Origin of the sequence: Pseudomonas sp. (assembly GCF_030683065.1) — a bacterium.
GTDB lineage: Bacteria > Pseudomonadota > Gammaproteobacteria > Pseudomonadales > Pseudomonadaceae > Aquipseudomonas.
Window position 1 is genome coordinate 1 of record NZ_JAUXMX010000045.1, and the last position, 55,007, is coordinate 55,007.

56 protein-coding genes (1 of these 56 running past the window's edge) are annotated in these 55,007 nt (G+C 64.5%); 29 read left to right on the forward strand and 27 right to left on the reverse strand.

Annotated features, from left to right (window positions below):
• The 5 genes from Q8K09_RS14380 to Q8K09_RS14400 form a co-directional block, all read left to right on the forward strand.
• On the forward strand, window positions 1–270 hold a 270-nt coding region (locus tag Q8K09_RS14380), incomplete at its 5' end, for a hypothetical protein (protein WP_305255662.1).
• Window positions 271–386: 116 nt separating this feature from the next.
• The gene (locus Q8K09_RS14385) at window positions 387–758 is read left to right on the forward strand and encodes a hypothetical protein (protein ID WP_305255663.1); all 372 of its coding nucleotides are present in this window, start codon (window positions 387–389) and stop codon (window positions 756–758) included.
• A gap of 625 nt (window positions 759–1,383) precedes the next feature.
• Window positions 1,384–3,747 carry a DNA translocase FtsK 4TM domain-containing protein gene (locus Q8K09_RS14390; RefSeq protein ID WP_305255664.1) on the forward strand — a complete coding sequence of 788 codons (2,364 nt, stop codon included), beginning with the start codon at window positions 1,384–1,386 and terminating at the stop codon, window positions 3,745–3,747.
• Window positions 3,748–3,794: 47 nt separating this feature from the next.
• Window positions 3,795–4,415 (forward strand): outer-membrane lipoprotein carrier protein LolA, encoded by a 621-nt coding sequence (locus Q8K09_RS14395; protein WP_305255665.1) that lies wholly within the window; start codon window positions 3,795–3,797, stop codon window positions 4,413–4,415.
• Window positions 4,416–4,656: 241 nt separating this feature from the next.
• Window positions 4,657–5,463, forward strand: a complete 807-nt coding sequence (locus Q8K09_RS14400) for an exodeoxyribonuclease III (protein WP_305255666.1) — start codon at window positions 4,657–4,659, stop codon at window positions 5,461–5,463.
• A 151-nt stretch (window positions 5,464–5,614) separates the two neighbouring features.
• Here Q8K09_RS14400 and Q8K09_RS14405 read toward each other — a convergent pair whose 3' ends face one another.
• Together Q8K09_RS14405 and Q8K09_RS14410 are read right to left on the reverse strand one after the other, a co-directional pair.
• Window positions 5,615–6,301 carry a response regulator transcription factor gene (locus Q8K09_RS14405; RefSeq protein WP_305255667.1) on the reverse strand — a complete coding sequence of 229 codons (687 nt, stop codon included), beginning with the start codon at window positions 6,299–6,301 and terminating at the stop codon, window positions 5,615–5,617.
• Between the two features lie 105 nt (window positions 6,302–6,406).
• On the reverse strand, window positions 6,407–7,030 hold the full coding sequence (locus Q8K09_RS14410; protein WP_305255668.1) for a YggS family pyridoxal phosphate-dependent enzyme: 624 nt from the start codon (window positions 7,028–7,030) through the stop codon (window positions 6,407–6,409).
• A gap of 26 nt (window positions 7,031–7,056) precedes the next feature.
• Here Q8K09_RS14410 and Q8K09_RS14415 point away from each other — a divergent pair, with 26 nt between their 5' ends.
• Window positions 7,057–7,680 carry a thiamine phosphate synthase gene (locus Q8K09_RS14415; protein ID WP_305255669.1) on the forward strand — a complete coding sequence of 208 codons (624 nt, stop codon included), beginning with the start codon at window positions 7,057–7,059 and terminating at the stop codon, window positions 7,678–7,680.
• On the opposite strand, the gene Q8K09_RS14420 is transcribed toward Q8K09_RS14415, so the two are convergent.
• Entirely contained in the window at window positions 7,670–8,074 is a 405-nt protein-coding gene (locus Q8K09_RS14420) for an NtrZ family periplasmic regulatory protein (protein ID WP_305255670.1), read from the reverse strand. The genes Q8K09_RS14415 and Q8K09_RS14420 overlap by 11 nt on opposite strands.
• 288 nt (window positions 8,075–8,362) lie before the next feature.
• Here Q8K09_RS14420 and Q8K09_RS14425 point away from each other — a divergent pair, with 288 nt between their 5' ends.
• The 6 genes from Q8K09_RS14425 (at window position 8,363) to Q8K09_RS14450 (ending at window position 14,863) form a co-directional block, all read left to right on the forward strand.
• Complete coding sequence (locus tag Q8K09_RS14425; RefSeq protein ID WP_305255671.1) at window positions 8,363–8,857, forward strand: DUF3576 domain-containing protein; 495 nt, start codon at window positions 8,363–8,365, stop codon at window positions 8,855–8,857.
• A 26-nt stretch (window positions 8,858–8,883) separates the two neighbouring features.
• Complete coding sequence (gene leuS, locus Q8K09_RS14430; protein ID WP_305255672.1) at window positions 8,884–11,454, forward strand: leucine--tRNA ligase; 2,571 nt, start codon at window positions 8,884–8,886, stop codon at window positions 11,452–11,454.
• Window positions 11,455–11,456: 2 nt separating this feature from the next.
• Complete coding sequence (lptE, locus tag Q8K09_RS14435; protein WP_305255673.1) at window positions 11,457–11,954, forward strand: LPS assembly lipoprotein LptE; 498 nt, start codon at window positions 11,457–11,459, stop codon at window positions 11,952–11,954.
• A gap of 5 nt (window positions 11,955–11,959) precedes the next feature.
• On the forward strand, window positions 11,960–13,006 hold the full coding sequence (holA, locus tag Q8K09_RS14440; protein WP_305255674.1) for a DNA polymerase III subunit delta: 1,047 nt from the start codon (window positions 11,960–11,962) through the stop codon (window positions 13,004–13,006).
• A gap of 146 nt (window positions 13,007–13,152) precedes the next feature.
• Window positions 13,153–13,854 carry a TetR/AcrR family transcriptional regulator gene (locus tag Q8K09_RS14445; protein ID WP_305255675.1) on the forward strand — a complete coding sequence of 234 codons (702 nt, stop codon included), beginning with the start codon at window positions 13,153–13,155 and terminating at the stop codon, window positions 13,852–13,854.
• 52 nt (window positions 13,855–13,906) lie between these two features.
• The gene (locus Q8K09_RS14450; protein WP_305255676.1) at window positions 13,907–14,863 is read left to right on the forward strand and encodes an MBL fold metallo-hydrolase; all 957 of its coding nucleotides are present in this window, start codon (window positions 13,907–13,909) and stop codon (window positions 14,861–14,863) included.
• A gap of 108 nt (window positions 14,864–14,971) precedes the next feature.
• On the opposite strand, the gene Q8K09_RS14455 is transcribed toward Q8K09_RS14450, so the two are convergent.
• The 6 genes from Q8K09_RS14455 to Q8K09_RS14480 form a co-directional block, all read right to left on the reverse strand.
• A complete protein-coding gene (locus Q8K09_RS14455; RefSeq protein ID WP_305255677.1) occupies window positions 14,972–15,859 on the reverse strand; it encodes a ParB/RepB/Spo0J family partition protein in 888 nt (295 codons plus the stop codon).
• Window positions 15,860–15,887: 28 nt separating this feature from the next.
• Entirely contained in the window at window positions 15,888–16,676 is a 789-nt protein-coding gene (locus Q8K09_RS14460) for a ParA family protein (RefSeq protein WP_305255678.1), read from the reverse strand.
• Window positions 16,677–16,707: 31 nt separating this feature from the next.
• Window positions 16,708–17,361, reverse strand: a complete 654-nt coding sequence (rsmG, locus tag Q8K09_RS14465) for a 16S rRNA (guanine(527)-N(7))-methyltransferase RsmG (protein ID WP_305255679.1) — start codon at window positions 17,359–17,361, stop codon at window positions 16,708–16,710.
• Window positions 17,336–19,192 (reverse strand): tRNA uridine-5-carboxymethylaminomethyl(34) synthesis enzyme MnmG, encoded by a 1,857-nt coding sequence (mnmG, locus tag Q8K09_RS14470; protein ID WP_305255680.1) that lies wholly within the window; start codon window positions 19,190–19,192, stop codon window positions 17,336–17,338. Before mnmG ends, rsmG begins: the two co-directional genes overlap by 26 nt.
• Window positions 19,193–19,416: 224 nt before the next feature.
• Window positions 19,417–20,754 (reverse strand): tRNA uridine-5-carboxymethylaminomethyl(34) synthesis GTPase MnmE, encoded by a 1,338-nt coding sequence (gene mnmE, locus Q8K09_RS14475; RefSeq protein ID WP_305255681.1) that lies wholly within the window; start codon window positions 20,752–20,754, stop codon window positions 19,417–19,419.
• Entirely contained in the window at window positions 20,751–21,008 is a 258-nt protein-coding gene (locus Q8K09_RS14480) for a DUF6489 family protein (protein WP_305255682.1), read from the reverse strand. The genes mnmE and Q8K09_RS14480 overlap by 4 nt, the downstream gene beginning before the upstream one ends.
• Before the next feature lie 97 nt (window positions 21,009–21,105).
• Here Q8K09_RS14480 and Q8K09_RS14485 point away from each other — a divergent pair, with 97 nt between their 5' ends.
• Entirely contained in the window at window positions 21,106–21,804 is a 699-nt protein-coding gene (locus Q8K09_RS14485; protein WP_305255683.1) for a dienelactone hydrolase family protein, read from the forward strand.
• A gap of 5 nt (window positions 21,805–21,809) precedes the next feature.
• The gene (locus tag Q8K09_RS14490) at window positions 21,810–22,781 is read left to right on the forward strand and encodes a quinone oxidoreductase (protein WP_305255684.1); all 972 of its coding nucleotides are present in this window, start codon (window positions 21,810–21,812) and stop codon (window positions 22,779–22,781) included.
• 405 nt (window positions 22,782–23,186) lie between these two features.
• On the opposite strand, the gene rho is transcribed toward Q8K09_RS14490, so the two are convergent.
• The 3 genes from rho to Q8K09_RS14505 all read right to left on the reverse strand — a co-directional run bounded on the left by rho (window position 23,187) and on the right by Q8K09_RS14505 (window position 25,876).
• The gene (gene rho, locus Q8K09_RS14495) at window positions 23,187–24,443 is read right to left on the reverse strand and encodes a transcription termination factor Rho (RefSeq protein ID WP_305255685.1); all 1,257 of its coding nucleotides are present in this window, start codon (window positions 24,441–24,443) and stop codon (window positions 23,187–23,189) included.
• A gap of 282 nt (window positions 24,444–24,725) precedes the next feature.
• On the reverse strand, window positions 24,726–25,052 hold the full coding sequence (trxA, locus tag Q8K09_RS14500) for a thioredoxin TrxA (protein WP_298110505.1): 327 nt from the start codon (window positions 25,050–25,052) through the stop codon (window positions 24,726–24,728).
• Window positions 25,053–25,168: 116 nt separating this feature from the next.
• Window positions 25,169–25,876, reverse strand: a complete 708-nt coding sequence (locus Q8K09_RS14505; RefSeq protein WP_305255686.1) for a FadR/GntR family transcriptional regulator — start codon at window positions 25,874–25,876, stop codon at window positions 25,169–25,171.
• A gap of 283 nt (window positions 25,877–26,159) precedes the next feature.
• Here Q8K09_RS14505 and Q8K09_RS14510 point away from each other — a divergent pair, with 283 nt between their 5' ends.
• From Q8K09_RS14510 to ppx, 5 genes are all read left to right on the forward strand, one after another.
• Window positions 26,160–26,945 (forward strand): transporter substrate-binding domain-containing protein, encoded by a 786-nt coding sequence (locus Q8K09_RS14510; protein WP_305255687.1) that lies wholly within the window; start codon window positions 26,160–26,162, stop codon window positions 26,943–26,945.
• A 24-nt stretch (window positions 26,946–26,969) separates the two neighbouring features.
• The gene (locus tag Q8K09_RS14515) at window positions 26,970–27,635 is read left to right on the forward strand and encodes an amino acid ABC transporter permease (RefSeq protein ID WP_305255688.1); all 666 of its coding nucleotides are present in this window, start codon (window positions 26,970–26,972) and stop codon (window positions 27,633–27,635) included.
• Window positions 27,632–28,282, forward strand: a complete 651-nt coding sequence (locus Q8K09_RS14520; RefSeq protein ID WP_305255770.1) for an amino acid ABC transporter permease — start codon at window positions 27,632–27,634, stop codon at window positions 28,280–28,282. The genes Q8K09_RS14515 and Q8K09_RS14520 overlap by 4 nt, the downstream gene beginning before the upstream one ends.
• Entirely contained in the window at window positions 28,269–29,000 is a 732-nt protein-coding gene (locus tag Q8K09_RS14525; protein ID WP_305255689.1) for an amino acid ABC transporter ATP-binding protein, read from the forward strand. Before Q8K09_RS14520 ends, Q8K09_RS14525 begins: the two co-directional genes overlap by 14 nt.
• Before the next feature lie 223 nt (window positions 29,001–29,223).
• Window positions 29,224–30,726, forward strand: coding sequence for an exopolyphosphatase (gene ppx / locus Q8K09_RS14530; protein WP_305255690.1), 1,503 nt, complete (start codon window positions 29,224–29,226; stop codon window positions 30,724–30,726).
• Here ppx and ppk1 read toward each other — a convergent pair.
• Window positions 30,713–32,917 (reverse strand): polyphosphate kinase 1, encoded by a 2,205-nt coding sequence (ppk1, locus tag Q8K09_RS14535; RefSeq protein ID WP_305255691.1) that lies wholly within the window; start codon window positions 32,915–32,917, stop codon window positions 30,713–30,715. The genes ppx and ppk1 overlap by 14 nt on opposite strands.
• 18 nt (window positions 32,918–32,935) lie before the next feature.
• Complete coding sequence (hemB, locus tag Q8K09_RS14540; RefSeq protein ID WP_305255692.1) at window positions 32,936–33,949, reverse strand: porphobilinogen synthase; 1,014 nt, start codon at window positions 33,947–33,949, stop codon at window positions 32,936–32,938.
• Between the two features lie 211 nt (window positions 33,950–34,160).
• On the opposite strand from hemB, the gene Q8K09_RS14545 reads away from it, so the two are divergent.
• The 4 genes from Q8K09_RS14545 (at window position 34,161) to Q8K09_RS14560 (ending at window position 36,200) form a co-directional block, all read left to right on the forward strand.
• A complete protein-coding gene (locus Q8K09_RS14545; RefSeq protein WP_305255693.1) occupies window positions 34,161–34,715 on the forward strand; it encodes a DedA family protein in 555 nt (184 codons plus the stop codon).
• A gap of 122 nt (window positions 34,716–34,837) precedes the next feature.
• Entirely contained in the window at window positions 34,838–34,960 is a 123-nt protein-coding gene (locus Q8K09_RS14550) for a hypothetical protein (RefSeq protein ID WP_305255694.1), read from the forward strand.
• Window positions 34,961–34,973: 13 nt separating this feature from the next.
• On the forward strand, window positions 34,974–35,633 hold the full coding sequence (gene elbB, locus Q8K09_RS14555) for an isoprenoid biosynthesis glyoxalase ElbB (protein ID WP_305255695.1): 660 nt from the start codon (window positions 34,974–34,976) through the stop codon (window positions 35,631–35,633).
• Window positions 35,634–35,729: 96 nt separating this feature from the next.
• On the forward strand, window positions 35,730–36,200 hold the full coding sequence (locus Q8K09_RS14560) for a thioesterase family protein (protein WP_305255696.1): 471 nt from the start codon (window positions 35,730–35,732) through the stop codon (window positions 36,198–36,200).
• Between the two features lie 77 nt (window positions 36,201–36,277).
• On the opposite strand, the gene Q8K09_RS14565 is transcribed toward Q8K09_RS14560, so the two are convergent.
• Window positions 36,278–36,730: a YaiI/YqxD family protein gene (locus tag Q8K09_RS14565; protein ID WP_305255697.1), complete on the reverse strand. Its 453-nt coding sequence runs from the start codon at window positions 36,728–36,730 to the stop codon at window positions 36,278–36,280.
• Between the two features lie 112 nt (window positions 36,731–36,842).
• Here Q8K09_RS14565 and Q8K09_RS14570 point away from each other — a divergent pair, with 112 nt between their 5' ends.
• Window positions 36,843–37,616 (forward strand): SDR family NAD(P)-dependent oxidoreductase, encoded by a 774-nt coding sequence (locus tag Q8K09_RS14570; protein ID WP_305255698.1) that lies wholly within the window; start codon window positions 36,843–36,845, stop codon window positions 37,614–37,616.
• 17 nt (window positions 37,617–37,633) lie between these two features.
• Here Q8K09_RS14570 and rhtB read toward each other — a convergent pair whose 3' ends face one another.
• The 3 genes from rhtB to Q8K09_RS14585 form a co-directional block, all read right to left on the reverse strand.
• Complete coding sequence (rhtB, locus tag Q8K09_RS14575) at window positions 37,634–38,263, reverse strand: homoserine/homoserine lactone efflux protein (protein ID WP_305255699.1); 630 nt, start codon at window positions 38,261–38,263, stop codon at window positions 37,634–37,636.
• Window positions 38,264–38,575: 312 nt separating this feature from the next.
• The gene (locus tag Q8K09_RS14580; RefSeq protein ID WP_370869541.1) at window positions 38,576–39,163 is read right to left on the reverse strand and encodes a mechanosensitive ion channel domain-containing protein; all 588 of its coding nucleotides are present in this window, start codon (window positions 39,161–39,163) and stop codon (window positions 38,576–38,578) included.
• Window positions 39,160–41,070, reverse strand: a complete 1,911-nt coding sequence (locus Q8K09_RS14585) for an ATP-binding cassette domain-containing protein (RefSeq protein ID WP_305255700.1) — start codon at window positions 41,068–41,070, stop codon at window positions 39,160–39,162. Before Q8K09_RS14585 ends, Q8K09_RS14580 begins: the two co-directional genes overlap by 4 nt.
• Window positions 41,071–41,120: 50 nt before the next feature.
• On the opposite strand from Q8K09_RS14585, the gene Q8K09_RS14590 reads away from it, so the two are divergent.
• A complete protein-coding gene (locus Q8K09_RS14590; protein WP_305255701.1) occupies window positions 41,121–41,585 on the forward strand; it encodes a TIGR02444 family protein in 465 nt (154 codons plus the stop codon).
• Here the strand turns inward: Q8K09_RS14590 and Q8K09_RS14595 are convergent.
• From Q8K09_RS14595 to Q8K09_RS14630, 8 genes are all read right to left on the reverse strand, one after another.
• A complete protein-coding gene (locus Q8K09_RS14595) occupies window positions 41,582–42,436 on the reverse strand; it encodes an AlgP family protein (protein ID WP_305255702.1) in 855 nt (284 codons plus the stop codon). The two genes, Q8K09_RS14590 and Q8K09_RS14595, sit on opposite strands and share 4 nt — an antisense overlap.
• Window positions 42,437–42,913: 477 nt before the next feature.
• On the reverse strand, window positions 42,914–43,396 hold the full coding sequence (gene rsd, locus Q8K09_RS14600) for a sigma D regulator (protein ID WP_305255703.1): 483 nt from the start codon (window positions 43,394–43,396) through the stop codon (window positions 42,914–42,916).
• 437 nt (window positions 43,397–43,833) lie between these two features.
• On the reverse strand, window positions 43,834–45,084 hold the full coding sequence (locus tag Q8K09_RS14605; protein ID WP_305255704.1) for a heme biosynthesis HemY N-terminal domain-containing protein: 1,251 nt from the start codon (window positions 45,082–45,084) through the stop codon (window positions 43,834–43,836).
• Window positions 45,081–46,229, reverse strand: a complete 1,149-nt coding sequence (locus tag Q8K09_RS14610) for a uroporphyrinogen-III C-methyltransferase (protein WP_305255705.1) — start codon at window positions 46,227–46,229, stop codon at window positions 45,081–45,083. Before Q8K09_RS14610 ends, Q8K09_RS14605 begins: the two co-directional genes overlap by 4 nt.
• Before the next feature lie 16 nt (window positions 46,230–46,245).
• The gene (locus tag Q8K09_RS14615) at window positions 46,246–47,019 is read right to left on the reverse strand and encodes a uroporphyrinogen-III synthase (protein ID WP_305255706.1); all 774 of its coding nucleotides are present in this window, start codon (window positions 47,017–47,019) and stop codon (window positions 46,246–46,248) included.
• Window positions 47,016–47,954, reverse strand: a complete 939-nt coding sequence (gene hemC / locus Q8K09_RS14620) for a hydroxymethylbilane synthase (protein ID WP_305255708.1) — start codon at window positions 47,952–47,954, stop codon at window positions 47,016–47,018. The genes Q8K09_RS14615 and hemC overlap by 4 nt, the downstream gene beginning before the upstream one ends.
• 155 nt (window positions 47,955–48,109) lie before the next feature.
• Complete coding sequence (locus Q8K09_RS14625; protein ID WP_305255710.1) at window positions 48,110–48,856, reverse strand: LytTR family DNA-binding domain-containing protein; 747 nt, start codon at window positions 48,854–48,856, stop codon at window positions 48,110–48,112.
• Window positions 48,853–49,935: a sensor histidine kinase gene (locus Q8K09_RS14630; protein ID WP_370869542.1), complete on the reverse strand. Its 1,083-nt coding sequence runs from the start codon at window positions 49,933–49,935 to the stop codon at window positions 48,853–48,855. Before Q8K09_RS14630 ends, Q8K09_RS14625 begins: the two co-directional genes overlap by 4 nt.
• A 254-nt stretch (window positions 49,936–50,189) precedes the next feature.
• Here Q8K09_RS14630 and argH point away from each other — a divergent pair, with 254 nt between their 5' ends.
• The gene (argH, locus tag Q8K09_RS14635; protein ID WP_305255712.1) at window positions 50,190–51,584 is read left to right on the forward strand and encodes an argininosuccinate lyase; all 1,395 of its coding nucleotides are present in this window, start codon (window positions 50,190–50,192) and stop codon (window positions 51,582–51,584) included.
• Window positions 51,585–51,627: 43 nt separating this feature from the next.
• Here argH and Q8K09_RS14640 read toward each other — a convergent pair whose 3' ends face one another.
• Window positions 51,628–52,293: a glutathione S-transferase family protein gene (locus Q8K09_RS14640; protein ID WP_305255713.1), complete on the reverse strand. Its 666-nt coding sequence runs from the start codon at window positions 52,291–52,293 to the stop codon at window positions 51,628–51,630.
• A gap of 142 nt (window positions 52,294–52,435) precedes the next feature.
• Here Q8K09_RS14640 and Q8K09_RS14645 point away from each other — a divergent pair, with 142 nt between their 5' ends.
• The 3 genes from Q8K09_RS14645 to Q8K09_RS14655 form a co-directional block, all read left to right on the forward strand.
• Window positions 52,436–52,714 carry a hypothetical protein gene (locus tag Q8K09_RS14645; protein ID WP_305255714.1) on the forward strand — a complete coding sequence of 93 codons (279 nt, stop codon included), beginning with the start codon at window positions 52,436–52,438 and terminating at the stop codon, window positions 52,712–52,714.
• Window positions 52,715–52,861: 147 nt separating this feature from the next.
• Window positions 52,862–53,107 carry a TIGR02647 family protein gene (locus Q8K09_RS14650; protein WP_305255715.1) on the forward strand — a complete coding sequence of 82 codons (246 nt, stop codon included), beginning with the start codon at window positions 52,862–52,864 and terminating at the stop codon, window positions 53,105–53,107.
• A 119-nt stretch (window positions 53,108–53,226) separates the two neighbouring features.
• Window positions 53,227–55,007, forward strand: the 5' portion of a protein-coding gene (locus Q8K09_RS14655; protein ID WP_305255716.1) for a class I adenylate cyclase. The gene runs 1,075 nt beyond the window's last position; 1,781 of the gene's 2,856 nt are visible here — the first part of the coding sequence; its start codon is at window positions 53,227–53,229; the stop codon falls past the right edge of the window.

Genomic DNA, 55,007 nt, shown 5'->3' on the forward strand with positions numbered 1-55,007 from the left:
GGCAAGAACCGCTTCGCAGACACCGCTCAGCGCGACACCTTCATCCTCACCTTCGTGAAGGACTACAATCGAACCCGACTGCGATGCCTGGGCCACAAAGCCCCCGCCGAAGTGCTCGACAACCTCCCGGGACACAACACGGAAGCGAGGACCCAGGCTTTTCTTGATGCAGCTGCTCATCGTGGGGACTGGCGAAGGTCGGGACAGACACCCTCGGTGTCTGTCCCTATGGCCAGCGCCAATCGCCCGCCATGCGTGCACCGGCCGTAAACCTGGGTCCTCGCTTCCGCGAGGATGAGCGGGTGGGAGGGGGAGGATCATCCCCCCTTTCAGGCGGCGAGAGCACCCGGCGCCGGCCCTAACCTCCTCCCATCGGAGGACTTCCCATGCGTTTGCCGCTTCTCGCCGCCGCCCTGTCGATTGCGGCGACCCTGCCCATGGCGACCCCCGCCGCCGCCCAGACCCCCACCCCCGACTACTTCGCCATCGAGCGGTGCGCGGCGGCCTATCGGCGGCTGTCGCAGATCGATGGCGAGGCGCTGGACGGCTATCCCGGCAGGCCGCCGGTCTGGGAGCAGAAGACCCGGGCCGCCTTCGCCGGGCTCAAGGCGCGTGACGAACAGCCCAACGACACCGAGATCTGGCTCGGCATCGGCCACGCCAACCTCAACTTCGAGGACGCCATTATCGCCGGGACGATGAAGCGGGCGGACATCGTGAAGGTCGCCAACGCCTGCACCGCGAAGTGGAAGTTTTGAAGGGGGCGGCGGTGACGCCTTGCGTGCTTCGCGACGCCGGCCCGAGAGCCGGCTCCTCAGCATGACGAAGGTGGTTTGCGTTCCACAGAGTTCGTCATCCTGAGGAGCGAGCTTCAAGCGAGCGTCGCGAAGGACGCATGGCCCGACAAAACCCGGCCTTCGCCGGGAACACGGACCTGAGGCCTGAAAAGCGAGACTCCCGAGACATATAGTCTGGAGACAAGGCGAGACATTCCGCCCCTTTTCGCCCCATCGCGAGACGCTGTCCGGCGGAATCCATCCACCCCCTGCGGAACGGACGGATAATGCCTGGATGCAGGCTGCTCCGACCATCGCCGAGACCGCCCCCACCCTTGCCCCACAAGGCATTGAGCCGGCCCCGCGCCCCGCCTCCGCCGCCCACGGCGAGCGGCGCGACGGGCCGGCGCCCCGCTTCGACGCTCCGTTGCGCACAGGCCCGCACCCGGCGACCCGCCCGCTTCAGCATCACGCGCGACACTGGAGACAGGCCGCGCCCATCGCCGACCAGAGTAAACGCCCCTTAACCCTCTACGGGCCAGATAGGCGGCTCAGAACGATGTTGGGGGCGCGGATGGCGCGGGCGGCGAGGCGGACCGGGCTGGACATGGCGATGGAGCTGGCGGCCTGGGCCTGGACCCAGCCGTTCAGCGCGCGCCTGCGCGGCGGCGTGGTCGCGGCGGCGGGCCTGGCGCTGATCGCCGCCTTCGCGACCTGGAATTCCGCCGATCCGAGCCTGAACGTCGCGTCCGCCCTGCCGGCGACCAACATCCTGCGCGGACCCGGCGCCGTGGTCGCCGACATCTTCGTGCAGTCGCTGGGCCTGGCCGCCTGGGGACTGGCGCTGCTGATGGTCGTCTTCGGCCTGACCCGCGCCGTCGATCCCGATCCCGACGCCCATCGCGGCATGACCCGCATCCGCGCCCTGGTGGGCGCGGGGGCCGTGCTGGCCCTGGCCGGCGCCATCGCCGCGCCGAGCCCGCCCAAAACCTGGGCCCTGGCCCGGGGGCTGGGCGGCTTCTGGGGCGACGGCCTGCTGGGCGCCCTGTCGGGCATCATCGCCTTCGCCCGCATTCCCGGCGCGGAGCTGATCGCCGCGCTGGTGCTGCTGGCCGTCGGCGGGTTCGCCGCCACCTGGGCGCTGGGCGTCAGCCGCGCCGGCATGGCCCGCGCCGCCGAGGGGGCGCTGGAGACCCTGTTGGCCCGCCGCCCCGCGCCGCGCGCGTCAGAACCGGCCGCGCCCGTCCGCGCCGCCGCGCCCCGCCGCGCCGCAAAGGCGGCCACAACGCCCAAGCCCCTGCGCTTCGCCGACGATGCGCCCGCCGAGATCGCCGAGGACGAGGCCGACATTCCCGCCCCCGGCCGCGCCGGCGCCCCGGCCATCAAGCCGCCCAAGCCGGCGCCGAAGAACAGCAGCCGCGAGGTGCGCGAGCAGCAGAAGACCTTCGACTTCGTCGCGCCCGGCGGCTTCATGCTCCCGGAACTGGCCATGCTGGCCAAGCCCAAGCCCCGCGTCGGCGGCTTCGACGAGGAGGCCCTGCGCCAGAACGCCCGGCTGCTGGAAAGCGTGCTCAGCGAGTTCGGCATCCGCGGGGCCATCGACCAGATCCGGCCGGGTCCCGTCGTCACCCTCTATGAACTGGTCCCGGCGCCAGGCGTGAAGCACGCGCGGGTCGTGGCCCTGGCCGACGACATCTCCCGCTCGATGGGCGTCGCCGCCTGCCGGGTGTCGGTGGTCTCGGGCCGCAACGCCATCGCCCTGGAGTTGCCCAACGCCAGGCGCGAGACGGTCTATCTGCGCGACCTGCTGGCCAGCGCCGACTACGAGAAGGCCTCCCAGACCCTGCCCATGGCGCTGGGCGAGACCATCGGCGGCGAGCCCTATATCGCCGACCTGGCCCGCATGCCCCACCTGCTGATCGCCGGCACCACCGGCTCGGGCAAGTCGGTCGGGGTCAACGCCATGATCCTGTCGATCCTCTACCGGCTGAGCCCCGAGCAGTGCCGGTTCATCATGATCGACCCCAAGATGCTCGAGCTCTCCGTCTATGACGGCATCCCGCACCTGCTGGCCCCGGTGGTGACGGACTCGAAGAAGGCGATCGTGGCCCTGAAGTGGACCGTCCGTGAGATGGAGGACCGCTATCGCCGCATGGCCAAGATCGGCGTGCGCGGCATCGCCGCCTACAACGAGCGGGCCAAGGAGGCGCTGGACAAGGGCGAGCACTTCGAACGGACCGTCCAGACCGGGTTCGACGAGGCCGGCCGCCCGATCTTCGAGAGCGAGAAGATCCGCCCCGAGCACATGCCCTATCTGGTGGTGGTCATCGACGAGGTCGCCGACCTGATGATGGTGGCCGGCAAGGACATCGAGGGCGCCGTGCAGCGGCTGGCCCAGATGGCCCGCGCCGCCGGCATCCACCTGATCATGGCCACCCAAAGGCCGTCGGTGGACGTCATCACCGGCACCATCAAGGCCAACTTCCCGACCCGGATCAGCTTCCAGGTCACCTCGCGCATCGACAGCCGCACCATCCTGGGCGAGCAGGGCGCCGAGCAGCTGCTGGGCCAGGGCGACATGCTCTACATGGCCGGCGGCAGCGGCGGGCGGCTGACCCGCCTGCACGGCCCGTTCGTGGCCGACGAGGAGGTGGCGGCGGTGGCCAAGTTCCTGCGCGAGCAGGGCGCGCCGCAGTACCTGGACGAGGTCACCGCCGGCGGCGATGACGAGGACGGCGACGGCGGCGGCCACAGTTCAGGCGGCGGTGACGGCGACGAGAATAGCCTCTACGACCGCGCCGTGGCCGTGGTCACCCGCGACGGCAAGGCCTCGACCAGCTACATCCAGCGCCGGCTGCAGATCGGCTACAACCGCGCCGCCTCGCTGATTGAACGGATGGAGCAGGAGGGCGTTGTTGGTCCCGCCAACCACGCCGGCAAGCGCGAGATCCTGGCCCCGCCGCCGCCCTGACGGCGGTCTGCCCTGAATTCGCCGTTCGGCCCTGCTAGACGGATGCCATGACCACGACCAGACGCGCCCTTCTCGCCGCCGCCCCGGCCCTGCTGCTGGCCCCCGGCCTCGCCCACGCGGCCCTGTCGCCCGCCGAACAGGGCATGGTCGACAAGGCCACGGCCTACCTGCAGGGGCTGCAGTCGGCGCGCGGCAAGTTCGTGCAGACCGACGCCCGCGGCTCGCAGACGACCGGCATGCTGTACCTGCAGCGCCCGGGCAAGGCGCGCTTCGAGTACGAGGAGCCCTCCAGCCTGCTGGTGGTCTCCGACGGCCGCGTGGTCTCGGTGTCCGACAAGCGACTGAAGACCGTGAACCGCTATTTCCTGAGCCAGACGCCGCTGAAGCTGTTCCTGGCCGACGAGATCCGGCTGGACCGCGGCGTGCACATCGCCGGGGTGAAGCCCCTGAACGATGGCTTCGAGATCACCGCCCAGGACCGGGCCGGCAAGACCAAGGGGCAGATCATCATGACCTTCTCCGACAATCCGATGCAGCTGCTCGGCTGGACGGTCACCGACGCCCGCAACGCCCCGACCCGGGTGCGGCTGACCAGCCTGGTGCGCGCCTCGGGCCTCGACCCCGCCCTGTTCCGGGCCCCCGCTCCCCCCCCGACGCGTCGAGGCTGACGCCCGGCTGGTTTGTGACACATTCGCAACAGGCAAATACCTCGATTCAACCTGTTGACGTTTCTGCGCCCTCGTTGCAATAATGCCACGCATAACGGTAGCGCGCCCGACCTCGCGATACCGTCGCACCGTGCCGGAACCTATCCCCTCCCGGCGGCGGCATGAGAGACCACTTTTTGCGCCCGGATGCTTCATGCATCCGGGCGTTTCTTTTGACGGAAAACCCCGTATCTGGAAGCCCATGCGCCTTCGCCTCGCCACCTGGAACATCAACTCCGTCCGCCCGCGCGGCGAGCTCATCGGCCGGATGGTCGACGAGGTCGCCCCGGACGTCCTGTGCCTGCAGGAGATCAAGTGCCAGACGGCCGAGTTCCCCAGGCAGATGTTCGAGGATCTGGGCTTTTCCCACTTCCGCATCGCCGGCCAGAAGGGCTGGCACGGGGTGGCCATCGCCTCGCGCCATCCGATCGAGGACGCCCAGCCGCTCGAGGTCTGTCGCGAGGGCCACGCCCGCTGCGTCGGCGCGAAGATCGCCGGGGTCGAGATCCACAACTTCTACATCCCGGCCGGCGGCGACACGCCCGACCGGGCGCTGAACCCGAAGTTCGACCACAAGCTGGACTTCTACGAGGGCCTGACCCGCGAGCTGGCCAAACGCGATCCAAAGGCTCCGCTGGTGGTCACCGGCGACCTCAACGTGGCCCCGGGCGAGTTCGACGTCTGGAACCACCGCTACATGTCGAAGATCGTCAGCCACACGCCGGTCGAGATCGAGGCCTTCCGGGCGATGCAGGCGTCGCTGGGCCTGATCAACCTGGTGCGGGAGGCGGCGCCCGAGCCGGAGAAGCTGGCCAGCTGGTGGAGCTACCGCGCCGCCGACTTCCGCCAGTCCAATCGCGGCCTGCTGCTGGACCACATCCTGGTCACGCCCGGCCTGCGCGACGCCGCCTTCGCCACCGGCCGGGCCCAGGCCCGCATCCACGACGACGTGCGCGGCTGGGACAAGCCCAGCGACCACGCCCCGGTCACGGCGGATTTCATGGTCTAGTCATCGCGTGCTTCGACGCGCACCGGAGTTCACCCTCGGGCCGCCATTCGGCGGACCCGGGGGGGCGGTGCTCAGCATGACGTCGGTGGACAGCCTTTTGAACAGATCATCCTGAGCAGCCGCAAAGCGGCGTGTCGAAGCACGCAACGCATCAAGGCTGCAGCCGATAACCCCCTGCCTCGGTCAGCAGCAGCCGCGCATTCGCGGGATCGGGCTCGATCTTCTGCCGCAGCCGGTAGACGTGGGTTTCCAGCGTGTGGGTGGTGACGCCCGCGTTGTAGCCCCAGACCTCGGTCAGCAGCTCCTCGCGTGACACCGACTTGGCCCCACTGCGATAAAGGTACTTGAGGATGTTGGTTTCCTTCTCGGTCAGCCGCACCTTTTTCGCCCTGTCGTCGACCAGCAGCTTCTGGGCCGGGCGGAACTCGTAGGGGCCGATGCGGAAGACAGCGTCCTCGGACGCTTCGTGGCTGCGCAGATGGGCCCGGATGCGGGCCAGCAGAACCCCGAAGCGGAAAGGTTTGGTCACATAGTCATTGGCCCCCGAATCGAGGCCCAGGATGGTGTCGGCGTCGGTCGCCGCCGCCGTCAGCATGATGATCGGCGCCGTCACACCGCCCTTGCGCATCAGACGGCAGGCCTCGCGGCCGTCCATGTCGGGCAGGTCGACGTCGAGCAGGATCAGGTCCGGCCGGGCTTCCCGGCCCAGCCGTCCGCCCTCCCCGGCCGTCTCGGCCTGAACCACCGCGAATTCCTCGTGGAGCGCCAGCTGCTCGGCCAGTGCGCTCCGGAGGTCGTTGTCGTCGTCGACGATGAGGAGTGTCTTGCGTTGCGCCATCAACAGACCATGCACCGGTTCGCGGCCTCTGGCCAACATGCGGGCGAGACCTGGGGTTACAGATAGGGCCCGCGCGCGGCTATTTCACGGCCTTCACCGCCGCCGTCAGCCTCGCCCGCCGAACAGCGCCGACCCGACCCGGACGCTGGTGGCGCCGAGGCGTACCGCCACAGGGTAGTCAGCGCTCATACCCATGGAAAGTTTCGTCAGGCCGTTGCGCGCGGCGATATCGGCCAGCATCCCGAAGTGCGGTTCCGGGGGCTCGCCGTCGGGCGGGATGCACATCAGGCCCTCCAGGGTCAGGCCGAGACCGCGACAACCGGCGATGAAGGCGTCCGCAGCAGCTGGCGCGACACCCGCCTTCTGCGGCTCCTCGCCGGTGTTGACCTGGACATAGAGACGGACGGCTGTATCCGAGCGGACCATCTCCCGCGCCAGAGCCTCGGCCAGCTTCTGGCGATCGACGGTCTCGATGACATCGAACAGGGCGACGGCCTCGCGCACCTTGTTGGTTTGCAGGGGCCCGATCAGGCGCAGCTCGACGCCCTCGCGGCGCGGAATCCAGCGGCCCATGGCCTCCTGGACGCGGTTTTCGCCGAACACCCGCTGTCCGGCGGCCAACATGGCGTCGATCTTCTCGTCCGGCTGTTGCTTGGAGACGGCGACAAGGGTCACATCATCCGGCGACCGTCCGGCGTCCCGCGCCGCCTCGGCGATACGGTTCAGCACGGAAAGGCGCGCGTCAGCGACAGCGGATGAGTGAGGCAACGGGTGATCTCCAGCGGCTGGCGGACCTTGCGGCGTCCTTACGACCCCGCCTGCCCGGCGCAAAGCCCCTGCCCCGTCTGATTTTCGTCACCGATCCTGACCGGACCCCCGATCCGGCCGCCGTCGCCGCGCGACTGCCGGCCGGCTGCGGGGTGATCTACCGGGCCTTCGGGGCGGGCGATGCGCTGGACAAGGCGCGGGCGTTGGCCGCCATCGCCGGCGCTCGGGAGCTGCTGCTTCTGATCGGCGCCGATCCGGCCCTGGCCGAGGCCGTGGGGGCCGGGGGGGTGCACCTGCCTGAGCGCGACCTTGGCCGCGCGGAGAGCTTGAAAGCGGCCCGTCCCGACTGGACCGTCACCGGCGCCGTCCATTCGCTGGAGGCGGCCCGGCTGGCGGCGGCGTTCGGCTGCGACGCGGTGCTGGCCTCGACCGTCTTCGCCAGCGCCAGCCCCTCGGCGGGACCACCCATGGGCGCAGCGGCCTTCGCCGCCTTCGTCGCCGCCGCGCCCCTGCCCGTCTACGCCCTGGGCGGCGTGAACGCGAAAACAGCGCCGGAACTGGTCAGCTCGGGCGCGGCGGGATTTGCAATGGTGGAGGCCTTCAGAACTTGAAGGCGGTCTCGAGACGCACGCGGGGCGTCTCCTCCCGGCCGTCGCTCTTGCGGATCGGCGCGGGTTGATTGGGGCCGACGCCGACGGCGCCGCCGACCCGCAGGCTCGGCGTGACCTTGAAGAAGGCGCCGGCTTCCACGTCGCGGCCAGTCGAACCGATGTCCGTGCGCGGCTTGATGTCGAGGGTCAGGCCCCAGCGGCCCTTGCTGGCGTCCCAGACCAGCCGACGGCTGTCCTGAGGCGCGAACTGGGAGTCAGAAGCGTTGAAGTCACTGCGGACCGAGAAACCGGTCGGCGGCTTCGGCTTGGCGGGTGCCGTCTGGGCATGCGCGAACGTCGCCGAGCCCGCCAGGGCCAGCGCCGAAATCGCGACAGTGCTCAGAAGCTTCGTCATACCGTCTCCGGCTCCCCCTAGCCGTCTCGCTCTTGCCATCATTCCTGATGAAACATGGTGAGCCTTGAGAGCGATTAAAAGCCGCTTGGGGCCGGGGTCAACCGGCAGCAGTCAGACTCGGGGAAGGAGTCCATCGATTCCCCGGTCGCCTGTTGCGCGAAGGTCACGAGATTCCTGTTTGGCGGTGAGGCGGCCCTGTTGTAGACGGGCTGTCGAGGCGTCGGGGGTGTACGCCGTCGCGCGACCCAAAGGCACGCGCGGCCCGAAACGTTGTTGGAGCGATTGAATATGGCGTTTGCGCGCGGGTCTTGGATGCGGGTCGCCTCTGTCGGGGTTCTCACCCTGGCGCTCGTTGGCGTGGCCGGCTGCGGAACGGGCGGTTCACGGAACGTCGACGGCGGCGGCTGGTCGCCGTTCGGTCGCGGCTCGAGCGCGAGCAAGGGCGGCGAGGCGGCGCAGATCGGCGTCAACGCCTACCTGTGGCGCGCGAGCCTGGACACGCTGTCCTTCATGCCGCTGGCCTCGGCTGACCCCTACGGCGGCGTGGTGATCACCGACTGGTATACCAACCCTGAAAAGCCCGACGAGCGCTTCAAGGCGACCGTCTACATCCTCGACACGCGACTTAGGGCGGACGGCCTCAACGTGACCGTGTTCAAGCAGGTCAGCGACGGCGCCGGCGGCTGGACGGACGCTCCTACGGCGGCCCAGACCGAGACCGACATCGAGAACGCCATCCTGACCAAGGCCCGCCAGCTGCGTCTGGCCAACATCTCCGGCTAAGCCGGCCGGACCGCCCGAAAGCCGCAATGGCCCGATACAATCCGAAGGACGCGGAGCCCCGATGGCGTGAGGCCTGGGCCCGCAAGGACGTGTTCCGCGTCGGCAACGACGACCCACGGCCGAAGTACTACGTCCTGGAGATGTTCCCCTATCCGTCGGGGCGCATCCACATGGGGCACGTCCGCAACTACGCCATGGGCGATGTGGTGGCCCGCTATCGCCGCGCCCGGGGCCATGCGGTGCTGCATCCGATGGGCTGGGACGCCTTCGGCATGCCGGCGGAGAACGCCGCCATGGAGCGCGGCGTTCACCCCAAGGGCTGGACCTACGAAAACATAGCCGGAATGCGGGAACAGCTGAAGTCGCTGGGCCTGTCGATCGACTGGAGCCGCGAGTTCGCGACCTGCGATCCTGAATATTACGGTCAGCAGCAGGCCTGGTTCCTCAAGCTGATGGAGCGCGGCCTGGTCTACCGCAAGGAGGCCACGGTCAACTGGGACCCGGTCGACATGACCGTGCTGGCCAACGAGCAGGTGGTCGACGGCCGCGGCTGGCGCTCCGGCGCGGTGGTCGAGAAGAAGAAGCTGACCCAGTGGTTCCTGCGGATCACCGACTACGCCGACGACCTGATCGAAGGTCTGCAGACCCTGGATCGCTGGCCGGACAAGGTCCGGATTATGCAGGAAAACTGGATCGGTCGCTCGACCGGCCTGCAGTTCTCCTTCGACTTCGATGGCCGCGCGCCGGACGGCTTTGAAGCGGGCCTGGAAGTCTACACCACCCGCCCCGACACTCTGTTCGGCGCGGCTTTCGTCGGTATCGCGCCCGATCATCCGCTGGCCGAACGGCTGGCCGCCGACCCGAAGGTCGCCGCCTTCATCGCCGAGTGCCGCCGGGGCGGAACCTCGGAAGCCGACATCGAGGGCGCAGAAAAACTGGGCCTGGATACCGGCCTGCGGGTGAAGCATCCGTTCGCGGAAGACGAGACCCTGCCCGTCTGGATCGCCAACTTCATCCTCATGGACTACGGCACGGGCGCCATCTTCGGCTGCCCTGCCCATGACCAGCGGGATCTGGATTTCGCCCGCAAGTACGGCCTGCCGGTCAAGCCGGTGGTCCTGCCCGGCGACGCCCATCCAGCCACCTTCATGGTCGGTTCGGAGGCCTTCACAGGCCCGGGAAAGATCATCAACTCCGGCTTTCTGGACGACCTGACCATCGAACAGGCCAAGGCCGCCGCCGTCGCCCGCATCGAGGCGATGGGCAAAGGCAAGGGCGCGACCGTCTACCGCTTGCGCGACTGGGGCGTCTCGCGTCAGCGCTACTGGGGTTGCCCGATCCCGGTCATCCACTGCAAGACCTGCGGCACCCTGCCGGTCCCGGCCGACCAGCTGCCGGTCATCCTGCCCGATGACGTCACCTTCGACCGGCCGGGCAACCCGCTGTTGCACCATCCGACCTGGCGGTTCGTCAAATGCCCGTCCTGCGGCGGCGACGCCGAGCGCGAGACCGACACCCTGGACACCTTCATGGACTCGTCCTGGTACTTCGCGCGGTTCGCAAACCCGACCAGCACCACCCCGATCGACAAGGCCGCCGCCGACAAATGGCTGCCGGTGGATCAGTATATTGGCGGGGTCGAGCACGCGGTGCTGCACCTGCTGTACGCCCGGTTCGTGACCCGCGCCCTGAAGGATGAGGGGCTGCTGTCGGTGGCCGAGCCGTTCGCGGGCCTGTTCACCCAGGGCATGGTCACGCACGAGACCTATCGCAGCCAGGCCGGCGACTGGGTCGAGCCCTCGCAGATCGTCATCGAGACCGAGGGGTCCACCCGTCGCGCCCGCATCGCGCGGACCGGAGAGCCGCTGGTCATCGGCGACATCGAGAAAATGTCGAAGTCGAAGAAGAACGTCGTGGCCCCGGAGGAGATCTTCGAAAGCTACGGCGTCGACGCCGCCCGACTGTTCGTGATGTCCGACAGCCCGCCCGAACGGGACGTGCAGTGGACGACGGGCGGGGTCGAGGGGGCGGGCCGCTTCGTCAACCGCGTCTGGGCTGAATTCGACGCCTCCGGCGCGGGGCCGTCGGGACCCGACACCGACCCGCGCGCCGAGGACCTGCGCCGCGCGACGCACAAGACCATCAAGGCGGTCACCGACTCCATCGAGCACTTCCGCTTCAACAGCGGCATCGCCCGGCTCTACGAATTCCTGAATATTCTCAAGGCCTTCCCTGCCGACAACGCAGGATTCTCCAACGCGCGCGCCGAGGCGCTTTCGGTGCTGGCCCGGCTGATCGCCCCCTTCACGCCCCATCTGGCCGAGGAATGCTGGGTGCGGATCGGCGGCGAGGGCATGGCCGTTGACGCGTCCTGGCCGGTGGCCGATCCGGCCCTGACCGTCGACGCGGAGCTGGTGCTGCCGGTGCAGATCAACGGCAAGCGCCGCGCCGAGGTCCGGGTTCCGGCCGACGCCGACGAGGCCGCGGTGCGCGAGAAGGCGCTGGCGGACCCGGCGGTTACGGTTCACCTTGAAGGTCAGACCGTGCGCAAGGTGATCGTCGTGCCCGGTCGCATCGTGAACATCGTCGCGGGGTGATCATGAAGGCGCGTCTTCTGGCTCTGGTTCTGATCGCCGCCGCCCCGCTGCTGGCCGGCTGCGGCTTCACGCCCCTGTACGCCGCGCCGGGCGTCGGGCCGGGACTGTCAGCGATCGAGACCATCGCGCCCGAGGGTCGTACGGGCTTCCTGCTGCGCGAGTCCCTGGATGACGCCCTGGCCCGCGACGCCGCCATTCCGGCGGCCTACACCCTGAAGATCGACCTCAGGCAGATCCGCACACCGCGCGGCCGCCGCGTCGACTCCGCCGCCAGCCGCTATGAACTGGTGCTGGACGCCAGCTGGACCCTGACCGAGACCGCCACCGGTCTGGTCGCCTTCAGGGGCGTGACCAGCACGGAAGTCACCTTCGACCGTGCCGACCAGCCCTATGCCGCGATCGCCGGGCACCAGGACGCCGAGGAACGGGCCGCCGCCGAGCTGGCCCGCAAGATCCAGCTGCAGCTGGCCGTCTGGATGGCGCGCGGCCGGACGGGGTAGCCGCCTTGATCATCTCCAAGCGGCCCGACGTTGAACGATTCCTCAAGGGCCCGGACGCCGGCGTGCGCGCCGCCCTGATCTATGGCCGCGACCGGGGCGGCGTCCGTGAACGGGCCGACAGGCTGGCCGGGGTGGTCACCGCCAACCCCGACGACCCTTTCGACACCGCCATGCTCAACGACGACGAGCTGGGCGACGGCCGGCTGGAGGGCGAGTTGGCCGCCATCTCGATGATGGGCGGCCGCCGGCTGGTGCGAGTGCGGTTTACCGGCGAGAAGGCCGCGCCCGACAAGACGGCCGCCGAGGCGCTTTCCGCTCATGCAGAGGGGAAGTTGAACCCCGACGCCTTCCTGCTCATCGAGGCCGGCGCGCTGGGCCGCGACTCGGCGCTGCGCAAGGCAGCCGAGAAGGCCGCCGCCTGCGCGACGATCCCCTGCTACGACGACGAGCCCGGCGATGTGGCCCGGCTGGTCCGCGAGTCGCTGGCCGCCGACAAGGTCGGCCTCGACAGCCAGGCGCTCGAGCTCTTCGTCTCCCGCCTGCCCCGTGAGCGCGGCGTCGCCCGGCAGGAAATGGAACGGCTTGCGCTCTGGCTCGGCCCGGGCAGCGGCCGGATCGCCACGCCCGCCGATCTGGCGGATTTTCTGGGCGTCGAGCCGGAGGCCTCGCTGAGCGATGCGGCCACGGACGCGTTCGGCGGCAAGCTGGCGGCGGCCCAGGCGGGCCTGCGACGCGCGGCGGCTGAAGGGGAGGGTGGTCCGGCCGCCGTCCGCGCCATGGGCATGCACCTGGCCAGGTTGCGCCGCATCCTCACCCTGGCTGGCAACGGCGCCAGCCTGGCGGAAGCCGCAAAGGCCTCGGGTGTGTTCTGGAAGAACGAGCGCGAGATGCTGCGGCAGGCCAGGGCCTGGACGCTGGAGCACCTGCTGGCGCTGCATCCCGAGGTGCTGGCCGCCGACATGGCCTGCAAGACGGCCGGGGCGCCGGACGACCTGCTGGCCGAGCGTCTGGCCCTGACCATCGCCGGCCGCGCGCGACGGCTGGGACTGTAGACTCTCGCCGACCTGGCGGAATCTTACCGATCTGGCCGGGTTTTCTCGCCGGATCTCGCGACTTTCTCGCGGCGTTTCAGTCGATGTCAGATCGCCGACCGGGCCTGCGGGCTGACAGCTGATGGTCTTTACAGTATAGTCCAGAAATGAACCCTCAGACGCCCGCCAAGCCCCTGTCCGGACGCGCCGCCCGGGCGCGCGCCGACGCTGCGCGGTCCGAAGACGCCATCCTGACGGCCGCGCGGACCCTTTTCCTCGAGGCCGGCTATGACGGGGTGAACCTGGACCAGGTCGCAGCCGCGGCCGGCGTCTCGCGGCAGACCGTCTACAACCGGTTCGGCGGCAAGGAGGCCCTGCTGCGCGCCATGCTGCGCCGGCACTGGGGCGGCATGCTCGCCTGGGCCGACTGGGTCCGGGAGTCGATCGGGGGCGTCACCTTCGACGATCCGGCCGCCAAGCTGGTCCAGATCGCCGGGGCGATCTACCGCTTCGCCGAGGAGGGCGACCAGATCGCCTTCACCCGCCTGGTCGTCGCGGAATCGCTCGCCCGACCATGGATTGGCGAGGAGTTCTACCGCTTCGGCAAGGCGCCGACTCTGGAGGCGCTGGGCGGGGTCCTGGCCGCGATGGCGGACCAGGGCGTCATCGACTGCCCGCACCCCGACCTCGCCGCTCGCCAGTTCCTGGGCCTGATCCAGGAGTTTGCGATCTGGCCTCATGTGATGGCGATCGGACCAGCCGCGGACCGGCTCCCGCCGCGCGAGACGGTGATCACCGAGGCTGTGGCCACCTTCCTGTGCCGCTATGGGGTCCGGCATCCGGAAGGGGGCTGGCGGAAAGACCGTTGACTCATAGCTTGGACTATATTGTATAGTCTAGTCTTCGGCTCTGGAGACTTCCATGCGTCACGCTACCGCCCTCGCCCTGTCGTCGCTGGCCGTTATCGCCGCCGCCTGCGCCCCGCCGCCGGTCATCCCGGTCCCTCCGCCCACGGCCGCGATGACCGCCCCCGCCGCCAGGCCGCCGGCCGGGATGAGCCTGGCGGCCGTTCCGTCCGGCCGCATGTACGCCCGGGCCAGCCTGGCCTACGAGGGCGGCGCCACAGATGACGCACGCGTCTTTTCAATCGGCGGCATACTGGTGCGCCATCCGAAAGGGATGGTCCTGTTCGACGCAGGCTTCGGTCCCGGCGTGGACGAGCACTTCAGGATCGGCACGCCGCTGCTCCTCAGACTGGCGTCGAAATACGATCGCCAGACCACGGTGGCCGACCAGTTGCGGGCCGCCGGAATCGTGCCGTCCGACCTTACTGCCGTGATCCTGACCCACGCGCACTGGGATCACGTGAGCGGCCTGGAGGCTCTTCCCGGCGTGCCCGTCTGGGTTTCCGAGGCCGAGCTGGCGTTCGTGAAGGGGGAGGATCGGGCAGGGGCGCTCTCCCGGCGGCTCGGGACCGACAGCTATCGCGCCTACGACTTTCCCGACGGCGCCTACCGCGGCTTCCTGGCCAGTCGCGACGTCTTCGGCGACGGCAGCGTGGTGCTGGTCCCGGCAGGAGGTCATACGCCCGGCTCGATCATCGCCTTCATCAGCCTGCCGGATGGCAAGCGCTACGCGCTGATCGGCGACATCGCCTGGCAGGCTGAGGGCGTGGATCGGCCGGCGCAGAAGCCCTGGATTGCGCGACGCGTGGACCACGATCGCGAGGCGACCCGCGACTTGCTCGTCCGGCTGAACCAGCTCAAGGCGGCTGATCCCGGACTCGTCGTCGTCCCGGCCCACGACGCCCGGGTCTGGGCGACCCTGCCGGCGCTGGAGTCGACAAAGCTCGCGGCCCCGTCCGGAAGCGCCGAATAGCAGCAGATTTTCTCTATTGATTTCAATCACTTGAAATCCGGAAGCGGAAAATCCGCTCTGTGGCGAAATTAGCGACACCGGTCGGCCTTGGGCTCGGCTCCCTGCGCCTCAGCCGCCCCGCGTCAGACGCCGGCAGAGGTCGTCCAGTTGCTCAAGCGTCTTGTAGCGGATGCGGATCTCACCGGCGCCGCCTGCGTCCTTGATCTCGACCGGCAGGCCAAGCACCTCGGACAGGTCGTCCTCGAGCGCCATGGTGTCGGCGTCCTTGCCGCCGGGCCGACCGGGGGCGGAGGGCCTGGCCGACCGGGTCTCCGGCGCGCCGCGTTTGACCAGGGCCTCGGTCTCGCGGACATTCAGTTCGCGGTCGACGATCTCACGCGCCAGGCTGACCGCCTCGGTATGGCCGACCAGCGCCCGGGCATGACCGGCGGTCAGCTGCCCCTCGGCCAGCATCAACTGGACGGACTCGGGCAGGGTCAGCAGACGCAGCGCGTTGGCGACATGCGGCCGGCTCTTGCCGACCACCTGGGCCACCTCTTCCTGGGTGCGGCCGAAGCGGTCCATCAGCGCCCTGTAGCTGAGCGCTTCCTCGACAACACCCAGGTCGGCGCGCTGGACGTTCTCGACGATGGCGATCTCGAGCACCTGGCGGTCGTCGAGGTCACGGATCAGGGCCGGCATGGCCCGCAGGCCAGCCTGCTGCGACGCGCGCCAGCGACGCTCGCCGGCCACCAGCTGGTACTCGCCGGGCAGGTCGGGGGCGGGACGAAGCAGCACCGGCTGCAGGACACCTTTCTCCCGAATGGAGTCAGCCAGTTCGCCGATCTCGGTCTCACCGAACCGCCGGCGCGGCTGGTCGGGGTTGCGGTGGATCAGCTCGATCGGAATCTCGCGCACGCCCGCGGGCTCGCCGGCCGGCGTAGCGGCATTCTCCGCCTCGGCCTCGCCAAGCAGCGCGGACAGACCGCGACCCAGTCCCCTGCGACCTTCAGCCATCGACGTCGTCACTCCGTTCATTCCGTCGTCAGGCCGCCCGAAGGCGCCGTTCGCGTTCACGACCCACGACTTCGCGGGCCAGCTTGAGATAGGCCTGTGATCCGGCGCACTTCAGATCGTAGATCAGCACCGGTTTGCCGAAGGACGGCGCCTCCGACACCCGAACATTGCGCGGTATGACCGTCTCGTAGACCTTGGATCCGAAGTGGGCGCGGACATCGCGCGCCACCTGTTCGGACAGGCTGTTTCGGCGATCGAACATGGTCAGGACCACGCCCTGGATTTCCAGGGTCGGATTGAGGCTGCCGCGCACCAGATCGACGGTCCGCATCAACTGGGTCAGGCCCTCAAGCGCGAAGAACTCCGTCTGCAGCGGCACGAACACCGCGTCGGCGGCGGTCATGGCGTTGACGGTCAGCAGGTTCAGCGACGGCGGACAGTCGATCAGCACATAGCCGTAGTGGCCGGCGGCGCGCAGAGGCTCCAGCGCGTCGCGCAGCCGGTAGGATCGGCGCGGCGCGTGGCCCAGCTCCAGTTCGATGCCCGAAAGGTCGGGGTCGGACGGCAGGATATCGAAGCCGGGCAGGGCGGTCGCCACTGCCGCCTCGGCGGCCGGCATCTCGTTCATCAGCACGTCGTAGAGGTTCGTCTTGCGCTGCTGGCGGGTAATGCCCAGGCCGGTGGAGGCGTTGCCCTGGGGGTCAGAGTCAATGAGCAGCACCTTTTCGCCCACCGCCGCCAGCGCCGTGCCCAGATTTATGGCTGTGGTGGTCTTGCCGACGCCGCCCTTCTGGTTGGCGATCGCCAGAACGCGCATCGGGGCCGGCGGTAGGACCGGGTGAGGCCTGTCAGGCACGGGATAGTCCCTTCACTTCGACAATGCGGCCGCGCGGGTCGCTCAAACTCTCGATCAGGCGGCTGGAGAACTTCCACGATGTGGTGGCGTCCTCAAGCTCGGATACCACATCTTGCCCCTTGAGAAACAGGCCGGTGGCGCCTCGCTTCAGGTAGGGCCGCGCGTACCCGAGCAGGCGGGTCATCGGCGCGCAAGCCCGCGCGGTGACGATATCCACAGTCATGGACAGGTCTTCCGCACGCTTGTTGTGAATGACGACGGGCAGGTCCAGCGCCTCCGACACCGAGGTCAGGAACCGGCAGCGCTTGGCCATGCTCTCGACCAGATGCACCGTGGCTCCAGGACGATCCTTGAACAGGATAGCCAGCACCAGACCCGGGAAGCCGGCCCCGGCCCCGAGGTCAGCCCAGGTCCGGGCCTCCGGAGCCAGACGCAGAAGCTGGGCGCTGTCCCAGGCGTGGCGATTCCAGAAGTCGGGCAGGGTGGCGGGGCCGACGAGATTCATCACCGCGTTGCCGGCGATCAGCATTTCGTGGAACCGCTGAAGGTCCGCCATCTGGGTGTCGGTGGCCTGGGTCAGGGCTTGAAAGCCGGCGGCGTCCAGCGCCGCGCCAGCCGCCTCAGGCGGCGCGGGGACGTCGGACATGGGCAAGCAGGGCGGTCAGGGCGCCGGGAGTGACCCCCTCGATGCGGGCCGCCTGGCCAAGAGTCAGGGGACGAACCGCGGTCAGCTTGGAGCGGACCTCGTTGGAGAGGCCGCCGATGGCGCCGTAGTCGAGGTCGGCGGGCAGGCGCAGGGCCTCGTCACGGCGGAAGGCCTCGACGTCAGCCGCCTGGCGGTCGAGATAACCGGCATAGGCAGCGTCGATTTCGATCTGCTCACGCACCGCGGGCGGCCAGGCGTTGATCTCCGGCCAGAGAGCCGCGAGGACCTCAAGTGTGACGTCCGGATAGGCGAGGAGCTGGGTCAGATCCCGACGCTGGCCGTCAGCCTTGACCGCCAGGCCCGCCCTCTGGGCGGCTGCTGGCGTTAACGACCATGAACGGGCCTGCGCACGGGCCTCGTCGAGGGCCCGTTGTTTCACGTGAAACACTCCAGCCCTTACGGAACCCACGATCCCAAGGTCGATACCGCGCGGCGAGAGTCGCTGATCGGCGTTGTCGGCGCGCAGCAAAAGTCGGAACTCCGCCCTACTCGTAAACATCCGGTAGGGCTCGGTCACACCCCGCGTGACCAGATCGTCGATCAGCACGCCGATATAGGCCTCGTCCCGGGCAAAGGTCGCCGCCTCGGCGCCGGAAGCAGCCCGGGCGGCGTTCATTCCGGCCATCAGACCCTGGGCGCCGGCCTCTTCGTAGCCCGTCGTGCCGTTGATCTGACCAGCCAGATAGAGCCCCTGCAGGCGCTTGACCTCAAGGGTCGGGAACAGCTCGCGCGGATCGACATAGTCGTACTCGATGGCGTAGCCGTAGCGACGAACCTCAACGGACTCGAGGCCCGGGATGGTGCGCAGGAACAGCAGCTGGGTCGCTTCCGACACGGAGGTCGAGATGCCGTTCGGATAGACCGTGTCGTCGTCCAGACCCTCGGGTTCCAGAAAGACCTGGTGGGCGGTCTTGTCCGCGAAGCGAACGACCTTGTCCTCGATGGACGGGCAGTAGCGCGGGCCTCGACCCTCGATGCGCCCACCGTAGACCGCCGACTCCGTCAGCCGCTCGGCGATGATCCTGTGCGTCTCTTCGGTCGTCCAGGTGATGCCGCACTGGATCTGGGGGACGTCGATATGGTCGTTGAGGAACGAGAAGGGGATGGGCTCGGCGTCGGCCGCCTGCATCTCCAGCCGGTCCCAGGCGATGGTCGAGCCATCGAGTCTGGCCGGAGTGCCGGTCTTGAGGCGACCCATGTCGAGGCCCAGGCTGTAGAGCCGGTCCGACAGGCCGATGGCCGGCGCATCACCGACCCGACCAGCCGGGATGCGCTGCTCGCCCAGATGGATAACGCCTTTAAGGAAGGTCCCCGTGGTCAAAACCACCTTCGGCGCGCGGTACTCCGTCCCCGACCCGCCAACGACGCCGGCGACCATATCGGCCTCGACAATCAGGTCCTCGACCGCCTCGGCAATGAGGTCGAGGTTCGGCGTGCCGGCCAGCTCAGCCTGCATCGCCTGGCGATAGAGATTGCGGTCGATCTGGGCGCGCGGTCCGCGGACGGCGGCGCCCTTGGAGCGGTTCAGCATGCGGAACTGGATTCCGGCCTTGTCGGCCATGCGGCCCATCAGGCCGTCCAGCGCGTCGATCTCGCGCACGAGGTGGCCCTTGCCCAGGCCGCCGATGGCCGGGTTGCAGCTCATCTCGCCGATGGTTTCCAGCTTGTGGGTGAGCAGAAGGGTGCGCGCGCCGAAGCGCGCCGAGGCCGCTGCGGCCTCACAGCCGGCGTGGCCACCGCCGATCACGATCACATCCCAGGATTGGGTCATCTGCACAGGTCCGAACGCGAACGCCCCCGGCAAGCGGGGGCGACGGGACGTGGATATAGCGCAAAAGGGCGGCGGTAGGGAGTCCCTGCGTCCTTCGACACGGCCCTTCGGGCCTGCTCAGGATGACGTAGCTCGAAGGCTATCTACCCACGTCATGCTGAGCAGCGCCGCAGGCGCGTGTCGAAGCACGCACCGCCGCAGACCCGTGTTTCACGTGAAACATCTCATTTACCAATACAGAAGCTGGCGAACACCCGGTCCAGCACCGCCTCCGGGTCGACCCGACCGGACACCCGCTCCAGCGCCCGCGCCGCCAGCCGCACATCCTCCGCCGCCAGCTCCGGTTCAGCCTGAGCCAACGCGCGCTCGACCAGGGTCGCGGCCTCGGTGAGCGTCTCGGCATGCCGAAGCCGCGTCGCGGCAGGGAACTCTGACGCCGCCAACGCCGCTACGACCCGCGCCTCCAGCGCCGAACGCACCGCCACCGCTCCGTCCGCCTTCATCGAAACACCAAGGATCTCGAGCCCCAGCTCCAGGGCCGCCGCCCGCGCCCGTCCGCCATCGAGGCTTTCCAGCAAATCGGCCTTGTTCATCACACAGAGGTCGCCCGGCTGGACCATGTCCTGCGCGAAGCGCCAACTACCGTCCGACGCATGACCGTCGACAACCCACAGCCGCAGGTCAGCGCCGGCGGCCCAGGCCTGCGCCCGACGCACGCCCTCGGCCTCAATGGCTTCTTCGGTCTCCCGGACCCCCGCCGTGTCGGCCAGCAGGGTCTTGAAGCCGCCCAGCACCAGCGGAACCTCGATGATGTCTCGCGTGGTGCCCGGCGTGGCGGTGACAATGGCGGCGTCGCGACGGGCCAGCCCATTGAGCAGGCTGCTCTTGCCGGCGTTCGGCGCCCCGATCAGCGCCACCCGGAACCCCTCGCGCACCCGCCGGCCCCGGTCGGCGTCGGCGAGCGCGTCCTTCAACTCGGACAACAGCCGCGCCAGGTGCGGCCGCGCCCGGGCAGCGACATCCTCTGGCAGGTCCTCATCCGGGAAATCGACCGCCGCCTCCAGCACCGCCAGGCTCTCGATCAGCGCCTCGCGCCAGGCGTCGTAGCGCCGCGACAGTCCGCCGCCCAGCTGGTCCAGCGCCTGGCGGGACTGGGCGGCGGTCTCGGCGTCGATCAGGTCGGCCACCGCCTCGGCCTGGGCCAGATCCAGCTTGCCGTTCTGAAAGGCGCGGCGGGTGAACTCGCCCGGCTGCGCCAGCCGCAAACCCAGGTCCGCCAGCGCCGCGACCAGCGCATCAACCACCGCCAGGCCCCCGTGGACATGGAACTCCGCCCCGTCCTCGCCGGTGTAGCTGGCGGGACCCGGAAACCAGAGGGTCAGGGCTTCGTCGATCGCGGCGCCGTTCACGGCCGTCAGTTTGCGCAGCGAGGCCCGCCGTGGCGCCGGGACCGCACCGGCCAGCGCCAGGACAGCCGCCCGGGTTCCGGGGCCGGAGACCCTCACCACCGCCAGCGCCGCGCGACCCGGCGCGGTGGCCGGGGCGAAGATGGTGTCGGTCATTCGCCGGGCTTGGTCCCGAACCCTGCCGCCGCCGGCATGGCCGCCGTCATCAGCTTGCGGAACTGCTCCTGCGCGCCCGAGCCGAAGGCCATCCAGCTCTTCATCAGCTCCTCCGGCGCCAGGGCGGCCATGTTGGCGTCCATGCGCTTCTGCATCTCCGCCACCATATGGTCATTGAGGGCGGTGACATCGGGCAGGCCCATGAAGGTTCGGGCCTCCACCGGGGTGCAGTCGATCTCGACGGTGACCTTCATGGTTCGATCTTTCCTTGGCCGCAGACGGGGTTACCTATGGCCGCGAGACGCGCGACCGCGCTAACAACCACATCCTGACACAAAACGGAGACCGACGATGAGCGGAGAACGCGTGACCATCAAGACGCCCGACGGCGAGTTTTCGGCCTATGTCGCCCGTCCGGCGGCCGCGAAGGCCCCCGCCGTCGTGGTGATCCAGGAAATCTTCGGCGTCAACGCCGTGATGCGCGACATTACCGACGGCCTCGCCGCCCAAGGCTACCTGGCCATCTGCCCCGACCTGTTCTGGCGGATCGAGCCCGGCATCGACATCACCGACCAGTCCAAGGCGGAGTGGGACAAGGCCTTCGAACTGTTCAACGCCTTTGACGCCGACAAGGGCGCCGAAGACCTGCAGGCGACCATCACCGCCATCCGCGCCGACCCCGGCTGCACGGGCAAGGTCGGCTCGGTCGGCTTCTGCCTGGGCGGCAAGATGGCCTTCCTGACCGCCACCCGCACCGACGTCGACGCCGCCGTCTCCTACTATGGCGTGGGCCTGGATTCCCTGACCCCGGAGGCCGAGAAGCTCACCCGTCCGGTGATGCTGCACATCGCCGGCGAGGACGGCTTCGTGCCCAAGGAGGCCCAGGCGGCCATCCATGCGGCGCTGGACAACCATCCGCTGATCACCATCCACGACTATCCGGGCCGTGATCACGCCTTCGCCCGCCAGGGCGGCGAGCATTTCCACGCGGGCGACGCCGAAACCGCGGGCCGTCGCTCCCTGGCCTTCTTCGCCGAACACCTGGGGTAGGGCGCATGCTGGCGATCCAGGCGGCCCGCACCGGCGGGCCCGAAGTCCTCGAGGCCGTCGATCTTCCCGTCCCCGCACCGGGGCCGGGCGAGATCCTCATCCGGCACGAGGCCATCGGGCTCAACTTCATCGACACCTACTATCGCTCGGGCCTCTACCCCGCGCGGCTTCCGGGCGTGATGGGTGTGGAGGGCGCGGGCGTCGTCGAAGCGGTCGGCGAGGGTGTGACCCGCTTCGTGGTTGGCGACCGCGCTGGCTACGCGGGCGGGCCGCTGGGCGCCTACGCCGAATACCGCACCTACAAGGCAGACCGGGCGGTGAAGCTGCCCGCCGGCGTCTCGTCGGACCTGGCGGCCGCCTCGCTGCTCAAGGGCATGACGGCGGAGTTCCTGCTGCGCCGCTGCTATCCGGTGAAGGCCGGCCAGACCATCCTGGCCCATGCGGCCGCCGGCGGCGTCGGGCAGATCCTCGTCCAATGGGCCAAACACCTTGGCTGCCGCGTCATCGGCACGGCGGGCGACGCGGACAAGGCCGCGCTGGCCCGGTCGCTCGGATGCGACGAGGTCATCCTGTACCGCGACGAGGATGTCGCGGCCCGGGTGCGAGAGCTGACCGGAGGGCAGGGGGTCAGCGTCGTCTATGACGGCGTCGGCGCCGCCACCTTCGAGGGGAGCCTCGGCGCCCTGGCCCGGCGCGGCATGCTGGTCAGCTACGGCAACGCCTCGGGCCCGGCCCCGGCTGTCCTGCCCTCGCGCCTGGCGCAGGGGGGATCGCTGTTCCTCACCCGGCCCGGCCTGTTCGACTACATCGCCACCCGCGAGGAGCTGGACGAGAGCGCAACGGCCCTGTTCGAGGTGCTGACGAGCGGCGCGGTGAAGGTCGACATCGGCCAGACCTTCCCGCTGGCCCAGGCTCGCCAGGCGCACGAGACGCTGGAAGGCCGCGGCACGGTCGGCTCGACGCTGCTGATCCCGTAGAGCGAGACTCTGGAGACCTATAGTCCCGGGACAAATGGAGACAAAACGGGACAATCCGTCCCCTCCAACCGGCGTTGATCACGCCCCTTTCCCAGCTTCAGGGAGCCTGTTGGCGCGACGGGGGCCGCGAACGATCTGGCCGAATTGCCCGGTCGGATAGATATTCGCAGCCTCTAGCCGCCCGGATTTGCAGGCTTTCGTACCGACGGCGCACCCCGGCGGCTGCGGCGCCATACTGGAGCAATGACGCCCCGCTCCATCCCCCCAACTCGCCCGGGCGCCGCACAGGAATACCTGGATGCGAGACACTGGACCCTCGCGCGGCGTGAAAAAGGCCTCCACCCGTCGTCGGGAGGAGGCCCGTTTCGTCAACGCGCCGGCAGGACCAAGCCCGCCAGGCCGGCGTCAGGTGTTCATCGACTGGAAGAAGTCGGCGTTGTTCTTGGTCTGGCGCAGCTTGTCCATCAGGAACTCGATCGCGTCCTGGGCGCCCATCGGGTTGACGATCCGCCGAAGGACATAGGTCTTCTGCAGCTGGTCCTTCGGAGTGATGAGCTCTTCCTTGCGGGTGCCCGACTTGAGGATGTCGATGGCCGGGAAGATGCGCTTGTCGGCGACCTTGCGGTCCAGGACGATTTCCGAGTTACCGGTGCCTTTGAACTCTTCGAAGATGACCTCGTCCATCCGCGAGCCGGTGTCGATCAGCGCCGTGGCGATGATGGTCAGCGAGCCGCCTTCTTCGATATTACGTGCAGCGCCGAAGAAACGTTTCGGCTTCTCCAGAGCATGGGCGTCAACACCACCGGTGAGAACCTTGCCGGAGCTAGGGATCACGGTGTTGTAGGCACGCGCCAGACGAGTGATGGAGTCGAGCAGGATGACCACATCCTTCTTGTGCTCAACCAGGCGCTTGGCCTTCTCGATGACCATTTCAGCCACTTGCACGTGGCGGGTTGGCGGCTCATCGAACGTCGAGGCAACCACTTCGCCGCGCACGGTGCGCTGCATTTCGGTTACTTCTTCCGGGCGCTCGTCGATCAGCAACACGATCAGGTGGCACTCGGGGTTGTTACGCGCGATGTTCGCCGCGATGTTCTGCAGCATGATGGTCTTGCCGGCTTTCGGCGGCGCCACAATCAGGCCGCGCTGGCCTTTGCCGATTGGCGCACAGAGATCAATGATGCGGCCAGTGATGTCTTCGGTGGAGCCGTTACCGGCTTCCATGATCAGCCGCTTGGTAGGGAACAGCGGCGTCAGGTTTTCAAACAGAATCTTGTTCTTGGCATTTTCCGGGCGGTCGTAGTTGATCGTGTCAACCTTGAGCAGCGCGAAGTAACGCTCGCCTTCTTTCGGCGGGCGGATCTTGCCAACAATCGTATCGCCAGTACGCAAGTTGAAGCGGCGGATCTGGCTCGGCGAGACATAGATGTCATCGGGGCCAGCAAGGTACGAGGCATCCGCAGAGCGGAGAAAGCCGAAACCGTCCTGGAGAATCTCCAGCACGCCATCACCGGAGATTTCCTCACCGCTTTTAGCGTGTTTTTTCAACAGCGAGAAAATCACGTCCTGCTTGCGCGAACGAGCCATGTTTTCCAGGCCCTGTTGTTCAGCGAGTTCCAGCAGTTCGGTGATCGGCTTTTGCTTGAGTTCGGTCAGATTCATAGGAATGACGTAATCATGAAGGAGGGGAAATAAGCTATTCAGCTTGGGAGGCCGCGCCGCTAAAAGGCGATTGGATCGCCAAGGTGTTTCGAAGGTATTCGCGTAGGAATCCGTCGGCGACGGCTTGCAGGGGGCTGCATAGAAAATGCAGCGAGGCCGAATGTAACACCGGCTTTATCGATCCGTCTAGCATTCATGCAGAAAAAACCCCGCGAGTTGCGGGGCTTTCAGCAATCAGCAGAATCTGTTCAAGGCCTCGCGAGCTAGGCCCTGCGCAGGTACTTAGATGTTGCTGTCGAGAAACGCTGCCAACTGCGACTTGGACAGTGCGCCAACCTTGGTGGCTTCGACGTTGCCATTCTTGAACAACATCAGGGTCGGAATGCCGCGCACGCCGTATTTTGGCGGGGTTTCCTGATTTTCATCGATGTTCAATTTGCAGACTTTCAACTTGCCTTGATAGGTCTGGGCAATCTCGTCCAGAACCGGGGCAATCATCTTGCACGGGCCGCACCACTCCGCCCAGTAATCGACCAGCACCGGGCCCTCGGCCTGAATGACGTCCTGGTCGAAGCTGGCGTCGCTGACATTAGTGATGAATTCGCTCATGGAAAGTCTCCGTGTTCGGAAGCAAAAGTGACGACCATCATAGCCCGCCTTTACCGGTACAGGAAGGCGAACGCCATTGAGCCTGTCTATGGGCCCGGAAGCAATTTACCCCGACGCTAGTCACCGAGAGTGACAAAGGCAATGCCAGTGCGCAAAGCGGCTGCACGGATATGCTGCTGCATAGCCTTCTGCGCCGGGCCCGAGGCGTGCCGCCCTAGGGCCTTGAGGATCTTGCGATGCTCCTGCCAGGTCTCCATGGCGCGCTCCGGACGAATAAACGGTAGTTTCTGACTTTCCAGAAAAATATCCGCGCTGGAGGTGACAATGCCGCACATGGCCTGATTGCCGCTGGCCAGCAGGATGCTCCGATGGAAATCAAAATCCAGGCGCGACGCGCTCTCGAAATCACCGCCCCGCAGCTCTAGGCGCATCTGTTCGACATTGTCCTGCAGCGCATCCAGCTGAGCCGCCGTCAGGGTGGCCGCCGCCAAGCCACAGGCGAAACCCTCCAGAGCGAAACGCAACTGAAAGGTATCGGCGGCAGATACCTGCTCAGCGAACGGCCAGGCGAAGCCCATCGGGGCCAAGGCTTGCCCGGCCGCCGCCTGGACGAAAACACCCTTACCCGGTTGCACGCTGATCACGCCTAAAGCACTTAAGGATGACAGGGCCTCACGTAAAGAAGTGCGGCTGACCCCCAGGCGCTCGGCCAGGTCACGCTGTGAAGGCAGTACATCGCCTGGGCGGTAGCCCTCTTCCGCAATCAACTTGCGGATCGACTGCAGAGCGTATTCGGGAACAGCACGAGGAGCGGAAGCATGCATAACTGTTCAGGCCAGTCGGTCCAGTAGAGACGCCCTTTGTAAGGCTAGATTGACCTCCCAAGCAAGTGTCGCGCCATTTTGAAGCCAGATACCCGGCCACGCACCTGAATAGCGCAGAACCCAAAGCGACCCGCCAGTCAAATTGACAACTGTTCAGACCAGTAAGACCTTGTTTTACAATGACAATAAAGCTAAGTACATGAATCAAATAGAATTGGCATGCGCAATGCAACCTGTAAAAAAGCACAACTTATGGCTTTAACTAACCCACCAGGAGCATGCCATGCACGCTATTCAGCGCCACCTACTTAACCTGCTCATCGCTGGACTGGCCCTGAGCTTGCCCAGCGCCTTCGCCGACAGCCTCAGCGACATCACCGCGCGCGGCGTGCTAAAAGTCGCCGTCCCGCAAGACTTCCCGCCCTTCGGCTCGATCGGCCCGGACATGCAGCCACGCGGCCTGGATATCGACACCGCCCAGTTGCTGGCCGACCAGCTGGCGGTGAGACTCGAACTAACCCCAGTCAACAGCACCAACCGCATCCCCTTCCTCACCACCGGTAAGGTCGACCTGGTGATCTCCAGTCTGGGCAAGAACCCCGAACGAGAGGCTGTGATCGATTTCTCCAGCGCCTACGCGCCCTTCTACCTCGGCGTATTCGGCCCGGCAGACGCGGCCGTAAGCAGCCTCGCCGACTTGGAAGGCAAGACCATCAGCGTAACGCGAGGTGCGGTAGAAGACATCGAGTTGAGCAAGGTGGCACCCAAGGGCGCAACCCTAAAGCGCTTCGAGGACAACAACTCGACCATCGCCGCCTACCTCTCCGGCCAGGTCGACCTGATCGCAAGCGGCAACGTGGTGATGGCCGCCATCGCCGAACGCACCCCCAAGCGAGTGCCACTGATGAAGCTCAACCTCAAGAACTCACCCACGTATGTCGGCCTGAACAAGAACGAGGCCGCGCTACTGGCCAAGGTCAACGCGATCATCGCTAGCGCCAAAGCCGACGGCAGCCTCAACGCGATCAGCGAGAAGTGGCTGAAGCAACCGCTGCCGGCGGACATGTAGGGCCGCATAGTCAGGAGGCCCGTGATGGCATACCAGTTCGATTTTATCCCGGTGTTGGACAACGCCGATCTGTTGCTGCAAGGCGCATTCTTCACCCTGAGCCTGACCGCCGCGGGCACCCTTCTAGGGGTTGGCTTGGGCATAATCGGGGCGGTGATGCGCGCCTGGCGGATCAAGCCATTCAACCAACTGTTCGGCCTGTATATCGAGCTAATCCGCAACACACCCTTTATCGTCCAGCTGTTCTTTATCTTCTTCGGCCTTCCAGCCCTGGGCGTACGCCTAAACGAGTGGGAGGCGGCGGCGCTGGCGATGGTGCTTAACCTTGGAGCCTACTCAACCGAGATCATCCGCGCAGGTATCCAGGCTATCCCCCATGGTCAACTTGAAGCCGCCGCAGCCCTTGCCATGAGCCGGATCGAGATTTTTCGCTATGTGGTGCTGCGCCCGGCCCTGGCCAAGGTCTGGCCGGCACTGTCGAGCCAGATCATCATCGTCATGCTCGGCTCGGCGGTGTGTTCGCAGATTTCCACCGAGGAGCTGTCATATGCCGCCAACTTCATTCAGTCGCGCAACTTTCGCGCCTTCGAAACCTACCTGGTGACCACTCTGTTGTATCTGGTGATGGCTATCCTGATCCGCCAGCTGCTGGCCTGGGTTGGCCGCCGCTTCATCGTCGGAGGCCGCTGATGGACTTCACTTTCTGGGACATTCTGCGCAACCTGCTGGTCGGCATGCAGTGGACCCTGCTTCTGTCGCTAGTGGCCTTCGCCTGCGGTGGCTTGGCCGGGCTGCTAGTGCTACTGGCACGAATTTCACCACTGCAACCCCTGCGAATTCTGGCGCGCGGCTACATCGAACTATTCCAGGGTACGCCGCTGCTGATGCAGTTGTTCATGGTGTTCTTCGGCATCGCCTTGCTCGGAGTTGATGTATCTCCCTGGCTGGCGGCGGCTATTGCCCTGACCCTGTTCACCAGCGCTTTCCTCGCCGAAATCTGGCGCGGCTGCGTCGAATCAATCAGCCACAGCCAATGGGAAGCGGCCGAAAGCCTGGCCATGAGCCGGCTCGAAGTACTGCGTCACGTTGTACTGCCACAGGCCATGCGTATCGCTATTGCCCCTACAGTGGGCTTCTCGGTGCAGGTGGTGAAAGGCACTGCAGTGACATCGATCATCGGCTTCACCGAACTGACCAAGACCGGCGGCATGCTGGCCAACGCCACCTTCGAGCCCTTCATGGTCTATGGCCTGGTAGCGCTCGGTTACTTCCTGCTCTGCTACCCCTTGTCGCTTGCTGCATACCGCCTGGAAAGGAGACTAAATGTCACTGCTTAACGTCACCGCCCTGCACAAGTACTACGGCGATAACCATGTACTCAAAGGCATTGATTTAAAGGTCAAGGAAGGGGAGGTGGTCGCCATCATCGGTCGCAGCGGCTCGGGAAAGAGCACCTTGTTGCGCGCCCTCAACGGCCTGGAGTCGATTGACGATGGGGTTATTGAGGTCGATGGCGAATATATCGACGCCGCCCGTGCGGATCTGCGCAGCCTGCGACAGAAGGTCGGCATGGTGTTCCAGCAGTTCAACCTGTTCCCTCACCTCAGCGTTGGCGAGAACATCATGCTCGCCCCCCAAGTGGTGAAGAAGCTACCGCGCGACGCCGCGCAGCAGCTAGCGCGACAGATGCTCGAGCGGGTCGGGCTCGGCGAGAAATTCGACGCCTACCCGGAACGCCTGTCCGGCGGCCAGCAACAACGAGTGGCCATCGCCCGAGCGCTGGCGATGTCGCCACGGGTGCTGCTATGCGACGAAATCACCTCGGCGCTCGACCCGGAGCTGGTCAACGAGGTGCTTGCGGTGGTCAAGCAACTGGCCAGCGAGGGCATGACCCTGATCATGGTCACTCATGAGATGCGCTTCGCCCGTGAAGTGGGCGACAAGCTGGTGTTCATGCACCAGGGCAAGGTGCACGAAGTGGGCGACCCCAAGGTGTTGTTCGACAACCCGCAAACCGCGGAGCTGCGTCAGTTTGTCGGCTCGATCCACTCATGAACCTAGCGGCCGGCTATTGATCGAGCGGCTGAGCTGCATAGCCTTAGCGCTATTCGTCGCTGTAGATCGTGGCGGCCCGCGCAAGAACAGTGAAACGCGCCTGCTGCACAGCCCATAGACGCCTGTTTTTAGAACACCTGCAGGACCTGCGACATCAGTATGCGTTGGCGTACCCTGCCTATCGTGGCAGGATGTCGGCGTTCTGTATCGAGAAAGCCCCATCATGCCGCATACCCCTGCAGAGTCATTTCCCCTGATCGCAGCCATCGACTTGGGATCCAACAGCTTCCACATGGTGCTGGCCAAGACCGATCACGGCGAACTGCGCATCCTTGAACGCCTCGGCGACAAGGTTCAGTTGGCTGCAGGTATCGACGAGTTGCGCCTGCTCAACGAGGAGGCCATGCAGCGCGGCCTCGACTGCCTGCGCCGCTTCGCGCAACTGACCGCCAGCCTGCCTGATGGCGCGGTACGGATTGTCGGCACCAACGCCCTGCGCGAAGCACACAACCGGGGCGAGTTCATCCGCCGCGCCGAGGAAGTCCTCGGCCATCCGGTTGAAGTCATCTCCGGCCGCGAAGAAGCGCGACTGATCTATCTCGGCGTGTCCCACAGCATCGCCGACACACCGGGCAAGCGCCTGGTTACCGATATCGGCGGCGGCAGTACCGAGTTCATCATCGGCCAGCGATTCGAGCCGCTGCTGCGCGAGAGCCTGCAGATGGGCTGCGTGAGCTACACCCAGCGCTACTTCAAGGACGGCAAGATCACCCCGGCCCGCTACGCTCAGGCGTATACCGCAGCTCGCCTGGAAATCATGGGCATCGAACATGCCCTGCACAGGCTCGGCTGGCAGGATGCGGTCGGGGCGTCTGGCACCATCAAGGCCATCGGCCTGGCGATCCAGGCGGCGGGACTGGGCTCTGGCGAGATAACCCTGGAAGGCCTGGCCTGGCTCAAGCGCAAGGTATTCAAGCTCGGTGACGTGGAGAAGCTCGATCTCGACGGCATCAAACCGGACCGACGTGGAATATTCCCTGCCGGCCTGGCTATTCTCGAAGCGATTTTCGATGCCTGCGAGATCGAGCGCATGTCGCACTCCGAAGGCGCACTGCGCGAAGGCGTGCTCTACGATCTGCTGGGTCGCCATCACCATGAAGATGTCCGCCAGCGCACCCTGAGCGCGCTGATGGAGCGCTATCACGTCGACCTGGAACAGGCCGCACGGGTCGAAAGCAAGGCGCTGGAAGCCCTCGACCAGGTGGCCGACAGCTGGGGACTGGGTGACGAATGGCATCGCGAACTGCTGATCTGGGCCGCACGGGTGCATGAACTGGGCCTGGACATCGCCCACTACCAGTATCACAAGCACGGTGCCTACCTGATTGAGCACTCCGACCTGGCAGGCTTCTCACGCATGGATCAGCAGATGCTCGCGCTGTTGGTGCGCGGCCATCGGCGCAATATCCCCAAGGACAAACTGGGTGAATTCGGCGACGAAGGCATCAAGCTGGTTCGCCTGTGCGTATTGCTGCGTTTCGCCATCCTCTTCCATCACATCCGCGGCACCCAGGAAATGCCCCAGGTGCAGTTGCAAGCGGCTGCGCAGAGCCTGGAAATCTGCTTTCCGGAAGGCTGGCTGGCGAGCAACCCGCTAACCCAGGCAGACTTCACCCAGGAAGCGGAATGGCTCAAACGAACCGGCATTGAACTCAGCGTGCGCTGACCAGCGGCACCGTCAATTTCTCCAGCAACCCGGCCTGCGCGCTGCGCGGGTTCTGGTTGCCCGTCGGGCTACTGCGCAAGTAACGCCCGTCCGGCTGCAACACCCAGCTTTGGGTGTTGTCGGTCAGGTAGGTCTCCAGCTCCTTTTTCACCCGCATGATCAGCTTCTTGCCTTCCACCGGGAAACAGGTCTCAACACGCTTGTCCAGGTTGCGCTCCATCCAGTCGGCACTGGACAGGTAGATCTTCTCCTCGCCTTCGTTGAGGAAGTAAAACACCCGCGTGTGCTCCAGGAAGCGACCGATGATCGAGCGCACCTGAATGTTGTGCGAAACCCCAGGAATACCCGGACGCAGGCAGCACATGCCGCGGATTACCAGGTCGATGCGCACCCCGGTCTGACTGGCCTTGTACAGCGCGCGAATGATCTTCGGATCGGTCAGTGAGTTGAACTTGGCGATGATGTGCGCCGGCTTGCCCTCACTGGCCTGGGCAGTTTCCTTGGCGATCATGTCGAGCAGGGTTTTCTTCAGGGTGAAGGGTGCATGCAACAGCTTCTTCATGCGCAGGGTCTTGCCCATGCCGATCAGCTGACTAAACATCTTCGCCACATCCTCACCCAGCGCCACATCGGCGGTGAGCAGGCTGTAGTCGGTGTACAGCTTGGCGTTGCCGGCATGGTAGTTGCCCGTTCCGAGGTGCGCGTAGCGAACGATCTCGCCACTCTCGCGGCGCAAAATCAGCATCATCTTGGCGTGAGTCTTGAAACCGACCACCCCGTAGATCACCACCGCTCCCGCTGCCTGCAGACGACTGGCCAGGGCCAGGTTGGACTCCTCATCGAAGCGTGCACGCAGCTCGATCACCGCGGTGACTTCCTTGCCGTTGCGCGCAGCCTCGACCAGCGCATCGACGATTTCCGAGTTGGCGCCACTGCGGTAGAGGGTCTGCTTGATCGCCAGCACATGCGGGTCTTTCGCCGCCTGACGCAGTAGATCGATGACCGGTGTAAAGGACTCGAACGGGTGCAGCAGAAGGATGTCTTGCTTGCTGATCACGCTGAAAATGTTGTCGCTGTTCTGCAACAACTTGGGGATCACCGGGGTGAACGGCGGATACTGCAGATCCGGCTGGCTGGCCAGGCCGGTGATGCTGAACAGCCGGGTCAGGTTGACCGGGCCACTGACCCGGTACAACTCGCTCTCACTCAGGCTGAACTGCTTGAGCAGGTAATCGAGCAACGGCCGCGGGCAGGTGTCGACCACCTCCAGGCGCACCGCATCGCCGTAACGCCGCGAGAACAACTCACCGCGCAAGGCGCGAGCCAAATCTTCGACATCCTCGGTATCGACCGACAGGTCGGCGTTACGGGTCAGGCGGAATTGATAGCAACCCTTGACCTTCATGCCCTGAAACAGGTCATCGGCATGCGCGTGAATCATCGAGGAGAGGAACACGTAATTGTCGCCAGGACCGCCGACGTCTTCAGGCACCTTGATGATCCGCGGTAACAGGCGCGGCGCCGGGATAATCGCCAGCCCAGAATCGCGGCCGAAGGCGTCGATGCCCTCCAGTTCGACGATGAAGTTCAGGCTCTTGTTCACCAGCAAAGGAAACGGGTGGGTCGGATCCAGGCCGATCGGGGTGATGATCGGCGCGATTTCGTCGCGGAAGTAGCGACGCACCCAGGCCTTCAGCTTGGTATTCCAGTGGCGGCGACGGATAAAGCGTACCTGGTGCTTTTCCAGTGCCGGTAGCAGGGTGTCGTTGAGAATCGCGTACTGGCGCTCCACTTGCTCGTGCGCCAGTTCGGAAATTCGCGCCAGCGCCTGATGAGGCTGCAAGCCGTCAGCGCCAGCCTGCTCACGGGCGAAGTTGATCTGCTTCTTCAAGCCAGCGACGCGAATCTCGAAGAACTCATCGAGATTGCTGGAGAAAATCAGCAGAAACTTCAACCGTTCCAACAGCGGATAGGACTCGTCCAGCGCCTGTTCCAGCACGCGGATATTGAATTGCAGCTGCGACAACTCGCGGTGGATATACAAGCTGCTGTCATCCAGGCCTGGCACCACCATGGGTGGTGCAGGCGTGGGCACCGGCACTTCGATCGGCGGCAAGATCTCCGCGGGCAGGTCGGCAGCGACCGCTTCGGCAGTCTGCAATTCGCTTGGGGTGAGTCCTTCGGTTGTCATTGGATCGTCCTGGCGGGACTAGTGCCCCGGCTGTAACAGTTCTGCCGCGCGAACGGCGAAATAGGTAAGGATGCCATCGGCACCGGCTCGTTTGAAAGCGGTCAGTGACTCAAGGATCACCGCCTCGCTCAACCAGCCATTCTGGATCGCGGCCATATGCATGGCGTATTCGCCGCTGACTTGATAGACAAAAGTTGGCACCCGGAATTCCTGTTTGACCCGCCAGAGAATATCCAGATAGGGCATGCCCGGCTTGACCATCACCATGTCGGCACCCTCGGCCAGGTCGGCGGCCACTTCGTGCAGCGCCTCGTCGCCGTTAGCCGGGTCCATCTGGTAGCTGGCCTTGTTGGCCTTGCCCAGGTTGGCTGCCGAGCCAACGGCATCGCGGAACGGGCCGTAGTAGGCACTGGCGTACTTGGCCGAATAGGCCATGATGCGCACATTGGGGAAGTCGGCCAGCTCCAGGGTCTCGCGGATAGCCTGGATTCGTCCGTCCATCATGTCCGAGGGCGCGACTACCTGGGCGCCGGCCTCAGCATGCGACAGTGCCTGTTTTACCAATGCGTCGACGGTGACGTCGTTCTGCACATAGCCGTCTTCGTCGAGAATGCCGTCCTGACCGTGGGTAGTGAACGGATCCAGGGCCACGTCACTGATGATGCCCAGCTCCGGAAAACGTGCACGCAGGGCACGAATCGCACGCTGAGCGATGCCCTCGGGGTTCCATGCCTCACTACCGTCCAGAGACTTTTTCTCCAGCGGCGTCACAGGGAACAGCGCCAGCGCCGGAATACCCAAGGCCACCCACTTCTCGGCCTCCTGCAGCAGCAGGTCGATAGACAAGCGCTCCACGCCAGGCATCGACGCAATCGCCTCGCGGCGGTTATCGCCATCAAGGACGAAGACCGGCAGAATCAAATCATCCACGCTCAAACGATTCTCGCGCACCAGGCGGCGAGAAAAGTCATCACGCCGATTGCGCCGCAGACGCGTGGCAGGAAACAGGCGATTAGCAGGGGTAAAGCTCACAACAGACTCCATAGCCCGCACGAACGGGCGAGCGTGACAGTTATAGGCCAGCATTATGACCAAATGATGACGGTCGCAGGCGAAGCTGCGCCAATGTGTCACAACAGCCTGCGGACAGTTTGACCAACACGCCCGCGCTCGTCGAGTGACGCAGCGTTTTCCCGCGCACTGCAAACGAGTAGGCTGAACAACCACATATCAGGCCGCCACCATGCTTGAGAATATCCTGCAGCAATTTGGCTATCCAGCGGTGCTGCTTGGCACCTTTGTCGAGGGCGAAATGTCGCTGCTACTGGCGGCTTACCTGGCTCTGCGCGGCTATCTGAGCATCGAACTGGTGATACTGTTCGCCTTCTTCGGCACCTACGCCAGCGACCAGCTGTGGTATTTCCTGGGCCGCAGTCATGGTCGCCGCATCCTCGAACGCCGGCCGCACTGGCAGGGCTTGGGCGACAAGGCATTACTGCTCCTGCGTCGGCACCCGGATTTGTGGGTGCTGGGGTTTCGCTTCATCTACGGCATGCGCACGGTGATGCCGCTGGCCATCGGCCTGTCCGGCTACTCGTGGCGGCGCTACCTGCTGCTGGATGCCATTGGTGTGGCTATCTGGGCTAGCGGCCTGGGCCTGGCGGCCTATCACCTGGGTGCAGCGCTGGATACTCTGCTCAGCGACTTCCGCCGTTATCAGCTATATGTGCTGGGCGCGCTGCTGGTAATCGGCCTGGGCTTCTGGCTACGCAGGCGCCTGCGGCGTTCGGCGCATTGATCCTGCCCAGCAGAGCCAGAGCGTTGAACCGCAGCCCGCGCTTAGCACGCAGGGATTCACCCCAGAAAGCCCACGGGCTAGGATAATCGCAAGGCCCCTAAGCGTGCCGTATCGAGCCTATCATGATGCACCTTGACCGCAGCGGGCGGCGCCCGCTGCCCGAGCCGAGGATGATCGTCCAACTCGTCAAGGATCGCTCGCAGACCAGCCATAATCTGCATAGCCACCATGACTCAGCCCAGTGACCAGGAGTTCTCAATGAACAAAAAAGTAGCGGTAATTTTATCCGGTTGCGGCGTTTACGACGGCGCTGAAATCCATGAAAGCGTGATCACTCTGCTGCGCCTCGACCAGCGCGGCGCGGTGGTGCAGTGCTTTGCACCTGACGTGCAACAGCTGCATGTGGTCGATCATTACAGCGGCGACGAGATGGACGAGACGCGTAATGTTTTGGTGGAAGCTGCCCGCATCGCTCGCGGCAAAATCAAGGATGTACGCGAACTGCACGTAGACGACTTCGACGCCCTGATCATGCCCGGGGGCTTTGGCGTGGCCAAAAACCTCTCGGACTTCGTCCTCAGCGGCGCCAACTGCACGGTGCAGGCCGGCGTATTGAACGCCACCCAGGCCTTCGTCAAGGCCGGCAAGCCAGTCGGCCTGATGTGCATCGCCCCGGCTCTGGCGGCAAAGATTTTCGGTAGCGGCGTGGTGTGCACCATCGGCAACGACCATGACACTGCCGCCGCGCTGACGCAGATGGGCGCCATCCACCACGAGTGCGAAGTCAGTGAAATTGTCGAGGATCACGCCCACAAGCTGGTCACCACGCCCGCCTACATGCTCGCCCAATCGATCAGCGAGGCGGCCTCTGGCATCAATAAACTGGTCGACCGGGTACTCGAACTGACCCACGTTTAGGCCAAACCCGCCAATGCGCGCGGCACCCGCGCCGCGCCTCTGGCTAAACGGGCCGGCCTGCTGCAGCGTGAGTGAACTCTCGCAAAGGCAGGCGCCATGACCACTCCACCGCTCGAACTCACCGCAGAACTGCATCAGGCCGTGAGCGGCTTTTTCCAGCGCATCCCGTTCAACCAGATGCTCGGTATCCAGCTCGGCGAACTGAGCCCGCAGCGGGTGACCATGCACCTGCCAATGAAAGCCGAGCTGATCGGCAACTTCGTCCACGGCATCCTGCATGGCGGGGTCATCTCATCGCTGCTGGATGTCGCCGGTGGCGCCATGGCGCTGATCGGCGCTTTCGACAAGCACCAACACCTGTCCAGCCAGGAGCGCATGGCCCGGCTCTCCAAGCTGGGGACCATCGACCTGCGCATCGACTACCTGCGCCCCGGTCGCGGCCAGCACTTTACCGCCAGCGCCGTGCTGCTGCGTTCCGGCAACAAGGTCGCAGTGGTGCGCAGCGAACTGCACGACGATGACGGCACTCTGGTGGCAGTCGGCACCGGCACCTACCTGTGCGGGTAGGATGGGTCGAGCCGCGCAGGTTGAGCGCAGCGATACCCATGCTGTAGCGCCATGCCTGCGCTACCCGCCTTAGGGTTCTAACCGCGCATCAAGCGAGTCAGAATACGATCCAGCGAGTTGGCAAAAGCCTGTCGCTCGCGCTCGCCATAGGGTCCCTGTCCACCGCCGACCTGGCCTTGTTCACGCAGGTCGGTAAACAGATTACGCACCGCCAGACGCTCCCCCATGTTGCCCTCATCGAACGGCTTGCCGCGCGGATCCAGGGCGCTAACGCCCTTTTTCACCAGCCGGTCGGCCAGCGGTACATCGCTGCAAATTACCAGCTCGCCAGGCACGGCATGCTCGACCAGATAATCATCCGCCGCATCCGGGCCACTCGGCACCACAATCAGTCGCACGCACGCGTAAGCTGGTTTGGTTTGCGCCTGACCGGCCACCATCACCACCTCGAAACCGCGTTTGAGGGCAAACTTGACCAACTGATCACGCGCAGCGCGCGGACAGGCATCGGCATCTATCCAGACACGCATAGTCGTTGTTTCCTTCATTATTGAGCCTCAGTATGCCATTCACTCAGCCCACCCGTGATCACGCAGGCAACGCACAAGCCTTGTCGCCCCAGCCAAGCAGGAGCACTGCAATTTGAATTTCTGGCAACGCCTCTCCGAGCCAGCCGAAGCACTCGTCTGCGGCGCCAGCCGTGGCATCGGCCTGGCCATAACCGAACAGCTGCTGGCCCGCGCAGATGTGGCGCGAGTCTGGGCGGTTGCGCGCAACGCCCGGCAAGCCCCAGGCCTCGTGGCACTGGCCGAGATACATGGCGAGCGCCTCCAGTGCCTGGATGTGGATGTCTGCGATGAAACAGCGCTCGCCGAACTGGCCAGTCGCTTGCGCGACGCCATCCCGCGCCTGCATCTGCTGGTATGCAGTATCGGTATCTTGCACAGCGGCGCGGCCAAAGCCGAGAAAGGGCTGGCGCAACTGGACATAGCAGGCCTGCAGGCAACCTTCCAGAGCAACGCCTTCGCACCGATTCTGCTACTCAAACACCTATTGCCACTGTTGCGTGGTCGCCACCCCTGCACCGTCGCGGCACTCTCGGCGCGGGTGGGTTCGATCGGCGACAACCGCCTCGGCGGCTGGTACAGCTATCGCGCCAGCAAGGCGGCCCTGAACCAATTGCTGCATACCGCCAGCATCGAACTGACGCGCCTCAACCCACAAAGCTGCGTACTGAGCCTGCATCCCGGCACGACCGACACCGAGCTGTCGAAACCCTTCCAGGCCAATGTCCCTGCCGAAAAACTGTTTACCCCGAGCTACTCCGCCGAATGCCTGCTGGCGCAGATTGAACAGCACGGCCCAGCGCAAACGGGCACCTTCTGGGGCTGGGATGGCCTGCCGATTCCCTGGTAATTCAATAACCGGCTAAATCAAACCGGCGCGCGACGTACGCTGGCCAGCAATGCCGCCGCGCCGACAAACAACGCACCGAAGGTGCGGTTCATCACGCGCTGCTGGCGTGGCGAACGCAGCGCGCCCAGCACTCGCGCGGCAAGCCCGGTGTAGCCGGCCATGACCACCAGATCGACGCAAATCATGGTCACCCCCATCAGCAGGTGCTGCATCAGCAGCGGCGCCTGCGGATCAAGAAATTGCGGCAGCACCGCCAGGATGAAGACGATGGCTTTGGGGTTGCTGAAATTCACCAGAAAGCCGCGCAGAACCAGAGTCAGCGGCCGACCAATCGGCCGCTCGGTCTGCGCTGCCATATCGCTGGGCAAAGCCTGCCACTGGCGATAGCCGAGGTACACCAGATAGACCACACCGAACCACTTGATCAGGCTGAACGCCAGCTCCGATGCAGCGAGAATCGCCCCGACACCGGCGGCGACGATAACGATCTGCAGCGCCAGGCCCAACTGCAGCCCCAGGGCATTCCAGTAGCCGCGCCAAAAGCCGTATTGCAACCCGGCGGACATCGAGGCAATTGCCCCAGCACCCGGTGACAGGCTGATTACCCAACAGGCAGCGAAGAACGCAAGCCAGGTTTCGAGGGCCATAGCATCAAGCTCCGATAGCAAAATAACGTACATAACAAAGGACAGGCCACTAGCCTACTCCTTGCCCGATCACTCGCCCAGGCTGTGGATCAGCCTGGTGAACCCTTGCGCAATTTCACCGCGGCAATAGCTTCCTTGTGACCACGATCAGCAATGACAGCGCGGTTCGAGTGCCCCCTGGATAAGAGCGAAAAGCCTTCGCAGGGTTGCTGGGCCTTGGGCAGCCGGCTAAGCAGGATCGAAACAAAGATGATGGTGTCGGCTATTGCCAGGTCAGCCAGGGCCAGAAAAGCGACCCGTGATTAACAGACGTTAGCTCTCGAGTTTACGAGCGCTGGGAAGTTCGCCATTGCGCCAGCGGCGCACGGCTTTCTGGAAGAATAGGCTGTTGGGAACCTGCACCCAGGTTCCGGGCGCATCGCCGGTGAGATCTTCGAGAGTGGTGTAGAACAGGTTGATTTCCAGGACCCGCCCCCTGACCCCTGGCTTGTCGGCACTCTCAATCACCTCGATGCAGTCGCCGATCCGGAACGGCGTCAGGACGAAGATCAGCAGCGCGCAAAACATATTGGACAACACGCTCCAAATGGCGAAAAACGCCAGCGCCGCGACAGCAACAAAGCCGGTGAGCGCCGTCCACAGCACCTGCGCGGAAACACCCAGTCGCTCCAGCACTAACATCAAGGCACTGCCCACAATCAGCCAACGCAGGCCGCCGCGCAGCGGCAGCAAAAGGCCTGGCGGCAGTTGTGGGTAACGCGCACCCAAGCGCCCCAGGCCGCGCACCAGCAAGCGTTGCAACAGCCACGCCAGCAGCACAATCAGCAACACCTGAGCGCCACTCAGTAGCGGCTCGCGGTAGGCGCTCAACCATTCCCAGCCGAATATTTCGCTACTCAACTGGCGGCCTCCAGCTCAGCCTGCACAGCCTCGAGGGTTTCCAGTGCTTCCAGCCAGCGTTCTTCCAGATCGGCTTCGCGGCTTTTCAACGTGGCTTGCTCGGCCAGTGCGTCGCGCAGCTGACTCTTGCTCGCGGCATCGTAGATCGCACTGTCGCCCAGGCGAGTCTCAACGGCAGCAAGGCTTACATGAAGCAGGCCAAGCTCTTTTTCCAGCTTATCGGCTTCGCGCTTGAGCGGCGCCAGCTGCTGACGCAACGCAGCGGCAGCCTGGCGCTGAGCACGCTTGTCGGTTTTATCCAGATTGCCTTCGCTAGTGCTGACTGGCGCCTGCCGCACCCGGTAATCGCTCAACCAGCGCGCATAGTCTTCAAGATCTCCGTCAAACGGCTGCACCCGACCATCGGCGACCAGCAAGAACTCGTCGGTGGTGCTCTTGAGCAGGTGCCGATCATGCGATACCACCACTACTGCGCCGGAAAACTCCTGCAGAGCCATGGTCAACGCCAGGCGCATCTCCAGGTCGAGGTGGTTGGTTGGCTCATCGAGCAGCAACAGGTTGGGCTTGCCCCAGGCGATCAAGGCCAGGGCCAGACGCGCCTTTTCACCGCCGGAAAAATTCACTACAGGCTCGTCGCAACGCGGACCACGGAAGTCGAAGCCACCGAGAAAGTCGCGCAGCGTCTGTTCGCGTTCAGTCGGCGCCAGACGCTGGAAATGCAGGAGCGGACTGGCCTTGTCATCGAGAGCATCGAGTTGGTGCTGGGCAAAATAGCCAACCACCAGATTCTCGCCAAGCTGCAGACGGCCACTGATGGGCTGCAACTCGCCTGCCAGGTTCTTGATCAGGGTTGATTTGCCAGCCCCGTTGGGCCCGAGCAAACCCAGGCGTGCTCCCGGCGCCAGCTGTAATTTGACCTGCTCAAGCACTACCTTGTCGCCATAGCCCAGGCGACCTTCACTCAGGTCAAGCAGCGGGCTAGAAATCTTGTCGGACTCGCGGAAGCTGAAATCGAACGGTGAGTCGACATGCGCCGCCGACAACTCTTCCATGCGCTCCAGTGCCTTGATTCGACTCTGCGCCTGGCGCGCCTTGGTCGCCTGGGCCTTGAAGCGGGCGATGTATTTTTCCATGTGCGCACGCTGCACCTGCTGCTTGTCGTACGCCTGCTGCTGCTGGGCCAGGCGCTCGGCGCGGGCGCGCTCGAAGGCGGAATAGCCGCCGCGGTAGAGGGTCAGCTTGCGCTGCTCGACGTGAGCAATGTGATCGACGACTGCATCGAGAAAATCACGATCGTGGGAAATCAGCAGCAAGGTGCCTGGGTAACTCTGCAGCCAGCCCTCCAGCCAGAGGATCGCATCCAGATCCAGGTGGTTGGTCGGCTCATCAAGCAGCAGCAAGTCGGATGGGCACATCAATGCCTGAGCCAGGTTCAGGCGCATGCGCCAGCCACCCGAAAAATCGCCGACACGGCGATCCATCTGCGTGTTTTCAAACCCAAGGCCGGCAAGCAATTTGCGCGCGCGGGCGTCGGCGGCATAACCATCGAGGTTATCCAGCTCGGTGTGCAGGCGCGCAATCGCTACGCCATCGTGCGCGGCCTCAGCCACAACCAGTTCGGCTTGCACCTTGCGCAGCTGCACATCGCCATCGAGCACATAGTCCACCGCCTGGCGCTCGACGGCGTCGATCTCCTGACGCATATGGGCAATGCGCCAGTCGGCGGGAATCAGGCAATCGCCCGCGTCCGCGCTCAAGTCGCCGCGCAGCAGAGCGAACAGGCTGGATTTGCCGGCACCATTGGCGCCGATCAGGCCGGCTTTTTGGCCGGGATGCAGGGTTAGCTCGGCGTCTTCTAGCAGACGTTGCGGGCCACGCTGTAAAGTAAGGTTCAGGAGTCGAATCATAATGGCCGCGGAGTCTACCAGAGTCGCCCGCCGCACACTCGGAAAGCACTATGGATACTGACTTGTGGCGTTTCGCCGAAACACTCTATCGCCGCCCAAGCGTGGAGACCGCCTGTTTGCACCTGCAGGCTCAGGGTAACGATGTCTGCCTGCTACTCTGCGCCGCCTGGCTCGAATGCCGCGGCGTGGCCTGCAATACCGAACGAGCCGACTGCCTGCGCGCCATAACGCAACCCTGGCAACGCGAGGTCGTCGGTGAACTCAGGCGCCTGCGCCTGCAATGGCGCGCAGCCTCGCAACACGACAGTGCCTTGGCGGCACTGCGCGAGCAGATCAAACAACTTGAACTGGCAGCCGAGCGCGAACTGCTGCAGCGCCTGGCGTTATCCAGCCACGACTGGCCGAACGATGCGTCCGAGGATGCGCACGGCTGGTTGCACACACTAGCCCTGGCCAGCACGCCAGCTGACCGCGACGCACTGCATTTATTGCGCGTCGCAGCCCAACATGCTTAGGACGCTTTAGGCGGGGTGCTGCCTGCAGGTACTGCAGTGGCCGCGACAGGCACTGCGGGCGTACTGACAACCGGGGCTGGTGCCGCCGGTTTAGCGGCCGCAGGCTTTTTCGCCGCGGGCTTGACTGCCGCTTTAGCCGCAGGTTTCGCCACCGGCTTACTCACTGTTTTGGCAGGGGCCTTGGCGGCTGCGGGCTTGGCACCGCTGCTGGCAAGTGGCTGCTTCGCTGCCGGCTTGGCCGGCGCTTTGGCAACCGGTTTGGCGGCCGCAGCAGGAGCAGCGACTGACTTTGCCGCAGGCTTGGCCGGCGCTTTGCTGACCGGTTTGGCAGCAGCAACAGCAGGCTTGCTTGCAGCAGCCTTACTGGCAACCGGCTTGGCAGCAACTTTGGCTGCGGGCTTGGCAACAGGTTTGCTTGCCGGAGCGGCCGGCTTGGCATCACGACTACCCAACACCTTGTTGACTGCTTCCTTGACCTTACCCACGCCTTGGGCGAGTTTCAGACTTTCCTGGGCGTCGCGCTTGAGTCCAACAATATAATTGCGGGTCTCCGTCTGCCGATCCCTGAGGGTATCGAGCAACTCTTCGAGTTCAGCCACTGCGTCCTTGGCTTTGGCCTGCGCCTTGGCTTTGCCTGCCGCTGCAGCATCCTGCAGGCTGACGCGAGCATCGTGCAGTTTCTCTTGAGCCTTGCCGCGCTGCTTCTCCAACTTACCAAGCAGCTTTTCAGCATCGGTCAGCGCTCGTGAACAGGCATCTTCAAGATGCTCAAGCAAACTGCTGGACAGTTGATGAAGCAAATGCAGCGGGGTACTTACAGATTTCTTTTTGATTTTCTTTGTGGCCGACATGACACGCCTCCGGGCGGATGTAGATGCGACTCATACTAGACGCCTGACTCGCCAGTCGCTAGCGCCCACACGGCAGTCGAGCGAATGCCTGACACAAATTCGCCGCTTTCGGCGGAAAATTCATTCAGACACCTTGATTAAGAGTGCTTACCTGCAGGCTAGAGGAGATTGCGCTAAAAGCTGTAGATGGCACGTTCGGTCACCCCCCGCTTAGCACTGCGCAACCGGAAACCCACGAAGCCGTCCGCACGTCGACAAATTGCCCGACCGGGACAATGGGCATATCGCCATTGCGTGTTGTGAAACGATTAGTCGCAGCGTTGAGCGCAGACAAAGGCGTGTCTCGCGTGGCTCTTCACCCCAAGCCCTGCCCGGAAGTGAAACCAGGCAGCCGCCGGCTACCTGCGCGGCCGCGCCGCAAGCAGGGCCGGCGCAACAGTTTTGACGGGGGGCTGAGGGCGCGCTATTGAGAACCGCTTAGAGCACAGAGGCCGGAGCCTGGGCGTGCTGCTGATGGGCGTTATGCAGCACTTCGATCAGACAATCTTCCAACTCGAAACGCTCATGCAGCAGTTGCCCCAAACGCTGGAGCTCTTCAGCGAGAGGCACACTATCGTGAGACTCGTCATTGTCGCAGCGATCATTGAAGGCCAGCGCCACCTCGGTGATCACCTCAATACGCGGGTATATCTGCTTGGCAAGCTCAAGACCACGCTTATCACCAAAGGCCTTGGCCTCATTGGTCAGTTGCTCGTAGACCTCAAAATGTCCAGCGGACACGTAATCAACCAGGATTTCGCAGAACCTCTGCAGCGCTTGCTCATTGGTAATCGGCGCTTGTGGTGAGCTGCTGATGGCCGTGTAGGCCATTACCAGATCCCGGCGTTCCTGCAACCAGCGGTCGATCAGCAGGTTCACACCACCCCAACGTTCCTGAGCGTTCTGACAACTATCGAGCATGATGGCCTCACTTCCCTTATCGGTATTTCTGTTATGCGCCTGGTCCGAGACGGTTTTTTGTCAATCGGCACATGGTCTTGAAAAAACAGTCATGAAGCGGCGACTTTCCGGCGGTACGTACGAGCCAGACTATGCCCGCGAACCTGCACCATCAAGGCGCGCAACCGACAGATTTCATACGAGCGTTTAATCCACGTCATACGCACTGTCAACCACGGAACAACTCAGCCTGCCCCGTCACGCCAAGCACTACAACATACGCAAGCCATATTGCCCAGCGCGGGTTGGTTAATCCGCCCAGACCATGATCGACATCAACCGAATAGGCGTACTGTCAGACGCGCCATGTCACCTGCGCCCTATCAGTTTCCAGCGGAATCAATCGAACCAGGCGAACGGCAGGCCGACCGGAGAATTCCGGCCAGCCCTCAGCAACGTCAGTTGGCGGATGGAGCAGACAAGCGAGGCAGGCTGTTCAGGCGCGGATCGAGTAACCCCAGGCCTTCCTGAAACAGGCGATTACTCTGCTCGATCTCACCCAACTGGGCCAGCAGACGCGCCAACTCCGCATAGGTCTCCGGGTGGCGCTGAAACACCAGGCTAGCGTCCAGATAGTCTTTGGCTTTGCCCCACAACTGGCACTGCAAACACAACCTACCCAGCGTAAGCAGCAGGCTTGCATCACTCGGGTGCTGTTTCAACCAGCCCTCGGCAGCGTGCAACTGGCGCGCGGGATCGCGCCCACGCAGCAGGCCGTAGAGTCGTACCAGGCGACTGTCATAGCTGCGCTTGAGCGCCGCATGCAGCAGCTCTTCGGCCTCGGGCTCTGCACCCAGCACGCGCAACCGCTCAGCATATACAGCCAGCAGCTCCGGCTCCTGGCGGTGCGCCGCTGACAAATGTTGCCAAGCCTTTGCCAGCACCGCCAAGGTTTCTGCCTTGTCGCCTTCATCGCCCTGCCCGGCATGCGCCAACCGACCACACCAGGCCCGGCGCTCCAGCTCGTTTAGCTGGGCATCAGCGAGTGCCTTACCCTTGCGCAACGCCGGCAACAAGCCGAGCAGTGCCGACCAATCGCCGCGCTGCACATACAATTGCTGCAACTGACGCAGGACCAGCGGGTGGTAGGGATGACGCTCGTTCATCGCCTGCAAGGTCTCCAGCGCCGCATCGACCTGCCCCTGCGCCATTTGCAATTCGGCATGGGTCAGGGCAACGGCCAGCTCGGCTTGAGGCTGGCGCTTGAGCGCCTGCTCCAGCAACTGCTCTGCGTCTTCGTGTTGTTCCAGTTGATGCGCGGCGCGAGCGGCGCCCAAATAATAAGCCAAGGGTTGCTTCTCGACCTCGGCGGCGCGGCGCAAATGGCGCAAGGCATTTGCCCAGCGACCCTCGGCCAGATCGAGAAAGCCCTGCTCACGGGCCAGGCGTGCCCGACGGCGGCCATGCAGGCGCGACCATGGGTTGACCAGTCCACCCGAGGCAATTACCAGTCGCAGCAACAAAAGCAGCAGATAGAGCGACAGCCAGGCCACAGCGACTAATGCCAGGAATGCCCACAAACTCGATTCGTAGCGGAAACCCTGGTAGGCGAACAAGACATAGCCCTTGTGCTCGGCTACAGCCAGGCCGAGCAACGCCAGCCCAGCAACGACCGCCAGCACGACGAGCAGCAGATAAACGCGTTTCATGGGCGGGCCTCCTCCACATCCGGCAGGGCTTCTGCAGGGGCGTCAGTCTCGATTTGCTCCCGGGCTGACTGCTTGCGCTGGATATAGGCCTGCACCGCGTTGAGCGAGTTGCTCAGATCAGGCGCAACCACCTCGACGGGCTGTTCGATCAATTCATCGACGCGGGCGCGCAAGGCACGGCTATTGGGGTTCTCCAGGTCGAAATGTGCATCCAGCACCTCGCGTGCCTGCAGCAGCGACTGCCGGTAAACCGGCGTCTGGCCGTGCAACGCCGCCCACTGCGCTTGCTCCAGAGCCAGGCTGAGGGCCAGGCGCACTTGGGTCAGACTCTGCCCGGCGAGCAATGGGCGAATATTCTCGTCGGCGCTGAAATCGATCCGGAAATACTGCGACAGGACCTCAAGCCACTCAGCCCACCAACTGCTGCCATCACCCTCGGCAGCCAGATCACTGAGCGCCCCACCGGAACTGACAAAGGCCGGGGGCAGCGCGTGCAACTGCGCCACCTGTTCACGCAATGCCGCCAGCTGGAGGAATAGCCCGGTGCGATCGGGGTTAACGGTTGCGCGCAATGCCTCGAGGCTCTTGGCCAGTTGCTCACGCGCCGCAAAAGCCGCGGGATCATCCTGCCCGCGCAGAATCTCGTCGGCGCCCTGCACCAAAGCCTCTGCACTGTCGATATCCTGCAAAGCCGACAGGCGCAGGCTGGCAAGACGCAACAAATGCTCCGCCTCAGCCAGACGCCAATCCTGACGACTGGCACCGAGAACCGTTGCCAAGCGCTGATTGAGCAGCTGTTGATCGCCTTGCAACTGCGCCACCAGGCGGCGGCGAGCGTCCAGCTCATCGGCACCGGGCAGTTGCTGCAGACGCGCATCCAGTGCCTGGGCGCTCTTGGCCAGGGCCTCGGTTTGGCTGCGCGCAGCCTCCAGTTGACTGAGCTGCTGCTGGTCGCGCAGCTCCAGGCTACGCATTTGCCACAGGCTCCACCCCCCTGCCGCCGCGCCTGCTACGCCCAGCAAAAGGGCCAACACGATCAGGCTGTTACCACGCGACTGTGGTTTTACCGCCGGGGCTGGCGGTGCAACAGCGGGCGCCTCCGCTGTCGGCGGCTGTTGTTCTTTAGGGGTAGTCGCTTCGCTCACGTATCCATCCTTTGCATTAGAGGTCAGGGGCAGGTTGCGCCAGCAACGCCGCCAGCAACGCCGTGGCGCTTGCGCCCCGGCAATCCACAATAATTTTAGCGCCCGCAGCCCGTGCCTGTTCAGCCACGCGCGGACTAGGTACGAACAAGGGTAGTCGAGCCAGCGCTGCCCAATGCTCGCCAGCCAACTCAAGCAAATGGCTAAAACCCTGCCCGCTGCTGACCACCAGGCCATTCAAGCGCTCATCGCGCACCCTTTCGACAAGTGTTGCTGGCGGATAGTGCGGCAACAGGCGGCGATATAACGCCAGATAGTCGACATCTACACCCTGACCGCGCAAGCGCTCGGCGAGCAACTCGCGACCACCCTCGCCGCGCAAAATCAGCACGCGAGGCGTGGCTGCCGCCGTCAGCGCCTGCTGCAACTGCGGCAGTGCGAGCAAGGCCTCGCTGTCATCGCCATGCTCGGGATAATCAACGTTCAGGCCCCGATGGCTGAGGATTTCGGCAGTGGCCGCACCGACACTGAACCAGGGCAGATCAGCCGGCAGCTGCGGCCAATAACGGTCGAGCAATTGCAGGGCACATCGCGCGGCCGGCTTGCTCACCGCAATCACCGCGCAATAGCGCTCCAGCCCGAGCATGATCGCGCGTTGCTCCGGCGTTTCGGCCAGCGCCTCGATCGCCAGCAACGGCAGACTGCTGCAGAAGATCCCCTGCTCAGCCAGAGTCGCGGCAAGCGCCGCGCACTCCTCGGCCGGACGGGTCAGCAGCAGACGCCAGTTGCTCACTCGGAATCGGCCTCGCCGTAGACGGCCTGCAAAATGCCCGCCGCGCCCTGTGCCAACAGCGCCTCGGCAACCTGCACGCCGAGCTGCTCAGCCTGCGCCGCCGGCGCACGACCTTCCGCGCGCAACAGCAAGCCGCCATCGGGCTGACCCACCAGGCCACGCAACCATAATTGCTCGCCTTCGAGCAGCGCATAGCAGGCGATCGGCACCTGACAGCCGCCGTTGAGGTGCTTGTTCAGCGCTCGCTCGGCGCTGACGCGCAAGGCAGTCTCGTGGTGATTCAACGGCGCCAGCAAGGCATGGATCTGCGCATCGGCGCTGCGACATTCGATGCCGACTGCACCCTGCCCGCCCGCTGGCAGGCTGTCGTCGACACTGATGGAGGCGCGAATACGCGCGGCAAAACCCAGGCGAATCAGGCCAGCGGCAGCAAGAATAATCGCGTCGTACTCGCCCGCATCCAGCTTGGCCAGACGGGTGTTGACGTTGCCACGCAGGAACTGGATCTGCAGATCGGGCCGACGCGCCAGCAGCTGCGCTTGACGACGCAGACTGGAGGTGCCGACCACGCTGCCGGCAGGCAACGCTTCAAGGCTTTCATAGGTATTGGAAACGAAGGCGTCACGCGGATCCTCGCGTTCGCAGATGCAGTACAGACCCAGGCCTTCGGGGAAGTCCATGGGCACGTCCTTCATGGAATGCACGGCGATATCGGCCTCATTCTCAAGCAGGGCGGTTTCCAGCTCCTTAACGAACAACCCCTTGCCGCCGATTTTCGCCAGCGGCGAATCGAGCAATTTGTCGCCGCGACTGACCATTGGCACCAGGCTGACGATCAGCCCGGGATGAGCCAGTTCCAGACGGGCTTTGACGTGTTCGGCCTGCCACAGGGCCAGGGCACTTTTACGGGTGGCGATACGGATTTCAAGGGGCATTGGGCAATTCCAGAAAACGAACTGCCGAGGATAATAACAGGCTAACGCAGCAGGCTGGACAGCGCTCGATTCACGCCGATCCAGACCAACGCCGCCCCAGCGGCCAAGCGGCTAATGGCAGGCCGATGAAACCGGCCTGCCCTGCCCAGAGCGCGTTAAAGGTGGTGCATCAACTTACGCACGCCAGCCACATGGCGACGGCTGACGATCAGCGCATCGCCATTGAGGCCCTTGAGAAATAGCTGAAAGTGCCCGAGCGGGGTGCGCTGCAAGCGCTCGATGCGCTCGCGGGCAACCAGGGCATTGCGGTGAATGCGCACAAAGCGATCGCCAAACTCATCCTCCAGCGCCTTCAGCGGTTCGTCCAGCAGCACTTCGCCGCCGACATGGCGCAGGGTCACGTACTTATGGTCGGCGATGAAAAAGATCACCTGATCGAGGGGAATCAACTCGATACCTTTGCGGGTGCGCGCACTGATGTGGGTACGCGGACCAGCCCCGCTTTCTGCGGCTGGACGGGTCAGGGCGGCGAGTTGCACACGGTTTGGCCGCTCGGCTTTTTTCAAGGCCTCACTGAGGTGCTCGGCACGCACGGGTTTAACCAGATAACCCACCGCACTGACCTTGAACGCCTCCAGGGCGAATTCATCATGGGCTGTACAGAAAATAACCGCCGGCGGCGCTTCGCGCTCACAGAGTTTGGCGGCAACCTGCAAGCCATCCAGCCCCGGCATGCGGATATCCAGTAACACGACATCCGGCTTGAGGCTGTCGATCAGCGTCAGTGCCTCTTCGCCATTGCTCGCGGCCGGTTCGAGGACACGGTAGCCATCGAGCTCACCGACCATGCGGCTGAGGCGCTCACGGGCCAGGGGTTCATCATCGACGATCAGGACATTCATAGGGCACGGGCTTCCTGCGTAAGTCTCGCACAAGGATAGCGTAGACAAGTGAAGTGGCGGCCGTCTCGGCGCTCCACGCTGAGACTGGCCCGCGGCCCGAAAAGTGCCGCAAGACGCGCATCGATATTAGCCAGAGCCTGTCGCGTCCCACGCGAAGGCGGCTGCTCGCGTAGCTCTTCATAAGGGTTGCTGACGCATAATTGGAACACCCCGTCGGTATAGCTCGCATCAACTCTCACCAAGCCACCTTCGATACGCGGCTGAATCCCATAGATCAAGGCGTTCTCCAGCAATGGCTGCAACGTCAACTGCGGGATCGGCAAATCGTCCGGCACATCCATCACCTCCCACTGCAACTGTAGTCGTTCGCCGAGACGATAGTGTTCAATTGATAAATATCGTTTGGCCAGTTCCAGCTCCTCGCTCCAGGGCACCAGGCTGCCGGGTTTGGCCAGGCTGGCACGAAACAGGTCGGACAGATCCAGCACCGCCTGCTCGGCCTTGAACGGATCGATCACCACCAGGCTGGCGATACTGTTCAGGCTGTTGAACAAAAAGTGCGGACGAATTCGCGCTTGCAGAGATTCAATGCGCGCGCGCAACTCGGCCTGCTCCTGACGACGCCATTGGCTCTGCAGATAGAAATAGCGGAGCAACAGCGCAGACATGATCATGCTGATCAAGGCATGGCGCAGGTAAAGATTGACCTCGCCGGCATGCGGCAGCGGCCCGCCAAGGTCGTAATAGTCGGCCACTGCAGTACACGCGAGCGTCAGCCCGACCACGATCAGGCAGCACAACGCACCCGCCAGAGCCGGTCGCCCGCGTGCCAGCAGTGGCCGCAAACGACACAGCAGGGCCGCCGACAGCAGCAGGATCCACTGCACAAACAGCGAGGTCAGCGCCAGGCGCACCCAGTCGAAACCCGGCAGCATCGGCTCGGCCAGCACCAGTACCAGCACCAGCAGCTCGGCCAGCAAGACCATGCTCAGCAGCGCTTCCGGCTCGCACAGTTCCGGGACGAAGAAATCGTCGATGGGTGCGGACATGTTTTTATTGTTCAACCATTGAGTATGCATCTAGGCAGTTTCCCCGTGGCTCGACCAGGCGGCAAGTGAGCCGGCGCTCGCCGCAGCAAATAAAAGGCTGAAATACGCTCTGCCTCGGCAAACTGTGAGCCACGCATCACTGTCCGGTCGGTTGCCGCTGGCTGCGAGCGACAAACCGATCCGGCGATTTTGCCCGTCAGCCTGTTATTATCCGCAGACTTTTTCCGCCAGGCCGGCCGCCACCTGCGGCCCGCCTGTTTTAGCGCATTAGCCGAGCGAAGCCCATGAGCACTGAAAAAACCAATCAATCCTGGGGTGGCCGCTTTAGCGAGCCAGTCGATGCATTTGTCGCCCGCTTTACCGCTTCCGTCGAATTCGACAAGCGCCTGTATCGCCACGACATCATGGGCTCCATTGCCCACGCGACCATGCTGGCCAAGGTCGGCGTACTGACGGACGCCGAACGCGACAGCATCGTCGACGGCCTGAAGCAGATCCAGATCGAGATCGAGGCAGGTCAGTTCGACTGGCGTGTCGATCTCGAAGACGTGCACATGAACATTGAGGCGCGCCTCACCGACCGCATCGGCGTGACCGGTAAGAAGCTGCACACCGGCCGCTCGCGCAACGACCAGGTCGCCACGGACATCCGCTTGTGGCTGCGTGACGAGATCGATCTGATCCTGGCCGAAATCACCCGCCTGCAGCAGGGCCTGCTGGAGCAGGCAGAACGCGAAGCGGCGAGCATCATGCCCGGCTTCACCCACCTGCAAACCGCGCAACCGGTAACCTTCGGTCACCACATGCTAGCCTGGTTCGAAATGCTCAGCCGCGATTACGAGCGCCTGGTCGACTGCCGCAAACGCACCAATCGCATGCCCCTGGGCTCGGCGGCACTGGCAGGCACCACCTACCCGATACAGCGTGACGTCACCGCCCAGTTGCTCGGCTTCGACGCCGTGGGCGGCAACTCGCTGGACGGCGTATCGGACCGTGACTTCGCCATCGAATTCTGCGCCGCGGCATCGATCGCCATGATGCACCTGTCGCGCTTCTCCGAAGAGCTGGTGCTGTGGACATCCGCACAGTTCCAGTTCATCGACCTGCCGGACCGCTTCTGCACCGGCAGCTCGATCATGCCGCAAAAGAAAAACCCCGACGTACCCGAACTGGTACGCGGCAAGACTGGCCGGGTATTCGGCGCGCTGATGGGCCTGCTGACCCTGATGAAAGGTCAGCCACTGGCCTACAACAAGGACAACCAGGAAGACAAAGAGCCACTGTTCGACGCCGCCGACACCCTGCGCGACTCGCTGCGCGCCTTCGCCGACATGATCCCGGCGATCAAGCCCAAGCACGCGATCATGCGTGAAGCGGCGCTGCGCGGCTTCTCCACCGCCACCGACCTGGCCGACTACCTGGTGCGCCGTGGCCTGCCGTTCCGCGACTGCCACGAAATCGTCGGCCATGCGGTTAAATATGGCGTCGACAACAGCAAGGACCTGGCCGAGATGAGCCTCGACGAACTGCGCCAGTTCAGCGACCAGATCGAACAGGATGTGTTTGCGGTATTGACCCTGGAAGGCTCGGTCAACGCCCGCGATCACATCGGTGGCACGGCACCGAACCAGGTGCGCGCAGCGGTCCAGCGCGGCCAGGCGCTGCTGGGCAGTCGCTAACCGCTAACCGGCCGTTACGCGGCGCGTCCTGCGCCGCGTGAACTCAGCCTTTGGCTTTGGCCTGCGCCATCGCAATGAAGCCCGCCATTCCTGCATCTTTATCCGCAGCGATGCGTTTGACGTGCGGATTCTGGTTAAGCAGCACGAGCAACTCGCGGGCCGCGGAGAAATCGGCCAGCAAGTCGAGACCAAACAGCTTCTTCGCCACCCCACACGCCAGGTCGATGCTGTAGAGGAAGTAGATATCGGCCAGGCTGAAGCTGTCGCCCGCCACATAAGGGCTAAAGCTGCCGTGACGCTTGAGCGTGTCGATCCCGGCCAACAGCTCGGCTTTGCACTTGCTTTTCAAGGCGGAGGAAATCTCCGCACCGAAGAATGCTTCCGGGTAGCCAATCCGCGCAGGCAACTCGATATACAGCTCGATTTCCTTCATCAGCGCGCGCACCCGGGCGCGGGCGAATGGCTCGCCGGGCAGCAATGCCTGGCCCCCGGCGCAGTCTTCCAGATACTCGAGAATCGCACTGGTTTCGCTGATGAAACCCTGCTCTACCCCCAGCACCGGCACCTTGCCGCGTGGGCTGATACTGAGGCATTCCTCGCTCTGGTTGCCGTAAAGGGTGACGACCTCGAACTCCAAGCCTTTTTCCAGCAAGGCAAGCTTGACCATATTGAAGTAGTTGCTAACGGGGAATCCGTATAGTTTGAACATGCTGTCAGGCTCCAGGCCAGTGGATGTATTGATAAAGTTATAGACCCAGGTACACCCTGACATCCAGCCGAATCGAGCTGGTGAATGGCGCGGTCGCTGTCACGCTGGCACACTGCACCCTCAGCCCCCGGATAAGCCAACCATGAGCGAACACGACGAAAACGAAGACGAAGCCTTTGCCGAAGAAACGCTGATCCAGGCCATCGAGAATCAGATCGAAGCCGCAGAGCCGCCTGCTGCCCTGGCGACGCTGAACAAGCTGAGCCTGGTGGGCTACGAGCGTGGAGAAATCCTGCACATGATGGCGATGGTGCTGGCCCATGAAGTCCGGGCCATGCTCGACGCTGATCGGCCATTCGATAGCGCGGCGTACGAACAAGCCCTGCGTGCCCTGCCTGAGTTGCCAAAAGAAACCGCCTGACCCGAAGACGCTGTCGCTGATAGCACGCGCGCGCAGCCGCGCGTCTCGCTACACTGCAAACACCCGCTGCCTGCTTCACCCATGCGGGACTCAACCAGTCGGGCACACGCGTTGCCCGGCCCATGTTTATAAGAACCTGGAGCACTTATGTCTTTTACCCCTGAGCTGGTTGCTGAACTGGATCTTCTCGCCTTGTTTAACCTGGGCAACACCCAGGAAGGTCTCAAGGTTCACCATGTTGCCGCGCCGCAAGCGATTGCCGCAGCCAAACGCCTGCACGCCAAAGGCCTGGTCACCCAGGAAGACGGCGGTTACCTGACCAGCCTGGGTCTGGACGCAGCCGAACACGCACAAGTCTTGCTGACGATTCTCAATGTGACCGAAACCGCCTGACTCACCCTACCTACTCGCGCCGCCTGCTTCGGCAGGCCAGGCTGCGGGTGACCGGGTGCCTTTACCCGTAATGCCATGACTACCTGCCAGTCCTGGCAAATTGTCCGCCGAGCCTGCGCATGAGCCGTACCCAGGAAATCCGCCCGGATATCGATGAAGGTATCGACCGCAAGGTGCTGTCTCAACTGCGCGCGCGCTTTCTCAAGGTCAATGACGGTCGCCTGCAGCGCGCCATGCAGGCACTGTCGACCCGCCAGCAGCTGGTTCTGAAATTGCTGCCGCTGCTGTTTCACGTCAATCATCCCCTCCTGCCGGGTTATGTATCCGGGCTGACGCCGGCCGGCCTGAGCGGCTTCGAGCCGGGTGAAGAGCTGCTCGCCGAAGCGCAGCGACTGACCCGCTCTTTCGTTTATAAGGCCCGTCGCGGCGGCAGCGCACTGCCGCTCCACGGACTGTTCCTGATGGGCAGCCTCGGTACCGTGGCCCAGGCCGAGCAAAGCGACATGGACCTGTGGGTGTGTCACGCGCCCGACCTCAGCGCCCAGGAAATCACCGAGCTGCGCAAGAAGTGCGACCAGCTCGAAGCGTGGGCGGCGACCCAGGGCGCCGAAGCACATTTCTTTTTGATCGACCCGCTGCGCTTTACTGTCGGCGACCGCGAGGCGCAGCTGACCTCGGACGACTGTGGCACCACCCAGCACTACCTGTTGCTCGACGAGTTTTACCGCACGGCGATCTGGCTGGCCGGGCGCACCCCGCTCTGGTGGCTGGTTCCGGTGTACGAAGAGCAGCGCTACCACGAGTACATCGGCATCTTGCTGAGCAAGCGCTTCATCCGCGCCGAGGAGGTGCTCGACCTCGGCCATCTGGCGCAGATTCCGCCGGGCGAATTTATCGGCGCGGGCATGTGGCAGCTCTACAAGGGCATCGAATCACCTTACAAATCGGTCCTCAAGCTGCTGCTTACCGAGGTCTACGCCAGCGAACACCCCAACGTGCAATGCCTGGCGCTGCGCTTCAAGCAGGCAGTCTTCTGCAATCACCTTGACCTCGACGAACTCGACCCTTACATCGTGGTTTACCGTCGCATTGAGGAATACCTGAGCGGGCGCGGCGAAACCGAACGCCTGGAACTGATCCGCCGCTGCCTGTACCTGAAGATCAATAAAAGACTCAGCCGACCACCGCGCGACCGCCGCAAGAGCTGGCAACGCCTGCTGCTCGAGCGCTTGACCGGCGACTGGAACTGGGACAGCCGGCAACTGGCGATGCTCGACAGCCGCAGCCAGTGGAAGGTGCGTCAGGTCAGCGCCGAGCGCCGCGCCCTGGTCAACGAGCTGACCTACAGTTACCGCTTTCTCTCCCAGTTCGCCCGTGACGCCCAGGCCGGCAGCTCGCTCAACAGCCGCGACCTCGGCGTGCTCGGCCGCCGCCTGTATGCCGCTTTCGAGCGCAAGGCCGGCAAGATCGAGTTCATCAATCCCGGTATCGCTCCAGATTTGGGCGAAGACACCCTGACCCTGGTGCAGAGCCCCAGCACCGAAGCCGGCGACGATAATCCCTGGGCGTTGTACGGCGGCAGCCTCGGCGCACAAGAATGGGCAGATTTCGCCCCACTCAAGCGCGCCCGTGAACTGGTCGAACTGCTTGCCTGGTGCCACCGCAATGGCGTGATCGACACAGGTACGCGGCTATCAATACACCCAGGCGACAGCGACCTGGGCGAGTTCGAGCTGTCCAATTTGCTGGCCAGCCTGCAACAGATGATGCCTCTGCCGCTGCCAGCAATAGAGGAAAGTGCGCTGCTGCGCGCCAGCGTGCCCGGTGAAGTGCTGCTGCTGGTCAATGTCGGCATCGACCCGCTCAAGCAACACAGCCAGATGAATGTGCACATGACCAC

What these genes read in the sequence shown, in the direction of transcription:
- Q8K09_RS14425 (WP_305255671.1), top strand. Translation starts at nt 8,363, where the DNA reads ATGGCGTTTGCGCGCGGGTCTTGGATGCGGGTCGCCTCTGTCGGGGTT.
- Q8K09_RS14450 (WP_305255676.1), top strand. Translation starts at nt 13,907, where the DNA reads ATGCGTCACGCTACCGCCCTCGCCCTGTCGTCGCTGGCCGTTATCGCC.
- rsd (WP_305255703.1), bottom strand. Translation starts at nt 43,396, where the DNA reads ATGCTCGATAGTTGTCAGAACGCTCAGGAACGTTGGGGTGGTGTGAAC.
- Q8K09_RS14400 (WP_305255666.1), top strand. Translation starts at nt 4,657, where the DNA reads ATGCGCCTTCGCCTCGCCACCTGGAACATCAACTCCGTCCGCCCGCGC.
- Q8K09_RS14630 (WP_370869542.1), bottom strand. Translation starts at nt 49,935, where the DNA reads ATGCATACTCAATGGTTGAACAATAAAAACATGTCCGCACCCATCGAC.
- Q8K09_RS14545 (WP_305255693.1), top strand. Translation starts at nt 34,161, where the DNA reads ATGCTTGAGAATATCCTGCAGCAATTTGGCTATCCAGCGGTGCTGCTT.
- Q8K09_RS14395 (WP_305255665.1), top strand. Translation starts at nt 3,795, where the DNA reads ATGACCACGACCAGACGCGCCCTTCTCGCCGCCGCCCCGGCCCTGCTG.
- Q8K09_RS14505 (WP_305255686.1), bottom strand. Translation starts at nt 25,876, where the DNA reads ATGCATGCTTCCGCTCCTCGTGCTGTTCCCGAATACGCTCTGCAGTCG.
- Q8K09_RS14445 (WP_305255675.1), top strand. Translation starts at nt 13,153, where the DNA reads ATGAACCCTCAGACGCCCGCCAAGCCCCTGTCCGGACGCGCCGCCCGG.
- Q8K09_RS14460 (WP_305255678.1), bottom strand. Translation starts at nt 16,676, where the DNA reads ATGCGCGTTCTGGCGATCGCCAACCAGAAGGGCGGCGTCGGCAAGACC.
- Q8K09_RS14605 (WP_305255704.1), bottom strand. Translation starts at nt 45,084, where the DNA reads ATGAAACGCGTTTATCTGCTGCTCGTCGTGCTGGCGGTCGTTGCTGGG.
- Q8K09_RS14490 (WP_305255684.1), top strand. Translation starts at nt 21,810, where the DNA reads ATGCTGGCGATCCAGGCGGCCCGCACCGGCGGGCCCGAAGTCCTCGAG.
- Q8K09_RS14565 (WP_305255697.1), bottom strand. Translation starts at nt 36,730, where the DNA reads ATGCGTGTCTGGATAGATGCCGATGCCTGTCCGCGCGCTGCGCGTGAT.
- Q8K09_RS14645 (WP_305255714.1), top strand. Translation starts at nt 52,436, where the DNA reads ATGAGCGAACACGACGAAAACGAAGACGAAGCCTTTGCCGAAGAAACG.
- leuS (WP_305255672.1), top strand. Translation starts at nt 8,884, where the DNA reads ATGGCCCGATACAATCCGAAGGACGCGGAGCCCCGATGGCGTGAGGCC.
- Q8K09_RS14385 (WP_305255663.1), top strand. Translation starts at nt 387, where the DNA reads ATGCGTTTGCCGCTTCTCGCCGCCGCCCTGTCGATTGCGGCGACCCTG.
- argH (WP_305255712.1), top strand. Translation starts at nt 50,190, where the DNA reads ATGAGCACTGAAAAAACCAATCAATCCTGGGGTGGCCGCTTTAGCGAG.
- Q8K09_RS14455 (WP_305255677.1), bottom strand. Translation starts at nt 15,859, where the DNA reads ATGGCTGAAGGTCGCAGGGGACTGGGTCGCGGTCTGTCCGCGCTGCTT.
- elbB (WP_305255695.1), top strand. Translation starts at nt 34,974, where the DNA reads ATGAACAAAAAAGTAGCGGTAATTTTATCCGGTTGCGGCGTTTACGAC.
- trxA (WP_298110505.1), bottom strand. Translation starts at nt 25,052, where the DNA reads ATGAGCGAATTCATCACTAATGTCAGCGACGCCAGCTTCGACCAGGAC.
- Q8K09_RS14585 (WP_305255700.1), bottom strand. Translation starts at nt 41,070, where the DNA reads ATGATTCGACTCCTGAACCTTACTTTACAGCGTGGCCCGCAACGTCTG.
- Q8K09_RS14405 (WP_305255667.1), bottom strand. Translation starts at nt 6,301, where the DNA reads ATGGCGCAACGCAAGACACTCCTCATCGTCGACGACGACAACGACCTC.
- Q8K09_RS14590 (WP_305255701.1), top strand. Translation starts at nt 41,121, where the DNA reads ATGGATACTGACTTGTGGCGTTTCGCCGAAACACTCTATCGCCGCCCA.
- Q8K09_RS14510 (WP_305255687.1), top strand. Translation starts at nt 26,160, where the DNA reads ATGCACGCTATTCAGCGCCACCTACTTAACCTGCTCATCGCTGGACTG.
- mnmG (WP_305255680.1), bottom strand. Translation starts at nt 19,192, where the DNA reads ATGACCCAATCCTGGGATGTGATCGTGATCGGCGGTGGCCACGCCGGC.
- Q8K09_RS14480 (WP_305255682.1), bottom strand. Translation starts at nt 21,008, where the DNA reads ATGAAGGTCACCGTCGAGATCGACTGCACCCCGGTGGAGGCCCGAACC.
- Q8K09_RS14515 (WP_305255688.1), top strand. Translation starts at nt 26,970, where the DNA reads ATGGCATACCAGTTCGATTTTATCCCGGTGTTGGACAACGCCGATCTG.
- Q8K09_RS14415 (WP_305255669.1), top strand. Translation starts at nt 7,057, where the DNA reads ATGAGTGAGGCAACGGGTGATCTCCAGCGGCTGGCGGACCTTGCGGCG.
- rho (WP_305255685.1), bottom strand. Translation starts at nt 24,443, where the DNA reads ATGAATCTGACCGAACTCAAGCAAAAGCCGATCACCGAACTGCTGGAA.
- ppk1 (WP_305255691.1), bottom strand. Translation starts at nt 32,917, where the DNA reads ATGACAACCGAAGGACTCACCCCAAGCGAATTGCAGACTGCCGAAGCG.
- Q8K09_RS14595 (WP_305255702.1), bottom strand. Translation starts at nt 42,436, where the DNA reads ATGTCGGCCACAAAGAAAATCAAAAAGAAATCTGTAAGTACCCCGCTG.
- rsmG (WP_305255679.1), bottom strand. Translation starts at nt 17,361, where the DNA reads ATGTCCGACGTCCCCGCGCCGCCTGAGGCGGCTGGCGCGGCGCTGGAC.
- hemC (WP_305255708.1), bottom strand. Translation starts at nt 47,954, where the DNA reads ATGCCCCTTGAAATCCGTATCGCCACCCGTAAAAGTGCCCTGGCCCTG.
- rhtB (WP_305255699.1), bottom strand. Translation starts at nt 38,263, where the DNA reads ATGGCCCTCGAAACCTGGCTTGCGTTCTTCGCTGCCTGTTGGGTAATC.
- Q8K09_RS14420 (WP_305255670.1), bottom strand. Translation starts at nt 8,074, where the DNA reads ATGACGAAGCTTCTGAGCACTGTCGCGATTTCGGCGCTGGCCCTGGCG.
- lptE (WP_305255673.1), top strand. Translation starts at nt 11,457, where the DNA reads ATGAAGGCGCGTCTTCTGGCTCTGGTTCTGATCGCCGCCGCCCCGCTG.
- Q8K09_RS14640 (WP_305255713.1), bottom strand. Translation starts at nt 52,293, where the DNA reads ATGTTCAAACTATACGGATTCCCCGTTAGCAACTACTTCAATATGGTC.
- ppx (WP_305255690.1), top strand. Translation starts at nt 29,224, where the DNA reads ATGCCGCATACCCCTGCAGAGTCATTTCCCCTGATCGCAGCCATCGAC.
- Q8K09_RS14390 (WP_305255664.1), top strand. Translation starts at nt 1,384, where the DNA reads ATGGCGATGGAGCTGGCGGCCTGGGCCTGGACCCAGCCGTTCAGCGCG.
- Q8K09_RS14485 (WP_305255683.1), top strand. Translation starts at nt 21,106, where the DNA reads ATGAGCGGAGAACGCGTGACCATCAAGACGCCCGACGGCGAGTTTTCG.
- Q8K09_RS14550 (WP_305255694.1), top strand. Translation starts at nt 34,838, where the DNA reads ATGATGCACCTTGACCGCAGCGGGCGGCGCCCGCTGCCCGAGCCGAGG.
- Q8K09_RS14650 (WP_305255715.1), top strand. Translation starts at nt 52,862, where the DNA reads ATGTCTTTTACCCCTGAGCTGGTTGCTGAACTGGATCTTCTCGCCTTG.
- Q8K09_RS14560 (WP_305255696.1), top strand. Translation starts at nt 35,730, where the DNA reads ATGACCACTCCACCGCTCGAACTCACCGCAGAACTGCATCAGGCCGTG.
- Q8K09_RS14525 (WP_305255689.1), top strand. Translation starts at nt 28,269, where the DNA reads ATGTCACTGCTTAACGTCACCGCCCTGCACAAGTACTACGGCGATAAC.
- Q8K09_RS14625 (WP_305255710.1), bottom strand. Translation starts at nt 48,856, where the DNA reads ATGAATGTCCTGATCGTCGATGATGAACCCCTGGCCCGTGAGCGCCTC.
- mnmE (WP_305255681.1), bottom strand. Translation starts at nt 20,754, where the DNA reads ATGACCGACACCATCTTCGCCCCGGCCACCGCGCCGGGTCGCGCGGCG.